Annotated in this window: 37 protein-coding genes and 3 pseudogenes (1 of these 40 running past the window's edge); 7 read left to right on the top strand and 33 right to left on the bottom strand. The window is 37.8% G+C overall.

The genetic code is table 11. The features are described from left to right. From G466_RS0113980 to G466_RS22095, 17 genes are all read right to left on the bottom strand, one after another. Nucleotides 1–290: the 5' end (the start) of a SusD/RagB family nutrient-binding outer membrane lipoprotein gene (locus G466_RS0113980; RefSeq protein WP_026814228.1), read on the bottom strand. 1,477 nt of this gene lie to the left of the window's left edge; the window shows 290 of its 1,767 coding nt (coding positions 1–290); its start codon is at nucleotides 288–290; its stop codon lies beyond the left edge, outside the window. A gap of 31 nt (nucleotides 291–321) precedes the next feature. Beyond that, nucleotides 322–3,693: a SusC/RagA family TonB-linked outer membrane protein gene (locus G466_RS0113975; RefSeq protein WP_084418851.1), complete on the bottom strand. Its 3,372-nt coding sequence runs from the start codon at nucleotides 3,691–3,693 to the stop codon at nucleotides 322–324. Between the two features lie 179 nt (nucleotides 3,694–3,872). Further along, nucleotides 3,873–5,084: a FecR family protein gene (locus G466_RS0113970; protein WP_026814226.1), complete on the bottom strand. Its 1,212-nt coding sequence runs from the start codon at nucleotides 5,082–5,084 to the stop codon at nucleotides 3,873–3,875. Between the two features lie 172 nt (nucleotides 5,085–5,256). Continuing rightward, nucleotides 5,257–5,850, bottom strand: a complete 594-nt coding sequence (locus tag G466_RS0113965) for an RNA polymerase sigma factor (protein ID WP_026814225.1) — start codon at nucleotides 5,848–5,850, stop codon at nucleotides 5,257–5,259. A gap of 254 nt (nucleotides 5,851–6,104) precedes the next feature. Further along, the gene (locus tag G466_RS23905) at nucleotides 6,105–6,281 is read right to left on the bottom strand and encodes a hypothetical protein (protein WP_157373898.1); all 177 of its coding nucleotides are present in this window, start codon (nucleotides 6,279–6,281) and stop codon (nucleotides 6,105–6,107) included. 12 nt (nucleotides 6,282–6,293) lie between these two features. Continuing rightward, nucleotides 6,294–6,995, bottom strand: coding sequence for an SGNH/GDSL hydrolase family protein (locus G466_RS0113955; RefSeq protein ID WP_026814224.1), 702 nt, complete (start codon nucleotides 6,993–6,995; stop codon nucleotides 6,294–6,296). A gap of 22 nt (nucleotides 6,996–7,017) precedes the next feature. Continuing rightward, entirely contained in the window at nucleotides 7,018–8,658 is a 1,641-nt protein-coding gene (locus G466_RS22110; protein ID WP_051315677.1) for a hypothetical protein, read from the bottom strand. Between the two features lie 61 nt (nucleotides 8,659–8,719). Next, a complete protein-coding gene (locus G466_RS0113945; protein WP_026814223.1) occupies nucleotides 8,720–9,082 on the bottom strand; it encodes a TonB-dependent receptor plug domain-containing protein in 363 nt (120 codons plus the stop codon). A 28-nt stretch (nucleotides 9,083–9,110) separates the two neighbouring features. Further along, nucleotides 9,111–10,643 carry an arylsulfatase gene (locus G466_RS0113940; protein ID WP_084418849.1) on the bottom strand — a complete coding sequence of 511 codons (1,533 nt, stop codon included), beginning with the start codon at nucleotides 10,641–10,643 and terminating at the stop codon, nucleotides 9,111–9,113. Between the two features lie 5 nt (nucleotides 10,644–10,648). Then, on the bottom strand, nucleotides 10,649–12,793 hold the full coding sequence (locus G466_RS0113935) for an alginate lyase family protein (RefSeq protein WP_026814221.1): 2,145 nt from the start codon (nucleotides 12,791–12,793) through the stop codon (nucleotides 10,649–10,651). Between the two features lie 193 nt (nucleotides 12,794–12,986). After that, nucleotides 12,987–14,111, bottom strand: coding sequence for a glycoside hydrolase family 88/105 protein (locus G466_RS0113925; protein ID WP_026814220.1), 1,125 nt, complete (start codon nucleotides 14,109–14,111; stop codon nucleotides 12,987–12,989). A gap of 41 nt (nucleotides 14,112–14,152) precedes the next feature. After that, on the bottom strand, nucleotides 14,153–16,981 hold the full coding sequence (locus tag G466_RS0113920; RefSeq protein WP_026814219.1) for a glycoside hydrolase family 2 protein: 2,829 nt from the start codon (nucleotides 16,979–16,981) through the stop codon (nucleotides 14,153–14,155). Nucleotides 16,982–17,050: 69 nt separating this feature from the next. After that, nucleotides 17,051–19,594, bottom strand: coding sequence for a GH116 family glycosyl-hydrolase (locus G466_RS22105; RefSeq protein WP_051315675.1), 2,544 nt, complete (start codon nucleotides 19,592–19,594; stop codon nucleotides 17,051–17,053). Between the two features lie 25 nt (nucleotides 19,595–19,619). Then, entirely contained in the window at nucleotides 19,620–22,043 is a 2,424-nt protein-coding gene (locus tag G466_RS22100; RefSeq protein ID WP_051315674.1) for a DUF5703 domain-containing protein, read from the bottom strand. A gap of 318 nt (nucleotides 22,044–22,361) precedes the next feature. Then, on the bottom strand, nucleotides 22,362–23,966 hold the full coding sequence (locus G466_RS0113900; protein WP_051315673.1) for a RagB/SusD family nutrient uptake outer membrane protein: 1,605 nt from the start codon (nucleotides 23,964–23,966) through the stop codon (nucleotides 22,362–22,364). A 30-nt stretch (nucleotides 23,967–23,996) separates the two neighbouring features. Next, complete coding sequence (locus tag G466_RS0113895) at nucleotides 23,997–27,248, bottom strand: SusC/RagA family TonB-linked outer membrane protein (protein ID WP_169720752.1); 3,252 nt, start codon at nucleotides 27,246–27,248, stop codon at nucleotides 23,997–23,999. A 96-nt stretch (nucleotides 27,249–27,344) separates the two neighbouring features. Beyond that, nucleotides 27,345–28,526: a FecR family protein gene (locus tag G466_RS22095; protein ID WP_084418847.1), complete on the bottom strand. Its 1,182-nt coding sequence runs from the start codon at nucleotides 28,524–28,526 to the stop codon at nucleotides 27,345–27,347. A 110-nt stretch (nucleotides 28,527–28,636) separates the two neighbouring features. Here G466_RS22095 and G466_RS0113885 point away from each other — a divergent pair, with 110 nt between their 5' ends. Further along, nucleotides 28,637–29,233 carry an RNA polymerase sigma factor gene (locus tag G466_RS0113885; RefSeq protein ID WP_026814216.1) on the top strand — a complete coding sequence of 199 codons (597 nt, stop codon included), beginning with the start codon at nucleotides 28,637–28,639 and terminating at the stop codon, nucleotides 29,231–29,233. A gap of 874 nt (nucleotides 29,234–30,107) precedes the next feature. Here G466_RS0113885 and G466_RS0113875 read toward each other — a convergent pair. The 10 genes from G466_RS0113875 to G466_RS0113830 are packed head-to-tail and all read right to left on the bottom strand — an operon-like array spanning nucleotide 30,108 to nucleotide 42,718. Continuing rightward, entirely contained in the window at nucleotides 30,108–32,516 is a 2,409-nt protein-coding gene (locus tag G466_RS0113875) for a glycoside hydrolase family 95 protein (protein ID WP_157373894.1), read from the bottom strand. A gap of 8 nt (nucleotides 32,517–32,524) precedes the next feature. Further along, nucleotides 32,525–32,983: a MaoC family dehydratase gene (locus tag G466_RS0113870; protein WP_026814213.1), complete on the bottom strand. Its 459-nt coding sequence runs from the start codon at nucleotides 32,981–32,983 to the stop codon at nucleotides 32,525–32,527. Between the two features lie 57 nt (nucleotides 32,984–33,040). Then, nucleotides 33,041–34,096: a Gfo/Idh/MocA family protein gene (locus tag G466_RS0113865; protein ID WP_026814212.1), complete on the bottom strand. Its 1,056-nt coding sequence runs from the start codon at nucleotides 34,094–34,096 to the stop codon at nucleotides 33,041–33,043. Continuing rightward, nucleotides 34,096–35,331, bottom strand: a complete 1,236-nt coding sequence (locus tag G466_RS0113860; protein WP_026814211.1) for an extracellular solute-binding protein — start codon at nucleotides 35,329–35,331, stop codon at nucleotides 34,096–34,098. Before G466_RS0113860 ends, G466_RS0113865 begins: the two co-directional genes overlap by 1 nt. Before the next feature lie 8 nt (nucleotides 35,332–35,339). Continuing rightward, nucleotides 35,340–36,482: a CaiB/BaiF CoA transferase family protein gene (locus tag G466_RS0113855; RefSeq protein ID WP_026814210.1), complete on the bottom strand. Its 1,143-nt coding sequence runs from the start codon at nucleotides 36,480–36,482 to the stop codon at nucleotides 35,340–35,342. Continuing rightward, complete coding sequence (locus G466_RS22090; protein ID WP_051315671.1) at nucleotides 36,451–36,993, bottom strand: MaoC family dehydratase; 543 nt, start codon at nucleotides 36,991–36,993, stop codon at nucleotides 36,451–36,453. The genes G466_RS0113855 and G466_RS22090 overlap by 32 nt, the downstream gene beginning before the upstream one ends. 11 nt (nucleotides 36,994–37,004) lie before the next feature. Continuing rightward, complete coding sequence (locus G466_RS0113845; protein WP_157373892.1) at nucleotides 37,005–39,305, bottom strand: DUF5703 domain-containing protein; 2,301 nt, start codon at nucleotides 39,303–39,305, stop codon at nucleotides 37,005–37,007. A gap of 52 nt (nucleotides 39,306–39,357) precedes the next feature. Then, a complete protein-coding gene (locus G466_RS0113840; RefSeq protein WP_026814208.1) occupies nucleotides 39,358–40,500 on the bottom strand; it encodes a CaiB/BaiF CoA transferase family protein in 1,143 nt (380 codons plus the stop codon). Nucleotides 40,501–40,503: 3 nt separating this feature from the next. Continuing rightward, complete coding sequence (locus G466_RS0113835; RefSeq protein WP_026814207.1) at nucleotides 40,504–41,652, bottom strand: ABC transporter substrate-binding protein; 1,149 nt, start codon at nucleotides 41,650–41,652, stop codon at nucleotides 40,504–40,506. A gap of 13 nt (nucleotides 41,653–41,665) precedes the next feature. Then, nucleotides 41,666–42,718, bottom strand: a complete 1,053-nt coding sequence (locus G466_RS0113830; protein ID WP_026814206.1) for an L-rhamnose/proton symporter RhaT — start codon at nucleotides 42,716–42,718, stop codon at nucleotides 41,666–41,668. A 155-nt stretch (nucleotides 42,719–42,873) separates the two neighbouring features. Here G466_RS0113830 and G466_RS23230 point away from each other — a divergent pair, with 155 nt between their 5' ends. The 3 genes from G466_RS23230 (at nucleotide 42,874) to G466_RS0113815 (ending at nucleotide 48,993) form a co-directional block, all read left to right on the top strand. Beyond that, on the top strand, nucleotides 42,874–43,632 hold the full coding sequence (locus G466_RS23230; protein WP_051315670.1) for an IclR family transcriptional regulator: 759 nt from the start codon (nucleotides 42,874–42,876) through the stop codon (nucleotides 43,630–43,632). A 705-nt stretch (nucleotides 43,633–44,337) separates the two neighbouring features. After that, nucleotides 44,338–47,505 carry a SusC/RagA family TonB-linked outer membrane protein gene (locus tag G466_RS22080; RefSeq protein ID WP_051315669.1) on the top strand — a complete coding sequence of 1,056 codons (3,168 nt, stop codon included), beginning with the start codon at nucleotides 44,338–44,340 and terminating at the stop codon, nucleotides 47,503–47,505. Between the two features lie 12 nt (nucleotides 47,506–47,517). Continuing rightward, a complete protein-coding gene (locus G466_RS0113815; protein WP_026814205.1) occupies nucleotides 47,518–48,993 on the top strand; it encodes a RagB/SusD family nutrient uptake outer membrane protein in 1,476 nt (491 codons plus the stop codon). A 121-nt stretch (nucleotides 48,994–49,114) separates the two neighbouring features. On the opposite strand, the pseudogene G466_RS22075 reads toward G466_RS0113815, so the two are convergent. Continuing rightward, nucleotides 49,115–49,462: pseudogene (locus G466_RS22075) on the bottom strand (IS66 family transposase); the annotation flags it as partial. 75 nt (nucleotides 49,463–49,537) lie between these two features. Between G466_RS22075 and G466_RS22070 the strand changes: the two are divergent. Beyond that, nucleotides 49,538–50,718 (top strand): annotated as a pseudogene (locus tag G466_RS22070) (IS3 family transposase). 404 nt (nucleotides 50,719–51,122) lie between these two features. Here the strand turns inward: G466_RS22070 and G466_RS0113795 are convergent. From G466_RS0113795 to G466_RS0113785, 4 genes are all read right to left on the bottom strand, one after another. After that, nucleotides 51,123–52,331, bottom strand: coding sequence for a site-specific integrase (locus tag G466_RS0113795; protein WP_026814203.1), 1,209 nt, complete (start codon nucleotides 52,329–52,331; stop codon nucleotides 51,123–51,125). A gap of 384 nt (nucleotides 52,332–52,715) precedes the next feature. Beyond that, nucleotides 52,716–53,348 (bottom strand): ISAon1 family transposase, encoded by a 633-nt coding sequence (locus G466_RS22065; RefSeq protein WP_449371706.1) that lies wholly within the window; start codon nucleotides 53,346–53,348, stop codon nucleotides 52,716–52,718. A 28-nt stretch (nucleotides 53,349–53,376) separates the two neighbouring features. Beyond that, the gene (locus tag G466_RS24820) at nucleotides 53,377–53,652 is read right to left on the bottom strand and encodes a hypothetical protein (RefSeq protein WP_444541755.1); all 276 of its coding nucleotides are present in this window, start codon (nucleotides 53,650–53,652) and stop codon (nucleotides 53,377–53,379) included. 40 nt (nucleotides 53,653–53,692) lie between these two features. Further along, nucleotides 53,693–54,079: an ISAon1 family transposase N-terminal region protein gene (locus G466_RS0113785; RefSeq protein WP_026814202.1), complete on the bottom strand. Its 387-nt coding sequence runs from the start codon at nucleotides 54,077–54,079 to the stop codon at nucleotides 53,693–53,695. Nucleotides 54,080–54,341: 262 nt separating this feature from the next. On the opposite strand from G466_RS0113785, the pseudogene G466_RS22055 reads away from it, so the two are divergent. Further along, nucleotides 54,342–55,504: pseudogene (locus tag G466_RS22055) on the top strand (IS3 family transposase). On the opposite strand, the gene G466_RS0113770 reads toward G466_RS22055, so the two are convergent. Next, nucleotides 55,457–56,344: a DUF1549 domain-containing protein gene (locus tag G466_RS0113770; RefSeq protein WP_026814201.1), complete on the bottom strand. Its 888-nt coding sequence runs from the start codon at nucleotides 56,342–56,344 to the stop codon at nucleotides 55,457–55,459. The pseudogene G466_RS22055 and the gene G466_RS0113770 sit on opposite strands and share 48 nt — an antisense overlap. Nucleotides 56,345–57,393: 1,049 nt before the next feature. Here G466_RS0113770 and G466_RS0113760 point away from each other — a divergent pair. Further along, nucleotides 57,394–57,671, top strand: a 278-nt coding sequence (locus G466_RS0113760) for a transposase (RefSeq protein WP_026814199.1), incomplete at its 3' end; no start/stop codon positions are given.

Here is a 57,671-nt window from a genome sequence, read left to right as displayed (position 1 = left end):
ACGTTATCATCCAGATCGTGCCATGATCTGTGCCGGTTAGGCTGGCTCAAACTGCGGGTCTTGCCATTATATTCGACCAAAGGCATCATAATATTCCACGACGTTTCGCTAAAACCGTCTTCAGAATGGCCCAATATCCCATCCATGGTAGGCAGCAGAAACAGCTCGGGAGCGATTTTCTCGTCAAATATGGGCCTGCTGCTATCTAAATTTATATCGTCTTCCCAGTTATCACATCCTAACAAAAGAAGTGTGCTTGAAACTAATATCAATACTATAATTTTTTTCATTTCTTTTCCTTTGATTTAAATTAGTGTAAGGTTAAAATCGGAGATTAACGTTGAATGACCACGTTCTAGCCATGGGAATGGTTCCGCTGCGCGAAATCCCTGGGGTGGTGCCCACTTGAGAATTGTTCACAAATATTTCAGGATCTACATACTTTACATCGGTGAGCGTGTACAAATTCCGCCCCAATACGGTAAATCTTACATCCTTGAAAAACATATTCTCAAGCAGCTTGGAGGGTATGGTATAAGATAAGGAGAGTTCCTTGAGTTTTGCAAAAGACCCATCCCTTACCCATATATCATTTATCTCACCATCCGTGAGGTAATCTCCGTATAGCAGACCAGCGGTAATTTCGTCGCCAGGCTCAAATGGACGAATTCCCGTAGGACTATCCCAAACCCCTTCCGGTAGTATCGCATCCCTATTTCCTCCTGTTATAGGGGCAAAACCATCGCCGACAAAATTTTTCTCGAAACCAGCATAAAAACTATTGCCATATACACCTGTGATCAAGGCCCCCAAAGACCAATTTTTAAAGGTGAATGTATTTTCCCAGCCAGCTATCCAGTCCGGATTTACATTGCCTATTACATCCATATCGGCCACACGGGGCAAATCTTTTGCCGCATCGTGGTAGCGTTGGCCGTCGTACTGTTTTAAGCTCGAGTTATGTAAGGTTGGATCATAGATAAATGTACGGGCCGTTTTACTGTAAATCTGCCCTCTTTGGTCACCGGCCCTATCAATAATAAAGGTATTGGACGCCACACTTTGAGTAAATGACAAATCTGGATTGTTTGGGTCCAACTCTTGAACGACCGACTTATCTGATGACCAATTAAGGCTGGTCTGCCAGCTAAAATTATTGTTTTTTATAAGAGTGCCTCCTACACTAACCTCATAACCTGTATTCTTTACCTTACCCACATTTTTGACAGCTCTTGTATATCCTGTAACATCGGATACCGGAACACTCCAAATTTGATTTTCGGTAACCGAATTGTAGTAGGTAAAATCAAGGTTGAACCTGTTGTTAAATAGTTTAAATTCGGTTCCAATCTCATAAGCCGAACTGATCTCGGGCTTTAAATTGAGTTCTGGAAATGTACTTTCTTCACCTATTCCAGCTACGCCATTGATACCTGGTGTAAATAAATAAAGATACTGCAATCTTCCGGCGCTGGTGTCGTTACCAACCTCTGCATAATTGTTCCTTATCTTCCAAAAATCAATAAAGCCAGGCAATTCAACTAAATTATGTATCAAAACGCTCAAACTGGCAGATGGATAGAAGAAACTATTGTTCGCTTCCGGCAATGCGGAAGACCAGTCGTTACGTGCAGTCAAATCTAAATACGCATAATCTTTAAAGCCGATATTGGCATATGCGTATAAACTATTAACTGTTTTTTCAGGTCCAACGGCACTGGTCGTTCTTGGAAACTGCCTGTAGTTGGCCGCAGTAAAAGTACCTTCTGTAAGTAATTGCGACACGCTTACCGCAATGTTTTCTCTATTATAATGGAGGTGGTTGCCACCCGCAGATGTTTTTAAGGTCCAATTACTGAAATCCGTAGCGTAGGTAAGCAAAAAATCTGTATTCGACTCGTTCGATGAGTACTTGTTGAAGTGATAGGATCCAAATTCCTTCCCGGCACCTGCGTGTCCAAATGCACCTTTATTTTCAGTCTTGCCATTAAAATCTCCCAATGAAGTGCGAACCAAAAGGCTCAGCTGTTCTGTAAATTTATAGTTTAGGCTTATATTGGCAGACAAACTTTTGGACTGGCTTAAATTTTGGTCTTCGTATAAATTGAAATAAGGGTTATCGGTCTGCGATTTATACATGATTTGATTACCATTCTCATCTACGCGCTTTTTTAAAACCTCGGGGTCTACATTTAAGGGAATGAACCTTGGGTCGAAACTTCCGTTATTGGGAATGTCGGTCAATCTGTATTTAACGCCCACTCTCACAGAAAATTTATCGGTAAAATTACGGTTGGTGTTCAAATCGATGGTATGCTCTTTAAACTCCGTATTCGGTACCATGCCATTTTGCCTTACATCGGTATAGCTTAAACGAATATCAGATTTCTCATCCCCGCCTGAAATAGCTACGTTATTATTAAGAGTATATCCGGTATCATAGGCTTCTTCAACAGCATTGGTGTATGGCCTCCATTCATTGCCCCCCCATAATTGCTGAATGGATGGCAATGTAAAGGCAGGCCCCCACGAAAGATCGACCCCGGGCTGATAGACGCCCCCCAAACCTTGACCGTAATCTGTTTGATAATCCGGCAATACCGCTGGGTTGGCCATGGTTACGCTCGATCCGATTGCCACAGAAAGGCCTTGCGATTTTTTCCCACTTTTAGTGGTGATTACAATAACACCCGCAGCTGCCCTGGAACCGTAAAGTGCCGTTGCGGCCGGCCCTTTAAGAACCGATAGCGACTCTACATCGTTGGGATTGATGAAACTTGCTGGAAAACCATCAACAATATACAGTGGTGTATTATTACCGCCAATAGACGATTCTCCACGAATCACGATCCTAGCATTGGAAGTTCCTAGGTTCGACCTACCTTGGCTAATAAACACACCGGAAACTCGACCGTTCAAACTATTGTTCAAGTCCAGTTCTTTGCTTTTTTCGAAAATTTCTCCTTGCACTTCTTGAACTGCATAACCCAAAGCTTTCTTCTCACGACTGATACCTAGGGCCGTAACCACTACTTCATCAAGGTTATCACTACTTTCCTCTAATCCTATTATTATATTGGACTTTCCGTCAGCAGGTATCTCTTTAGTAGAAAATCCGATATAGGATACCACTAAAACGGCATTGGCACTAGATACTGTAATATTAAAATTTCCATCAAAATCTGATTGGGTTCCATTGGTGGTTCCCTTTTCGATGATGCTGGCTCCTGGTAATGGTGCACCATCCTTATCAACAACAGAGCCTTTAATATCCGTCTGCTGTAAATCGTTAAATTGGGAATCGCTGTTTACTCCCCCTAACCCAGGAACTTCTTTTTTGACAAGAAAAATTTGAAGGTCAATTACACTGAAGGTAGTTTCAGAATTTATAAATACATCCTTTATTACCTGAGTTACCAGTTCATTTTGGACATTGACACTTACTTTTCTGCTTAAGTCGACATCCTTTAATTTATAGGCAAATCTAAAATCGGTACTACTTTCGATCTGATCAAGCACCGATTTAACCGTGACATTTGCTAAATGCAACGATATCTTTGTCCGCTGCGAATACGACGTATTCGCTTGTAGGGAAAATAAAGTAGCAAGAATAATCAGCGTACTAAGTTTCATCTTAAGTGACAGTTTACTAACTGAGCCAGACCTCCTTTTAAGAATAAGAAGTTTTTTCATACTTTTGTAATGTTTAAATGTGGTTTTTTCATTAAGATCATACCTTTATAATTCGGGGAATGCTCGAACATTTCCCGGATTTTTTATTACTGTTATTTTTTGCAAACGATATAATCTTCATATCTAATTTTGGTCTTAATTTTTATGTTTCATATCATACACATCTGTTTTTTTGAATATTAGTGAATTATAATTTCCTTCCCATGGATCGTAAAATTTAACTTATAGACCGATTGAAAGTACTCCAATACTTTTTCTATGGATGCATTTCTAAAACTGGCATTGAATTTTTCGTTGGCCATTTCCAAGTTTTCATTAGTAATGGAAACATTATAGTTACGCTCCAATTTTGTGAGGATATTTTCAAAGGTCATATTTCTAAAAACCAGCTCACCATTGATCCATGATGTATAAATACTGGTTAAAACTATTTCTGATGTAATAGTGCTTTCCAACCTATTAAAACTTCCTTTATTACCAGGTTTCAACAAGAAACTACCTTTATCAAATTTTTCGGATTCGGTGTACAACCCTACAGAACCCTCTACTAATACCACATCGGTTACGTCATCCTCAGCATAGGTCGAAACATTGAATTTTGTTCCCAAAACACGAATATTAAGTTCATCCGCATTTATCACAAAAGGATGATCTAAGTCATTCGCAACATCAAAAAAAGCTTCACCATTCAAGAAAACCTGCCTTTCTTTTCCTGGCAAAAACGTTACTGGATATTTCAGAGAAGTTCCCGCATTCAAATGGGCTATTGTTCCATCCGAGAGCAATAGCTCGAATTTTTTACCAAATGGCACAGTCAAGGTGTTATATGCTAATTCTTCAGGGGAAGATTTAACTTCATAAACCAATTGATTGCCCCTCTGTTTACCAACAACATTTCCATTCTTGTCCATCACTTCAGAGGTACCTTCTTCAGAAATAACCTTTATAATTCCATTCTCCAACAAAAGCGTAATTTCTTCCGAACGCATATTTAATGAATCAACAGAATGGTAGTTAAGGCCATTGCTAAGCCTTTGATTTCCGTTGTCGACCGTTTGCATTTGATATAAATAAATAATGGAAAACAGCCCTAGAACCAACGCAGCAGCAGACACATATTTTTTTCCAAAGCCCTTTTTACCCATTGTCGAAAAAGAACTACTCCTTTTGGACTTTCCACCAGAAATAATTTCATCGAAAATTTGGTCAGCGGACAATACGTCCATCTCGACAGTCCGATCCAATAGGGGCAATACTTCTTCAACAGTCGGTAGCAGGTTGGAAGATGTCTCTTTTTTAAAAAAGACTATTAGTTCTTCAATCTCATCTTGTGAGCATTGACGGGTTGCAAATTTTCGAAGTAATATTTTTATGTTATCAGAATCGCTCATTAATTTGTTTATATAAACATGCAACTATATATAATACAGTTGAGCACAAAAAAAGTACTATCATATCTACGCTTTTTTTTAAAAAATTTATGCTCGTTTGAAGAAATTTGCAAGAAAGAAGTGAATAGGACCAAAAAAAATAAGTAAACAACCTAGTAAAACCCAAGGTTTCTTATATAATTAAAAAAACATAAGCGATCAGAAGTGTGAGATCACCATTAGCTTGTAAAAATGTCCTAACTGTTCCTAGCGATTTACTCATCTGGTTTTTTACAGTACTAACGGAAATTTTCAATACTACACTTATTTCTTGGTAACTTTTGTCTTCTTCTCGAGACATTTTGAAAATTAACCTTCGTTTTGGTGGAAGAGTATCAATGGCTTTTAATCTCAATAATTCAAATTCTGCTTCTTGAAAACCTCTGTCGATATGGCTATATGCCTCTTGCCGTTGGTAAAATATCTCCTGTTTGAGTTTTTTATCATTGACAGATTTTTGTAAAACATTGAAGGAAAGGTTTCGCGCAATCGTAAACACCCAGGATTTAAATGACTGATCGGGATTAATAGTTTTCCGCTTCAACCAAACTTTCAAAAATACATCTTGAACTATTTCTTTGGCGCTGTCCGGGGATTTCAAAAGACTCAAACTATAGGTATAAATATCGTTGCCATAAGTATCGAAAAGTTTACGAAATGCCTGCTCATTGCCCTTGTTAAGGTCCAAGATCAAAATTCTTTCTGATTTAGCTTCATCTACATACATTCTTTTCGCTTTTAAAAACCCTATACTAGAGCTACTCTTTCTTATTTTCCATTACGGTTGAACTCAAAAATAAAATGAATTATATACAATAAGTTTCAAATTTAAAATGTAAAAGGTTATTTAAAAACTTAATACAAATTCGGCACATAGGATGCAGCGCTTTTACAATTTATTGTGGAAACATTATCGATTGGTCTACCTTACCCTAAATGAAAGTCAATATACAATTATTTTTAACATATAATTAAAATATTCTATTCAGATTCAAAATCTAACATTAGAAAACATATTGAATTATAAATATCCATTCTCCAATCGGTTTCTTTTGTTGTATTTTCGATATCCAACGCATTAATTAATGACATTTTCTCAGGCTTTGCACATCCCATTAACCCCAAGAAAAACCCAATAGCCAATAGTAAATACTTCATATTTATGTCTATTTATTTTGAAGATTTGTTATGCTCTTCAAATAATTTAACCATTTTATTACTGATATAATCTGACATTAGCTCTATGCCTTTTTGATTGTAATGAACATCCCCTTTTGATTTGCTATATTTATCAAGTTCAGGTTCTACAAGACCATATAGGTCAATTACCGGGATATCATACTCTTTCATAATTTTTCTTGCAATACCGTTTCGATTTAACACTTCCAGATTTCTTGGAGCCATTTTTTCGCCAGGTTTATTTGAAGGGTATGGAGTGGTTAATGCAAATACAAGAATGGCATTTTTTGCTTTTTGTGATTTTAAAAATTTCACATACTTTCTCAGCCCTTTTCCATACTGTTCTACATTAAGGTGCCAACCATGAAGACCATTGTTAAAATAGATAACGGTATGATCGTATTTTGCCATTGCTATTTTAGTTTCACGATACAAAGCAGGATCAACTATACTTCTGGAAGAAGAATACCGGTCGCAGTTAAAACCTTCTTTTTCCAAAATGGGACAAATATCATTGTAAAATTGTCTAACTATGGAATTACCAATAAATAATATCCGGGGTTTGGAAGCGTCCTCTTCATTCCTCCAAAAGAAATCACTCCATTCATACCCTTCCCTAATATTTTTTTGCGTTGTACATCCGGGAGAAAGAAAGGCCATCAGGATAATGATTATAATAATTCTATATTTCATAATAAAATCAATTAACCTTGAATTAATTCTCTGAATCCAATCTTATTTTGATAAACACGGGCCTGTCATCTTCCAAATTAATGGTGATTCCTTCGATTAACTCATCACCGGAGTATTGTCCATTTAAATTTTGATTAGAAGAAACCAACACATACTTTTTCTCCCGATCAGCTATAAACCATTCAGGGAATTGATTGATACGCGGGTAGTCTATGGGCAAATGCAGTATTTCCTTATGTCTTTGGCGGTCAAAAGTCAATTTGCCTTTCCATGGTCGATCTGCTTTTATGGCTATCATAAGATCTTCTCCATTTACTTCAGCACCAAACTTCAGGTCTTCTCTCCAAGGGCTACAATGTATACCTTTTGTTTTCCACAAGCTATACATGATACTGGTCCGGGTAAAATTCCCATCTGGGTAGACGCCACTAACTATACCGTTATTCTTTTGCATGTCCCACATTACCTTAATCTCGCTATCCATCCATTCTTTCAATGATGCATCAGGTTCCCTGTTGTATAGGTTAATGGCACTTTCTATTGCATCTGCATAACCATCAACACTTGTACCTTCCCATTTAAAATTTCGGTATTTGGAGTTTAGATGCTTAATAGCTTCGAAGTAGGCATTACGGTATTCTTCTTTCCCATCGATTAAATAAACAGAATAGTGGGCATTTAAAAGGTATCCCCAATTATCTACTATCATACTGTCTTTAACCACACCTGTTTTTGCATTGATGGCATTGAAAAACATACCATCTTCGTTCCGCCCCACTTCTAAGACCCTGTCCAAGAGTTTATGAAGATTATTCTGGTATTTTTTTTTGAGTTCTGGATTAACATAGTTAAGTGTTACGTATAGTTCGCTCAACCCACCAATTACTTCGCAACCATGGTCTCTCAGTCTTAAATACTCCGATTGAGTTAAATCATGTTCTCCTCCTAGGTAATAATCTGCTATTTTAACCGCCCAATCGAGATACTTCTTATCTCCTGTCATCCAATACACCCTAGAAAGAATTTGTAACATTTCGCCATTTACTTCCTCCGATGCTGCTAGGTAATGTCCTTGTCCACCTTGTTTATCGTCTAATTCTATTTCCTTTAAAACATTATAAACATATGGAAGATCATTCAACATCTCCATCATACGACTATTCCAGGGAGAATCTCCAATAAATTCCAACAAAGGCAACAATCCATCTTTAATATACTCGGCAGATCCAAAAAGAATCCAGTTCATATCAGGTTCTTCACGCTTAAACTTTTTGGTTGAAAATTGATAGGTATCGGGTAAAGTCCGAACTCTAGAAGTCAACTCCTTCTCTTTATGTAGAATATCTAGCATTTCACCTTGATATAAACTGTCATCCAGCAAATATGCAGCTAACACCATAAACGGGTAATTATCAGCTGCGGAATTCTCAACTTCCCAAAAATCTTTTCTTCCGTCCACTAAGGTGGTAGGTATTAAACCACTTTCCGGATCTACATGCTCTAACCAAGCTTTAGTTAGGTTTAAACTTCTTCGGTAACCTTCGTTGGCTTTTTCACCATTTTCAATGGCATGTGAAAAATCTTCCGGTTTGAATTGTTCTTGTTTACAACCCCATTGTAACCAAATCAATATCAATACTGTTAAATAGCAAAAATGTTTCATCTCAATTTTATAGTTTATGATTTTTGTAAATTTCTGTTTAGTAAATAATATTAATTACAAGTTATTTTTTAAGGGTGATAAGAATTACTACGTTCGCTCCTTTTATTCCATATTCTGTAGTGTCCGTTCCCCTTTTGATTGCAATTGAATTGACCTCCTGAGGTAAGATGTGAGCAATACTCTGCGTTTCGAATCCATCTACAATAAATAAAGGTTCTTCACTGGCGCTCATGGTTTGAGTTCCTCTGGTAATAATGATACTTTTCCCATTTCTTTTCGCCCCGTCAGTTACTGGAAGGCCTTTGGTATCAATGAGGTCTCCTTTATGTGTTTTTTCTTTCTGATTTGTTTGACTATACACCAAGTGTATGGGTATAGTGAACAAAAATGAAAGAAGTAAGATTTTTATATTTATTTTTTTCACAATCAATATTTTTTAATTTGTTTTTACTCTAATAATTTGCATTTGGCCATATTGATTCCTGCAACGTACCTTCCCGTTCGGCTTCTGCCCTTTTTACATGGATTTCTTTTTCACTCTCTCCTGGGTTTACATACCATTCACTATCCGTATGGGCTTCCTCCATATATTCTTTGGCTTGTTGAACCACATCGTCTACTTCACCGGCTAAATTATTCTCACATTGTAAATCCTTTGTCAAATCATAGACCTCTATGAGTGCTTCAGGGTGCTCCCTGAATATAAAATAGTCACCCACCCTTAAAGATTGCCTGTGGGAATTCCAATATATTTGTTCGCTTGTACCAAATGAACCGTTTTCCCAGTACAGGTAATCGTGCACTAATTGTTTTTCGGGATTGCCCATTAAGGTTGGAACTAGGCTTATGCCATCTGATTCATATTCCTCTATACCAGCTAATTGGCCAGCAGTAGCCAGAAAGTCATATAAAGCAGTAACGTGATTCGAAATTGCGGATTGGATTTTTCCTGGCCAATAAACAAAATAAGGGATTCTCATACCCCCATCCTTTATAATAAATTTCCCATTAGGCCAAGGTCCTTTATTTTTGAAAATTGGGTCGTCTTCCCAAGGGTTTCTATTAAAGTATCCCCACTGTGAATATCCATTATCACCTGCAAAGAAAATTATAGTATTTTCTGCTTCTCCCAAGTCTTCAAGGGTTTTGATAATTTCCCCCACATGCCTATCAAGATGATCTACCATACCGGCCCATTCCTTATGTTTCTGTTCCCAAGGTTTATCCTTAAATTTTCCAATATCAGGTGTTATAACCGGTCCATGAGGTAATTGTGTAGCGTAATAAAGAAAAAAAGGAGTTTTCTTATTGTTTTTAATGAATTGTATTGCCTTTTCATGGAGGTAATCTTGGGAATTAATGACTTTGTCAGGATTTTCAACTCCATCGAGTATCAACTTCCCATTCCCATCATAGGTATGCTTGCCTTTAAATCCAAAGTTCTCCGGAAAAACTACTTTTTTCTCATTTTCCATTAAAAAATTAGGATAAAATCCGGTAGCCCTTCTCTGGTCGTAAAAGCCATACGAATGGTCAAAACCTTGTAGGTATGGAACCCCTTCTGTTCCTGGAAGCCCAACGCCCCATTTCCCTGTAAAACAAGTTGTATATCCTGCCTTTTTCAATAATTCTGCAACGGTAAAATCTTCGTCTTTCAAATAATCTTGCCCTCTAATAGACCTGTTACTTCTAATTCTACTATGCCCCATATGACTTCCTGTCAACAAAGACGCCCTAGAGGGAGCACATTCGCTTGCTCCTGCATAAGCGTTAGTGAACTGAATGCCTCCTGACGCCAATTTGTCTATATTAGGAGTAGTAAATTCCTTTTGCCCATTTATGCTCAAGTCGCCATATGATAAATCGTCGGAAAGAATAAATATAATATTCGGCTTTTGCACTATATCTGTTGTTGTTTCACATGAATTAGATAAAGTCGCCATACTAATCAATAAAGTCATAGTTTTGTAGTTTATACGTTTCATAGATTTTATTTAATGATAATTATGTTGCTATCTCCTCGACTTTTATCTATTAAAACCACCTCATCCGACACAACCAGGCCATCTACTACCAATTGAGTATTGACATTCTTTTGATAATCGTGCTTTATTATTAATATGTATTCTTTTTCTGAAATCGTGAGTTTAACGGCTTCGGCCAAATTATTAGGAACAGGTCTATCTTTTAGATTATAAATTGGTAGTTTCTCATATGACACATTTTGATTTTCCGGAAAATACAACAAGGTTAAAAAGGAATTGAACCCTTTTGTTTGTCTCGAAAGTATTGCTCTAGTTGTTTCCTCTTTAAAATTGTAATGTGGTGACCACCAGGCGTCTTCCAATTTAATTGTTACCTCATTTATAGGCTGAATACGCAAATTATCTTTATTGTAGGTCGTTATTAAACCCCCATTTTCAATTTCAACCTTTTGATTCGAAAAATTAAAATACTGTGTGTAATTGTGTTCATCATCGGCATCATAGCTATCAACTAGCAACCAAACATCCGGTTTTAAGTAAAGCATTCTTCGTTTTAAAAGTACCGGATCATTAAGGCGCATGTATGCTTTGTTAGTAGCTTCTGCATAATCAAAATCATCTTCAATTAAGGCTAAAACTCCTTCGGATGTAGCTTCAAAAGTGTTATTCCAAGAATGATTATAAATACTATTGGTCAGGTTATCAACTCCCAAAGTGTTGTGAGCCATATTACTTTTAAAATACTCTCTCCATTCATTATCAACATAGGTATAGCGTCCGGTATCCACTAAATAATCCCTACCATGAGCAAACAATGAAAAATGCAATAAATTATCGTGCGAGTGATTGGTCCCAAGCCTTCGTAAGTGCAGTGCACTATAAAAGGCATCTTCATCCCAGGATGTTCTAGAATACAGGTCGCCGGCACTTTTTTGAAATGCGGATAAAAAACTTGGTATTTCCACTTTTAGGGATTGGTAAAGACTATCCTGCTGCCTGCCAAATAAAAAATAGTTTTCAAAATCGAGACTATTAAATGCCCTAGACTTCAATAGTGGGTTTTTGTATAATAAACTAGCCATAGTAAGTAATCCCCTAATATCGTTATCATCACTATCCCCCAATAGCGGTTGGTTGTAATTTGGTTTCTGCCATTCAATATTGGCAAATGCCATATCGTATATTTTATTAGTTATAGTTTCCGGAAGTTCAACCCCTAATCGATCGGACAGCATAATTACATTCAAATAAATGCGCATAACTTCATTGTGGTACATAGTAGATTGTTCTATTTGTGTACCATCTTCAAGAATTTGATCTTGACTACATATACTTAGCGCATTCACCGCATTATTTATCCATATTTCCCTAGATTTAAATTCGGATAAAAAAGAAGCTGCATTAAATAATCCAGCATTTATAATAACACCCCAGTTACTTTTACAACTATCGTAAGTAAAAGAGTTTAAATATTCTGCCTGTTCTACCAAACTATTTAAAAATTTAACTAAGAATTTGGGTGTAATATGCTTAGAGTACTTCATTGACTCAAAGGTCTTGATCCAATTTTCCATACGAAATCCAACCTCCAAGCTTCTCCATGAGGTTAACTTCGTTTCATCATTTAAGGGATTATTATCAATCCAATGTACCGCTTGGTTCACAAAAGCCTTAACATATTTTTCATTGTCCGTTAATAAATAGGCTTTACCAAGATCTGTCCAATAACGATGACGGTTTAGCATCCACGTCCATTCTTTGTCTCCAAAAGGATTCAACTGCCAATTTATTTCATTTGTAAACTGATACGGAACTATTGTTTTCTCCATATCCCATTCATATTGAAAAAGAAAATTCTTATTGCAGACCCGATCAGCTGCCTCTATTGTTGATTGGCTATCTCCCGGAAAAGATTTTTTGATATATGCAATGCCTCCCTTTTTGGAACGTATATAGGTATTCTCCTTGACCCTATATGCTTTAAGAAGCGCTTTCTCCGCCAACGCGAGTTCATTTTCTATCAGTAAAAATTTAACATCGTGTAATTCCGGTTTGTCCAAATCGAGTTTTTCAAAGATGGTTCTCACCTGTGCAAAACCATTAGGCGCATAACACAGCGCTGCTAAGAAAATAATTACTAATATTCTCATTTGTCTTTAAGCTTTTTAAATTCACTATTGAAGAACATGTCATTTGTATTTAGAAATATCTCATTAGTCATTTGCTCTTGTATCAAAAATCTTTTCATAATTATGGTTTACATAAAATTTTTGTGATTTTTTATTTATATAACATGATTGGTTGTCACATAAAATGATACATAACATAAATCTAAATCACCAATCACAATTTTATCACTTCACTGCCCGCCAATAAAAAAGCACCAGTACCATAGTTTCTAAAACTGTCGGCTGAAAAGTTTTTTTTAGGGTCTTGTCCAATGGGTTGCACCCAACCCACCATTCCATTTTTGTGCTGTAATTCACATAAACCTACCCAAGCCTTTTGTACAGTTGACAAGTATTCAGTTCTATCTAAAATACCATTATTAATACCCCAAGCTAGAGCATAACAGTAGAAACCAGACCCGCTTGCCTCCCCGCCAGGATACGAATCGGGATCGAGTAAACTAGCACGCCATAGGCCATCAGGTTGTTGTAATTCTTTTACCTTTTTAGCCATTTCCTTGAAATTTTGAACATAAAAATCCCGGTTATTATAGTCCTTGGGAAGTTCAGTTAAAATTTTAGCAAGCCCTCCTATTACCCAACCATTTCCTCGACCCCAGAAAATCTTTTTCCCGTTGACCTCTTTTTTAGGGTTAACTCCAGGATAGTCCCATAAATAACCAATATCACGGGCATAAAGATGTTCCTCTTTGTTATACAATAGGTCATAAGTCTGTTTAAAGAGGTGATCATTTAGGGCTAAATATTTATCATCCTTGAGTGTTACTCCTAACTTTACCAAAGCTGGAGGCAGCATAAATAAAGCATCGCACCAAAACATGATTGCGCCATTGGATCTATCGATTATTTTCCCTAGGCCCTCTGTTTCTGAATAATGAGTAGACATGAATTTCTCTACGGATTTAGTATAGGGCTGAATCATTTTTTCTTCACCCGTTAAACGATACATATCGATATAGGTCTGAGGAACGGCATGATCATCCGCGTGATGTAACGAAGGTCCCATTTGCCAATCATTGGTCTCGCCCATTTTGTATAGTGCTTTGTATATCCTTGTGGACTTGGTTGTTTGGTAGGCAGCAAACAATCCAGAATAGAAGGCCCCATTGGTCCAATCTGTAGCTCTGGTCTCAAATTGCGGATGATCTAACTGCCAATAGGCAGCTTTTTTCATACGTTTTTTAATTTGCCCTTCATTAAATAAATTAGAAGTCATCTTTTGTGAATAAACCGAACCAGCTAAAATGATCATACACAGACCTGTTATTATTTTTTTCATTGTCATAGATCTTTAATATTTATAATGCATCTTCCTACTATTTAATTAGTAATATTTCCAAAATCAAACCAAAGTTTAATGGGTTCACTATGCTCTTCTTCGAAAGAACGTTGAAAAAAGGTCCTTTTCTTGCTTTTTGGACCTAGTAAGGATGCTTCTTTGAATTTGGTTCCAATGGCCGGAATATCATACAGAAAGGAAATATCCCCTTCCGGAAAGGGCGGTTGTATCCCTCCTGTATTAAATTGATTTTTTTCGGGTTTAAATAATTGAAAAAATAGGTTTGGAGTTTCTGAAATAATGGTAAATGGCACCTCAGTTGTTTCTAGGGTCATCCAATACAAATTTGCATGATACCCTTTAAATTCAGGATATATCAGCTTTTCAAAACTCTCCCCGGTAATGGTGTTGTTATACTTTTTTTCCCAAACCCCGAAGCTACTGACATCCGTACGGTTTTTCCATACCCTATACGGGCCTTGACCCATCCATTTCACGGACAGACATTTACTTTCAGGATATTTAAAAGAAATCCCCACGAAATCAGTATTTCTTAATTCTTGGGTTATTGGTCCAACTTCTAAAGCCAGAAGGCCATTCCTATATAACTTCCAGATTATATAGCCAGGATAGGCCGAATAGGAAACATGAAACAAAAAGTTGCCTTGCGCATCTAAATGCCATTTACTGGATTTTACATCTGAATTCACCCCCACTGGAACAGGTCCACCTGAAAGTGAAATTTCCCCCTTTCCGGTGTCTACTTTTTGAATAGTACCATCTATTCTATTAAATGAAATTTTTATATCCTTTACCGAAGCTATTATCAGATTCTCCCCCTCAATTACACCGATATTATTTGTTTCCCATGTTTTTTTAAATTTTTCCTTCGCTACTTGTTGAGGCTGTTTTACTGGCCAGCTCCAGTTACAAATTGTGTTCCCCGACCTATCAATCGCCTCAAATACAAGGAAATCGGCCTTTTGAAGTGCTGTCTTATCCGGTATCTCAATTTCAGCACTTGTTCCTGGACTGGCATCGGGGCCAATTAAAGAGCCAGATGCCACAATTTCCTCATGAACAGTATTCATTTTATTCTTTACCGCTTTCCAATTAAAAGAACATGTATTGAGGTTGGTAAATAGGTACTTATTTTCCAAAATGAGCTTTCTATCCCAGTTATCATTAATGGTTATTGGTTTAACCTGTACCGGTGACCATATTTTTTTGATGGTATAGAAACTCCCTTCTCTTTCCCTATGCGGTCCCAAAATACCATCGGCACCATGGTTGCCATCGGTATCAAATACGGTTTCTCTTTTGTCCGAGCGCAAAACGGCTTCATCTACCAATGTCCATAAGAAGCCACCAGCGTTTAAAGGAGAAGACTCGAAAGCATTCCAATAATCTTCCAGCCCGGCTCCAAGACCCCCATCATAAAGACCATGTAACAATTCAGTAGGCATAAAAACGTCATTACCTGAAATAAATTGATTGGTCACATAATCATAACTAGGGTAGTGCCTTGCATTTATTCCATTTTTTGATATCCCGGGATAAACTATGGGACGTTTTTGGATATCATAAAAATGGAACCATTTTTCATTCGCCAAATTCCAACCTCCCTCATTGCCATGTCCCCACATAATAACCGAGGGATGGTTCTCATCTTTAAGTACAGCTTCCTTAATCAGTTTAGGACCTATTATACTGTCGTAGCTAGCTTGCCACCCAGTAAGTTCATCAAGCACAAAAAGACCTAGTGAGTCGCACAGCTCCAGAAAACGTTCATCAGGAATATAATGCGACATACGCACCGCATTCATGTTCATCTCTTTTATAAGGCGTATGTCTGTTAAATGATTTTCTTCACTGAGACTTCTTCCTGTTTCTGGCCAAAATGAATGCCTGTTCACCCCTTTTAACACAACTTTTTTATCGTTTACGTACAACCCGTCGTGTTTGCGCAATTCTACCGTTCTAAATCCTATTCTCCGAGTTACCGCATGGAATATTTTATCATCTTTTTTCAAGGAAATACGCATGTCGTAAAGCGTGGGGTACTCCGGATTCCATGCCTGTATGTTTTCAAACTTTCCAGAAATGGATGTTTCCACATCTTTTTTCAAGCTTGCCGTTATTGTTTTACCAACCTTTTTATTCCCTAAATCAAACAATTCCACCTCAACAACATAGCCCTGCTTTCGACTGTTCACTTCAACTAACGCACTAAAGGAGCCATCGGCCTTTGCATTGATCGCAGTACGAACGAAGTGGGTCTTGGGCAATATTTCAAGAAATACAGGACGAAAAATGCCTCCAAAGATCCAGTAATCTGCTTGCCGTTCAGCTTGGTTGACCGATTCATTGGAAGAATGTTTGGCAACATCAACCTCCATGATATTTTCTTTTCCGTAATTTAGATATTCCGAAATATCATATTTAAACCGATAAAATCCTCCCTGGTGCATTTGCCCCACTTGTTTTCCATTGATTTTTAACTTGGTATCTGTCATGGAACCATCAAAGACAATGTTCACTACTTTTCCTTTCCAAGAATCCGATACCTCAAATGTATGTTTGTACAGGCCATGTTCCTTCCCCAGCTTTCGGTTTTTATCTTTCCAATCATGCCCGTAATTATAATTTCCAAAACCTTGCATTTCCCAATTAGACGGAACATCTATTTTTGTCCACCTACCGCTGTTCCTACCTTCAGTACAATAAAAATCCCAAGAAACTGTATTCGATGCATCTGTACCGGACAAATAAACTCTTTCTGTATTTTGCGAAAATAAATTCGGAAATGCCCCAACTAGTACAAGTACCATTAGTACACCCCAACATTTTATATCTTGTCTTGTATTCATAAATAAAAGCTTCATTTTGGAAAATGATTATCAAAAAAGTCGTCTTTTTGCTCTTAACTATCTGTTGTCCTAATTTTTTGCTATAGTAAATTCTAGTTTATCAGAGATCTGTTTTGCTTTTCTAATTGAATATTTTCCAAATTCATCCAATTCAAATGTTTTTAACTCCAAAGGATTTTCACCTACTACTCTGATGGTTACCATAATATCGTTACCACTCCGTTTTTGTTCTACAGTTCCATAAGTGGTACCATTGGCCCAAAAATAGGTACCATCCAATGCCTTAAATTTCATAGCTTTTTCTATACCTGAATAGTGGAATCCAGTCATTGCCAATACGGCACCATATGCCGTCATTGCTCTAGCATAGTGTCTGCCAAATTCTATTTCTCCAAAAGGATTTCGTTTTAACCCATCATATCGGTTCCTAATATCCTGAATGACCTTAAGCCCTTCTTTTTCCATACCCTCAAACAACATTCCATTCGCAGCCGTATATTCAAAACCTGTCATAAGCTCCCCAACAGGAAGGCCTAAGGAGGATTCAGACCTTCCATTGGGAAAGCTTGCCATAATCAGTCCTGCCTCACTCCCTAAAGCGTAGGTGCGGTTGTTGTTGAAATGAGCCTCCAAAGATCCCTTATAGTTGTATTTCATGATACTTTGCAACGTTGTTTTTATATTTTCCTCTTTTACCAAATAGCCCAAATCACAAATGCTAGCCATATACTGACCGACTAATTGGTCTACCAGACAGCCGTTGCCAATCTGATAATCTGGATTCTTGGGATCCTTCGCTCCGGCACCTACTAAATATACAGGGGAAATAGGTGCCTTACTCTCCCATGGGCGAATTTTATGCACATAATATTCGCCATTAAATAGATTTTCATCGGTCCATTTGCTTCCTGTTCCATAGAGCTTTTCGCAAGTTTTTGCAAAGTCTTTTTCTCCAAGGTGACGGGCCATTTTCGCTGTTGCTTTTAGGGCACCAAGGTACCACAGCTGCACCTGTGGATTAGGACCATAATTTTCTACATCCAAGGTATAATGTAGCACCCCTTCCATGACACCATCCTTATCGGCATCCCAGCCTCCTTCTACCCAACTAAACTCCAACGCTTTTTTCACTTTTGGCCAAAGTTCCTTTAATAATTCTTCGTCGCCAGAAAGCTGCCATTCACGGTACATTTTCATAATAGCGCCCATCTGCCCATCCGCAGCAGCCTTTTTATAACTATCTGCTTTTTCTATTGGTAGTTCAATCCTAAAACTCATAATTCCGTCATCGTCCGTGGCATGATCTAACTCCAGCCTACGCTGTAACTTTGCCAATTCCCCAAAAATAAAAGGTGTGGTTTGTTCATAGTTCCAAACGTGATTACAAGATCCCCAACCACTACCACTATCATCATTAATTCCTTCCCATCCATAGAACATCCCATCTGCCGTTCTAAAACAAGTTTCTGTTCGAAGTGTGCTCATATTAAAAAGTGCAGCTTCTTTTATAGCTTCGGGACCATCGGTATCTAAAAATGTACTTACAAAATCAACTGTTTTCTTTTCCAGTTCTGGAACATTAGGGTGTGTTTGTGTTAATACGTCCCAAGCATCTTGGTATTGAGTGGTATAATAATTTCCTACCGTTTCATCGGAATCCCATGCTTTACGGTTAGGGAAATGCCAAGTAATATAGAATTGAAACTCTTTGGTCTCTCCCGGCGCAATTACTTTTTTAACGGCCAATGAGCCTCTTCGAACATCTCCCATTTCAAATTCTTTTTCGCTTAAAATACCGTCTTTGCTAAAATCTTCCCAAAAATGATGCATATCTCTCGGCGCTTTCGGTACGCTTAGCGATGTTTGGTAGGAAATATTTTCATTCTCTAGTGTTGCGAGTGCCATGGTGCCCCAAGTTCGCTTTTCCGAATTTTTTTTGGTGTTGTACATAAAAATCCCTTTTAATCCATTTTGATCTTTATATTGGTTGCGATTTTCGGCCGCACCGTCGTGATCGATTACATTGAGAATAGAACCCGCTACCGACACCTCTATATTTTTATCTGACTTGTTTTTCACTTCGTATCTAAGAATAAATACGGGAATTCCACTATCATCCAAATTCGCTGGTATAAAGGGATTGAACGCCTTTATCCTAACATCTACCGGCATATTGGAGTCCGAAAGATTTACTTGACCAAAAGGATAAGCCGCATCAAATGTTGCTTCCGTAAAACGTGGAAGTCCATGATTGTTTTCTACCCGGCCATCAGCATGATTCCCGTATTTGTATAAAGCTACTGGTCCCATCAACGCCTTGGTCATTGCCTCACCGCCTTCAGGTTTGGTATATATGGCAAAAAACGGCGATGTATTTGTTGAAGATGTAACGGCACTACCGTTCGAGGGTTTGTTCATGATGTTCCAATCCCTTAAATCCCCAATACCGCCAAGAGAAATTGTCCCTGTTCCTATACCTCCAATCGGCAGCGAAATATTATCTACATGGTCTTTATCATAATGTTTTAAAATGGGCCACTCAACATTTTGGGCCCATACTTGACAAGACACCGCTAGAAAAGCCATTCCCAATACTATTTTCATGTTTTTCATTATAGGTTTGTTTTTTATGTTTTGCTTATTTGTTTAGTTGTTCGTTCCAAAAAATCACATCCTTCCTTCTCGATTCGGGAGTGACTTTCAAATCAGTTAATTTTCCATTTTCAACTTTACCCTCAACTACAGTATTCATTGGGGCTTGTAGTTTAAAATTTGCATTCCAATTTTTAGGCCATGTAGGTAATAGGACAATTTTATCGTCTGTAGTTTGCATCAACATTTCCTGTAATCCCACAACACCTGTACCGCCCCAATTATGGTCTGGCGCCCAGTCGTATCCGGGTCCCCAAAATGCCGGGAAACGGTAATCTCCATTTCCCAATTTTTTATATGCAAATTCTTCCGCTTTTTCGACCATCCCCATACGGGCAAACGCTACATTGGCATTAGTCCAGCTCACATGAGCCTCCCAAGATTCAACGGGTTGCCAAACAGCGGAGTGTTTGTAGGTATTGTGGACGTAGTCCATTTCCTTGTCACCTAACTTGATCTGATTGAATGGAAACATGGGGTAATTAAGGTAAATTTCGTTGTTCAGATGAATATCTGCATAAGCCACACTTTTAGCCGGGGGAATCACTATATCTCCATTTATTTCATCTAAATGAATATCAGGAATGGTCTTGCTAAGTCTTATCAATTCCTCCTTACCTTCAAAATAGGTATTCAACCATTCTTCCGGAAGATTCAAAGCGCTATTCACTATAGCTTGCAAACCTGAAACATCTGGGACACCGTTGGTAGCATAAAAATGTTGTTCACAAACACTGGTCGGGAATAAAATGAGTTTTCCATTTATGTCGTACGGTTGATCAATATTGACCCGCGCATGCATTTGGTAATGTTGGTCATAAAAATCAAGAGCTGCTTTTACAATGGGCAACCATTCTGTAATATTCTCACCAGTGTACCTATGATATTCCAAAACCATATACGAAAGTTCGAGAATACCGGTATGGTGGTTCTTTATGGATGCACTTCTTGAAGCTCCCGGATCCATCCATTTTTCACGTTGTCTCTTTGGAATATAACTGGAATCGAACCCGTACGCCAGTGGAAAAGGTAAGCCATAAATCGTAGAAGATTCTGGGTAGAGAGCTCCTTCATGTCCGTAAAAATGACGAACACGCAATTTTGCTACATCAAGAACACGTTTGAAATGGTTGAACTGATTTTTCATATGTTCAGTATCCCCCCATTTCAGCATAGGCCAATAAATCCATCGCTGATTCTGCAGTGTATAGTTTCCTCCACCCCAGCGTCTCCAATCAGGGTGATACGCATAATATTGACCCTTAACTAGTTCCGGGTCAAAAGTAAACAACCCTCCATTAAACATCGTCGGATTTTCACCATAGGCATTGCAAGCCGTCATAAACCGGAAAAGGTTATAGTTTCTTCCAACCTCCCAAGCTGCATCTTTCTTATTTTCATCGTCTGATTTGATCACCAAATGAGATCTACCCCAAAATTCTGCCCACCATTTCTGATTTTTCTTCCAGGCCTGTTTTATTCCTGTTTTAGCTAACTCGCGTTTCTCATCTAATTCCTTCAACCAATTGTCAGCAGTATCAGAATAGCTTGTATGCAATACTATTGCTACTTCATTGGTTTTGGCGGCATTTTTTGTTTTATAACGCCATCCACTATATTTGGTTGATCTGTATTTCCCCTCATGTAGTCCATTAAAAACCCAATCTTTACCGCTAATCCATCCGCCCCAGACTAAGTCTTTAATTGGATCTAGGTATTGCCCGTAATAATCCCCAAGTCCCATATTTTCATAGGCCATCTTACTTGTCAACTTTTCATCTGGATTAATATGGTAAAAAGCCATTCCGTTATCTTCCTGTTTAAATTGGTCTGGTTCAAGTATGGCCTCGTGACGCCAACCTTCAACATCCCACCAACCCCAACGTTCACCCAATACACTTTTAGGATCTAAGGCACGAGGCTCAGTACGCCAAGATTCATACTGTGTATAATAAGTTAGTTCCTTACCCGAGATTGTTTCAACATGCACCACAGGACGATGTACTTCTACCCATACTTTGATTTTAATATCCCCGTGCACGGCATGTTCAGCAGTAATTTCTATGCTACCATCTTGCAACCTTAGCTCTTGCTTAAAGGAAGTTGACCCATCAAATATATTTGGTGAAGTCCAAAAACGTACCCGACCTAATTTTGGAAAACCGTTGAATTCGTCGTGGATTCCACTTCGCTGTAAGTATATCAACAACTCATTGTCCTCTACCCAAACGTTACAACCGGTATCACCACCTCCAATAGGCATAGATCCTGAGGCATCTTTACTTTGCGAGTCCCAAGCTACATTGTACATTTCGGGAAAGGAATCAACTAATGATTGTGATTGTATATTAAAAATAGCCCCGTACAAGCTAATTATAAAGCCAATTAACAGGCTTTTGTTTTTTTTCATACTATAAATATTTATGTTAAATGCCCATTGGCATTACAAATATGATGTGTCTACAAAAACTATTTTTTTAAAATATTTTTATGCGCGATAAATCAAAATAATGGGTTTTGGTTATTCTATATAACCTACTTGGCTGGTCTACCTGCTAGGTACTATGCAAGGGCATCCAATTGTGACTATGATTCTTAACCTGATCTGGAATATTTTCGAATATGCTAAGGCATATGTAATTAAAACACACCCTGCAAAACTACAGGGTATGTTTTTCAACCAACTAACTTACTCACCTAACAATTTTTGGCTTGAAAAATAGTATTATCAGTATCCAGGATTTTGTGCAATTTCAGCATCCACATTCGTATCGATTACAATTTGTGGAATTGGAAATAATGCATGTTTTTCCGAAACACCAGGTGCTGCCTGAGGGTTCATGGCTTTTACCCTGTCAACAAACATTCCTGTTCTATATAAAGTCAATCTTCGATCTTCTTCAGCATAAAGTTCCCTAGCCCGCTCATCCAAAATAAAGTCCATATCCACATCTCCAGCGGTAATAGCGGAGGCACCAGCTCTTAATCGAACTTCATTTAATGCATTTTTCGCCTCTTCATTATTACCCGCTAGATGTTGAGCTTCAGCCAACAAAAGATAGGTTTCTGACAACCTGTATTTGGGAAAATCCTTATCCGCATCTATATGAGTCCAAGATCCACCTCTACCAATTACACCAAAATCCCATTTAGTGCACGAAGGATAAAAAACGGTATTTTTTAACCAAGGATCAGTTTCGTCATAAACTACTTTATCCCCATAATTAACCCCCGGAGGCAGATTATCAATATCGTTATAATACCACGTTCTTTTAAAATTACTCTCCTGACCTCTTATATCGTTGGGTTCATACAAATCAAGAAAAGCCTGAGTGGGCGTTATACGACCTACACCACGACCACCAGTTGAATCCGCTACGGTAATACCAAGAAAATTAGATGAAAAAGCTTGTATCTGTCTTCTAGCCCACATACCCCCAGTCCCACCAGGTTCTTGATATTGTTGCTCCATAACCCAAATCGTTTCTAGGTTTCCATCATTATAATCAATGTTACCTTCTCTGAAAAGATCGCGAAAAACATCCCCTTTCGGGTTATCGACCTCTGGGCCGAAACGTGTTTTCATTAATTTGTGCGGACTATTGTTAATAATATCATTAGCAGTGGTCGCAGCCAAGTCATACTCTCCAAGACCTATATACACTTCTGAAAGTAAATGTTTAGCAGCCCAACAACTTAATCTCCCAGAGGGCAATGAGGCCACATCACATGGTAAATTGGCAGATGCGAAAATTAAATCTTCTTTAACACTTTGTAACACTTGTTTCTTTGGTGATCTAACAAAATCAAATTTAGGAACCGTATAATACTCCTCTACAATAATTGCATCCCCATATAAGCTTGACATCTTATTATGATGATATGCTCTAAAAAAACGTGCTTCTGCTATAACTTTTACTTTATCTTCTGGAGAATCCCATTCTATATCTTCTTTCTCTGCTTCTTGAATTATTAGATTAAGTTGTGCAATTGCGCCATAAGATCTACGATAATATTCTAGTGAGAATTCGTCTTCTGCATTTAAATTATCTCCATAATCTAAAAATTTCTGTGACCTTGGTTCTGGGAAGTTTGACCATCCTAAATCAGTTCCCTGTAGTTGAGCAGAATAATAAAAATTATATTCCCTCCTAATAACATGGTACATGTCATTAAGTGCCGCCAAAAAACCATCAGTACTTACATATAGATTTTCAACCGCGAGAGAATCCTTTGGAAGTTCATTTAATTCATCTTCACTACATGACGAAAAAGCGCCAATTAGCATCACCGTAAAAATCACTCTAAGTGAAATGTTTTGTAATATTTTCATGTTTTAAAATTTTTAATGTTTTATAGTAGATTACAAGCCAATACTAGCTCCTAAAACAAAGGATTTGGCTGATGGGTATTCCCCAAGATTACCTCCGTCAACTAACGTTTCAGGATCCTTCCCGGACCAATCTGTAATCGTAATTAAATTGTTCCCAGCAATATAGAGTCTAAAATTACTTAGGCCAATTCTATCTAAAACAGGCTTACTAAAGGTATAACCCAAAGTAATATTCTTCAAGCGCACATAATCCCTATCCTCCAATATCCTTGTTCTATCATCAACAAAAACAGGTCTTGGGTATTTAGCATCCGTATTATTTGGTGTCCAAAAATCAATGTCAGGGTAATTAAATCTACCTTCGCCCCAAAAACGTGAATTAACAAAATTGTTTACTTCTCTTTGTCCTTCCAGAACATATATATGTGCAGAAAGTTGAAAGTTCTTATAAGTAAGTGAATTTGTTATTCCCATTGTCCAATCAGGCGAACTTCTACCTACTATTTTTCTGTCGTTTGGAGTAATAGCCCCATCGCCATCTACATCTACAATAATAGCATCACCCGGCTTTGCATTAGGTTGGTGAGAAGAATCAATTTTTTCTTGATCGGCATAAACCCCACCATATTCGTAACCAAAAATCACACTTATATCTTCTCCAATAAATAAGTTGTCGCTTAGTAAGTCTTGTTCTTTTCCATCAAGAACTAAAATTCGGTTTTTATTCTTAAAAAAACCAATTGTTGCATCCCAACTAAAATCGGTTTTATCAATTAAAACCCCATTAAGAGAAACTTCTATCCCTTTGTTTTCCAGTGAACCAATGTTTGATATAACAGAGGAATATCCTTGTGTTATATTTAAAGATTTGTTGCGCAAAAGGTCATTCGATGTTGTTTTATATAGGTCAATACTACCTATAATCCTGTTTTTAAGTAAATTAAATTCCAGGCCGAAGTTCCAGGATTCTGTGGATTCCCATCTCAAATTGGGGTTTGCCAAATTTGAAGCAGTAAATGAGGTTACCGAGTTATCAAAATAATATCCACTTCCACGGCGTACTCTTGTACCAGTTTGGTATGGTGATATCGCTTGATTTCCACTCATTCCAAAAGACATTTTTAACTTCAAGTAATCCAACCAATCTGCATGCTGAAGGAAGTTTTCCTCTGATACGGTCCAAGTTAAGGCTCCAGAATGAAATGTGGCCCATTTGTTATTTGCCCCAAAAACAGAACTACCATCTCGTCTAACTGTATAAGTAGCATTGTACTTGCCTTGATATCCGTAATTTAGACGTCCCATTTGAGATACTAAATTCCTTTTAGAAAAACTAGCACTAACGTTAGTGGTATTTTCCCCGGATCCCACACCATAAAATGTTAGAGCATCTGTAACAAATCCACTATCCGAAAGCGAGCTATTGTCATTAGTAGCTTCTTGGAAACTATAAAGTGCTGTAGCATCTATAACGTGATCGCCAAAGGTTCGATTATATAACAATAAATTTTCAACTGTATAATCTATAGATGTAGAATACGCTCTACTTGCACTTCCGCCACCAACCCCTGCCAACGTGGTAGAAGGGTTAAAAGCATCTGTATCGGTACGTTGCTCCAACCGTCCATAGTTTAACCTGTAAGACAAGCCATCTACGTAAGGTAAATCAATTAGTGCATAGAAATTGCTTTGCAATCTTCTTCTCACCTGTTTTCTGTAGTTATTTAAAATATCGAGCGGATTTTCAAAAAATTGATCCTCAGGCACTGGGTAAAGCGTGTTTGTTCCATCATCGTTATAAGGTTTTCCTAGTGGACTTAGTAGCGTTGCTAGATTTTGACTTAGATCTGGTGTATCCCCCCAATCTTCTTCTGAAAACATTACTTGTGTACCAATGTCCATCCAATCGTTTATTTTGTAATCACCATTCAGTCTAATAGAAGTTCGGTTATATTCGCTTCCTTTAACTATTCCCTCTTGATCTAGTTTTGACGCTGAAGCAAAATAACTCATCGCTTCGCCGCCCCCTCTAATACTCAAAGTGTTGTCCCTCTGAATCGCGGTACGTGTGGTTATATCTTGCCAATCAGATACACTACCTGCTTCAAGATTCGCAATTTCAGATGGTTGTAATGGAAATCCCGTTACTTCACCAAAAAATCCTTTGTACTCAACATACTGTTCAGCATCTAAAACATCCAATTTATTAAGCGTCGAATTAAAGGACACTCTTGAATCAAGTGTTATGGATGGTTTTAACCCTTTCCTTCCTTTTTTTGTAGTCACAAGAATAACACCGTTAGATCCTCTGGATCCGTAAATAGCGGTCGCCGAAGCATCTTTTAAAACACTCATAGATTCTACATCACTTGGTGTAATACTACTTAGACTCCCGGCATAAGGGATACCATCCAAAACTATTAAAGGAAAATTACTGGCTTGAAGTGAGTTTGTTCCTCTTATAAGAATTTGCGGATCTGATCCTGGTGCCGCATTGGAATTAACTATCGTTAAACCAGGTAGTCTCCCCTGGACCTTATCCATTATATTAGGATTGGGCAAATCTTTAAGTTCTTTCTCCGAGATACTAACTACAGAACCTGTAAGATCCTTCTGTTTCATGGAGCCGTACCCCACAACGATTACTTCTTCTAACCCAGCCGCATCTTCTGCCAAACTCACTGCAATAACAGTCTGTCCATCTACGGGAACTTCTTTTGAGGCAAATCCTAAATAAGAAACAACTAATGTTGCATTTTCACTTGCTACTTCTATTGAAAACTTACCATCAAAGTCGGATTGTGTGCCATGACTTGTCCCCTTTTCAACTATACTGGCACCAGGTAATGGTTGACCGTCTGTATCCGAAACCGTTCCTGAAATAATTAAGGTTTGCTGTTCCGTGCTTGACGGACCTCCGGTTGCAATAATCACTATTTTATTACTCTTAAGATCTAACTTAAAGTCCTTTCCAGCAAAACAAGTTTCCAATAATCTATTAGCTCGAATAAAACCCTTTTTTAGTTGAACTTTAGGCACGTCTTTAAATAAATCTTCTTGATATATAAAAGTGTATTCGGTCTGCTCCCTTAACATGTCAAAGACATCATCAATAGATACGACTTGATCCTTATCAATATGGATTTTAGTGTTCTGCGAGAAAATTTCACCCGTAGTGAATCCAAAGGTTGTGGTGCAAAGTAAGAATATAAATACTCTCATGGCGAACAGTAGTAACCCTTTCCGCTGGCGGAAAAGAATGTTAATAAATTTAATTTTCATAAATTTGAATTTTGGTTGGTTAAACATTATTAATCAATTGATTCAAAAAGGGGATTAAAGCACAGTACTGTCCAGGTATAACTTTATTCCCTTTCTTTATTTAAGCATAATTCTTTTGTCTTTTATCTCAAAGGCTTTAATATAATTAGTGGTTAAAATATTGTTTAATATTTCCTCAATACTTTCGTCCTTCCTTAATACACCATTAAATTTCACAGTTTTAAGTTCAGGACTTGAAAATAATATGTCAACATCATACCATCGCGAAAGCACCTTAGCTATCTCCTCTAGGGACTTACTCTTAAAACTAAAGAGACCCTTTTTCCAAGAAATTTCATCATTGACATTTGCAGGTTTAACGATAATACTATTATCGTTTATGTCCAAAGTAGACTGTTGGTTTGGCGCAAGTACTTTCTTTGTGGTAGGGGTATTTATTACAACTTTACCTTTGACCAATGTAGTATAAACATTGGTTTCGTCTCTATATGCTTTTAGATTAAACTCTGTTCCCAGCACTTCTATAACTTGGGATGTGTTCAAAACCTTAAAAGTTGCCCCATCATGTAATGTACTTGGGGATACCTCAAAATATGCTTCACCATAGACCAGCTCTACTTCTCTTGTTTCCCCTTCTTTGAAGGCCACGGGATACTTCAAACGACTTTCCGAATTAAGCCACACCAAAGTTCCATCTGACAGTTTTATATGAAATTGACCTCCTCTAGGAATTGTCAAAAAATTATAGGCTATTTCGGCATTTTCTGAATGGGAAGAATCGTATATCAATTCTTCACCATTGCTTTGTACGCTTTTTGTGCGTATTGTTTTTCCTTTTTCCAAATCTATATTTGATCCGTCTTCTAAAGTTAGAATAGCCTTGTCCGTTCCAACTTCAATTATATTGTTAATTGTTACTGGTGTCTCTGTTTTCTCATTTATTACACCAGATGGATTATCCAGGATTCGATTTTTTAGAATATATCCAGTACCTAAAAACACTAAGACTACTGCAGCATATTTAACGTAGTTAAGGGTTATTCGCTTGATACGGCCCTTCTTTTCCAGTTCAATGAATTTTAATAGCTGTTTTTTGGAATCCTCCGTACCAAACTTTTTCATGTTAACATTGATTGCAAAATTGATTTTAACATATTTAATAAACTCCTCCTTATTAGAAGGATTCTCAATCCACTGTGAAAGCAAGTCCAGCTCAGAAAGGGACGCTTGTTTGGTGAAGTATTTCGTGATTATATTTTGAATTTTTTTAGACATCATACATTCAATTCCATATTTAAAACGCAATAATTTCACACAACCCTTGCTTTTGTGTTAATTATTTTTATTATTTGTCAAATATTCGTCACAATTACTGTAAATTTCTCATTATGAAAATTGATTATATTAACGAGATTACCTTTATTACAGGGTTGAAAAATGGGGACTCACAAGCGTATACCCATTTGGTAGAGACCTACCACCAAAGGCTATGTACTTATGCTTTCGGACTTATAGGCGATAGTGATTTATCTGAGGATATCGTTCAAAACGTTTTTATTAAAATTTGGAAAAAGCGCAAAAAGTTAAAGGAGGATGTTGACCTCAAGAATTATTTGTACAAATCGGTGTACAACGGGTTTATTGATTATTACAGAAGGAATAGGCCTGTTTTTTCCTTGGAAAAACTACATATTGACACCTTGGTCGTATTTGTACAGGAAGATTCGGGAAATTCCATGGAAAGATTAATTTCTCAGGTGAAAATTGAAATTGAGAATCTTCCACCTAAATGCAAACAGTCGTTTATATTAAGCAAGCAGGAAGGTCTTACGAATATTGAAATTGCGGAGCATTTAAATATTTCCACAAAAACTGTTGAAGGTCATATTACAAAAGCATTTTCCATTTTACGCAAGACCCTGGACCCTAAAATCAATGGGGTCTTCCTATTACTTTTTGGAATAGACTTGAAGCAAAAGATTTAGCCACTGCTAATAAAGTATTTATAGCTTGAAATTGAATATTTATACTAGCAATATTTACCACTGAATCTATTTGGGTATTGGATACAGTATGAACGCTCCCCGTTTAGTTCGACCTAAATTAGTAAGAAATCTAAATCATGCATAATTAAAGTGAGTCATATTTTTGATAGCCTTCGAATAATATAATTTGGTATATGCCTAAGTTAATAGTGATTGGACATAAGAAAATTTGCGAAAAGTTCAACTAATAGATTGTATCCCGTCGCATTAAGATTATTTCATTCCCAAACAAGAATGACGCGCCTACTCTATCATAGCTCTCCATCGGGACGGAATAATAGATCTGTGCAAATGAAGAAATCAACCTTCAAAAATAATTATATTGATTGTGTCAAGGTCAATGAAAAAAATCATTATACACCAATAGCTACGGAACTATCTTTTAATACAGAGCAGGTGAAAATGAACAAGGCCTAGGCTTACTAAAATAGGGTTGACCGGATACTAGTATAATTTGGCCAAGATATTTTAGATTAAATTGAAATTCTATAGGATTGAAGTTGGTCAGAATGTAGTAAATAAATTATTCCCTTTAGGGAGACAAAAGACCGAAAATCATCCAATATTTTTCTCCATACCTATTCTCGATAAGAGCCCTTAAAGACTGCTATGAAGTATGTCAATTTTTAAATGGCCAAGGGTTTGAATATCTTTTATGTTCCTTCGTGACAGGTATATGATCCATCCAGTCAGAATAATCACTATCAATCCCCATAATGAACAATACGGTAGAGACTACGAGAAATTGAAATCTCTCTTTTACTTGCTTTTTAAAAAAAATAATTACACCCCCTATTCCGGTAAAGTAATCCACTTAAAAATAAAAATTGACATCCCTATCCTTATCAATATTAATTTCACGTAGTTGTTCTCCATATCTTAAAACTGCCTTTTCCCCTGACTGAGAGTGAACGCGGACCTGTTTTAAAATACCTCCGCTCCATTCCATATCCACCGTAAACCCACCCCTGGCCTTAAGCCCTTCTACTTTACCGTTGGGATAAAAAGAAGGTAGTGCCGGCAAAACCTCTATTTCTCCATCATGGCTTTGCAACAGCATTTCACCAATGGAAGCGGTAATACCTAAATTTCCGTCGATTTCCCAAAACCCTCCAAAATTGGAAGTAAGGTTAGGAAACAGCGCTTTTTCAAAATGTTCGTCAAGTACCTTTTGCAGCATTTCCTCATTACCCAACCTGGCCCAGAACTTTGCCGAGAAGCTTCCTGTCCAACTTCCGCTATTATTGGCTTCCCAAGGCTTTCGGTATTCAAGGGTTTTGGTAAAGGCTTCAGCCAATTCAGGAGTTGTACGAGGGGAGATTTGATTGCCGACCGCCAAGCCCCAGCCATGTGCTACCTGCCCGGCAAATGGCGTTGCGGCCTTCCAGTCGTCTTTCCATTCCTGGAGTCTTCCTGTGCTAGGGCTAATACGCATGGGCAATAACTGGCTTAGATACGCGTCCAATTTCACACCAAATTCCTTATCTGTATCTAATTCAGAAATTGCTAGTTTGCAATTCTGAAATAGATCCCTAATAATCTGCATATCTTGTGTTGCACCTACGCATGCCCATCCTTTTTCACCATCTGGTTTTACAAAATAATTTTCAAAAGATTCCGAAGGGTTTGTTACCAAAAAACCATCTTCATCCCTTTGTAAATTATCCAAATAAAATTGTGCTGCGCCTTTCATAATAGGATACACTTCTTTCAAGTATTCCTTATCTTGAGTAAATTCATAATGTTCCCAAAGATGATGGCATAACCAAGCACTCCCCACTTGATAAATGGCCCACAATCCCGATCCTCCAACGGGAGAGGTTGTTCTCCAAATATCAGCATTATGATGCGCAATCCATCCATTTGCTTCGTACATATTTCTGGCAGTTTTTGCTCCATCTACCGAAAGTTCTTTTGTGAGTTCCACAAGCGGTAAATGTAACTCAGACAGGTTGGCGGTTTCTACTGGCCAATAATTAATTTGGGCATTACAATTCAATGTCCAGTTAGCACTCCATGCAGGTTGTAATAATCGACTCCAAATCCCCTGTAAATTTGCGGGTTGGGCAAATTCTCCTGGGCGTGAACTAGAAATTAGTAGATAGCGACCAAACTGATAATATAAAGCGGTTAGACTAGGGTCGGTTCCTGGACTGAACGACTTTATTCTTTCATCCGTAGGAATCGAATCTTTGGAAGACTTTCCTAAATCTATACTCACTCTGTCATACAACCCTTTGTAATCTTTAAGGTGGCGGCTTTTTAATTTAGAATAGTCTGTTTTCGATAGCGATTCAACAGTGTTTTTAGCAATTTGTTCATAGTCTTTTCCATCTTTTACAGGATCTTTATCGTAACCATTAAAGCTGGTTGTAGCAGTAAATAAAAGTTCTACTTCATCTGCATTTTGGACAATTAACTTATCTTTTTCAGTTGTCACGTTTCCTCCTTTATTTCTTATATGAAGAACCATATTAAAACGCATTCCGTATCCTTCCTCATATAATGCATCCTTTTTACCAAGGTAGTGTGGATAAGCGTGCTTTGGAGCGTTACCACTTAAAATAATTCTATTATCCTTAATTTCAACCGAGTGTTTTAATAAACTTGTTAATGATGTTGAGAAATTAAGTTGTCCAGATTTATCAGCACTCATTTTTACAATAATCGCTTTGTCTGGGAATGATGCAAATACTTCCTTTTTATAGATTACATTATCCAGATTATAGGTAACATCAACAATTCCTTTGTTAAGATCAAGTTGGCGTTTATAATTCGTTGCTTTACCTTCGCTAATTTGACTTATTATAAGGTCGCCCATAGGCAGGTAACATTCATTATATTCACCCAGCATGGTGGAGTCAATCAATGCTTCTGCTTCTTTTGTCTTGTGTTCAAGTAACAATTTCCTAATACGAGGAAGATAATTTATCGCTGTAAGATTTTGAAGATCTCGTGGACCACCAGACCAAAGGGTTTCTTCATTAATTTTGATGGTATCTGATTCAATACCTCCATAGACCATTCCTCCTAAAGTACCATTACCAATAGGAATAGCTTCATTCCAATTATTTGCAGGATTCTCAAACCAAATGGATTGGTTATTCTTAGGTTCGTTTATAGTGGTATTAGAGCATGAATAAATAAGCCAAAAAAATAAAATAAGAAATCCTACTGCTAAATTCTTAAAAAAAGAAGTATACTTTTTAAAAATAAAATCCATCTGTATAACTATTTGTTTGTCTTGATTTCTTTTTTCTTTGCTAATAAAATATGGTCGCAAACCAATACAACTTCATCACGTTGATTGAGTACTTCTACATGCTCAGTGACCTGACCATAATGCGGTTTTTTAGTATCTTCTTTATGTGATATCGCCACTTTTACATAAATAGTATCACCTATATAAACTGGTTTTATAAACCGAAGACGATCATATCCTTTTGAAAATGCTTCTGGATTAATTTGGGTAGCTGTCATTCCGATGGCAACACTAAATGTCAAGGTTCCGTGTGCAATGCGTTGTTTAAAAGGTTGGGTCTTGCACCACTCGGCGTCCATATGGTGTGGAAAAAAATCTCCAGTCTGACCTGCATGAATTATAAAATCTGTTTCAGTAATTGTTCTTCCAAGAGTTTCCCTTGAATCACCTAAGACGTATTCCTCAAAGAATTCGGATTTAATCTGCATAGTTCATTATTGTTTAATTGTTTATGGTAAATTTAAATCTCAATGCAATTTTTATATTCATCTTAAATTGCCATTACTAGACATGTATGCGTTTTCAACCGCTTCCATGGTCTTAATAGCATCTTCCACGGATGTAGGTAATTCCATTTCGGAACCTTCCATAAACCGCATTAAAGATCCCATTGTTCCTATAAAGGCATCCGGAAACCAAGAACCTTTCAAATCCACCGTTTTCCATTCGGTATTTCCATTGACATCTTTTATCCCATATTCAAATTCATCAGAAACCCCGTTAGGATAGTCCAAGAGCAAACCCATTCTCGCATATATAACTCCCTTTGTTCCTTCCCATTTGATGTAACTTTGTTGGTGTCTTGGACCAAAATCATGATCATGGTTCGTTATGATTGTTGCGCTAATTGTATCACCATAGTCCATAATAACTGTACTCTTTGTTTGGGCCACTGTAGTTGTTGGATGCCTTACCGTTTTTGCCATAACTCGGTCAGGGTCTCCCAAAATTGAACGGACTAAATCGATATAATGGATGCTGTGATATAATATTTCAACTCTGGGTGTCTTAGTTAAGAAATCCCAAAGGTGCCATGGCGTAAACGCGCAAAGTTTTACTTCCATATCATAAACATCGCCAATGGCACCTGAATCAATTATAGTTCGTGCCGCATTTACGAAGGGTGCATATCGCAATTGAAAGTTAATGGCTGCCACCAACTCCTTTTGCCTACAAAGGGATAAGATTTTTTCTGCCTCCATTAAATTTTCCCCCATGGGCTTCTGAATGAGTACCGCTGCATTATCGGGAAGTACCGAAAGAATAGGTATTATCTCTGCAGCGGGTACGGCTACATCAAAAACGGCTTTGTTCTTGATGCCTAATTCGATAAGCTCCTCAATGGTATCACATATTTGTGGCACTTCAAACTTTCGGGCAAGGAGCTCCGCATTTTTTTTCTCAATGTCATATATACCTAGAACCTTAAAGCCTGCCTTGGCATAAGCTGGCAAATGGGCATCTTTTACAATGCCACCAGCGCCTATTATGACTATGGGAATTTCCGTTTCGGGCAATATTGATCTTGATGAGATATTCATTATTTTCTCTTTAATTGGTCAATTTCCTTTTGTGCTTCCTTCAATAACTCTTTTTCGGTTCTATCAGTTGAAAGCAGGCTTATCACCATTTGGTCCAAAACCTCTGAAATTTCATTCCAGTTGGATTTTTGGGGCAAGGTCCGTGCATTTTCATGGAGCAATCCGAGTTTATGGTAATAGGATATTTTCTCATTTATTTCCCGATCAACCCATGTAGATTTTCTACAACCGATTCCTCCTTCCAAGGTTAGAAGTTTATCATTATTTGCGTTGACCGCATAGCGGATAAAATCATAAGCTATTTTTTTATATTTGCTTCCTTTTCCTATAGCATACAACCAATAGACATTTAGAGAAAACCCCTTTCCTGAACGACCTGCCGGAATATTTGTAATATCGACACATCCCTTTACCTTGGATTCATGATGCACCTCGCATATCGAGGCAAATCCGAACCAATTGACCATCATTGAAATCTCACCATTGGCAAAGGCACTACCCAATTGCACGGAATCAAAATTGACAGAACCAGGATGCATTGCCAACTCATCTCGAACAATTTCTCGATAAAATTTAAGCCCATCTTCGGCTTCGGGAGTATTTATATTTATTTGCTCATCCCCGTTAACCAATTCACCTCCTCTTGTCCACAATTGAAGACTAAAATCAAAAACCGTGTTGTGTCCATCAGGATACAGGGCGAAGGCGGTACCGTATAGGTTTTGTGTGGGCCTGTTGAAGAAACGCGCCACTTCGTGAAATTCCTTCCATGTTGCAGGTGGAAGTAGCTCTCGTTTATACTTCATGTTAAACGCCTCCTTCTCCTTTGGGTCATTAAATAAATCCCTTCTATAAATGAGACATTCAGGCCCATCATGAAAGGGCAAACCTAATATTCGCTGATTAAATCTTTGCATAGACAGCAAAGAATCGGACCAGCCTTCAGGATAATCATCGGGCGGATTGGAGCTTATCCATGGAGTTAAATCTTCGAGGCAATTCTTCTGATCGGCTTCCATAATCCAATCTGTATTAATATTGGTAACGTCCCAATCTCCTTTATTCAATCCGTCTCCTTTACCCAAAGTAGCTTCATACAAGTCACTTAGATCCATTGGAAGAGCCTCAAGTTTCATAGAACACCCTGATTCCTTACAGAAACCTTTCCATATTTTCTCTATTGTGCTTTCAAAAGGACCAAATTTTCTAACAGCAACTCTAAATGTATTTGACATATTAATAATTATAACATAAATTCTTTTGCAATCTTTTCTGTGTGCTCTCCTAAAATTGGAGTACCTTTATCAGACACCAATAGTTGTCCATCAATACGGATGGGACAGCGCGTAGTTTTAAAACGAAACCCATCGGTCATCTGAACTTCCTGTTCCATATTCAATATTTTATAACCTTCGCTTTGAAACAATGTCTCCCAATCCATTACATCGGCACACCAAATATCTGCCGGTTCCAGCACCGACATCCATTTTTGCGTAGTTTCTTGGATCAAATGTTTTGATAAGACATCTTTTATTTCATCTCTTTGATCAAACCAAGAAGCTGTTTTCTTGTATTTCAATAATTTTTTACAGCCCAGCAGCTCGCCCAAAACAGGTATCTGTCCCATGGCCAATGCCAAATGACCGTTTCCCGTTTTGTATATTCCGTAAGGTGCTCCGAGATAGGCATGCGCATTATTACTTTCCGTGCGTTCGGTTGGCTGTCCTCCATCCATAAAATAAGTGGTTATGGTTTCAAATTGAAGGTCAACAACAGATTCCATCATGCTAACCTCAATTTTCGCCCCTTTCCCGTCAACACCTTTTCGTATTAAAGCAGCTAGGAGTCCCTGTACCAAATGTGCACCGGTCAAAATATCTACAATAGCCAATCCCATTGGGACTGGCCCGTCGTTTTTGTTACCGCTCAACCATGTAACCCCAGATAAAGATTGTACCAACAAATCCTGCCCAGGCTTATCCTTCCAAGGCCCCTCTTTTCCATAACCAGATATTTCCCCATAAAGAATGGTCGAATTCACCTTTTTAACCCTTTCATAATCTAGCCCTAAACGATTAATAACACCTGGTCTAAAATTATGAATTACTATATCAGCTTTTTCTATTAACCGTAGTACACGAGTTTTATCTATTTCATTTTTCAGATCGGCAGCAAAACTTTCCTTATTTCGGTTTATTGCATGAAAAACAGTGGATTCACCGTTTATACTCACATTGGAAACGTATAAAGAACGGCAAATATCCCCTATTACCGGCCTTTCTATCTTAATGACCCGTGCTCCCAAATCGGCCAGCTTTAAGCTTGCCGAGGGACCGGACAAGAACTGACTCAAATCAACGACCAAAATGCCATCCAGTGGTTTCATAAACTATTTTTTTTATAATTTTTTTTTGGCTCCTATACTTTACCGTCTGCAAATGTTCGCAATATAACACCAATTCCCCGGGATGTTTATACACTTCATAGCTTACCGTAACGAGCCCCATCTTTTGAAATTTTGGGAACTTGGTCAAATGTGTACGGACCGTATAAATCGTGTCGCCGATAAATACGGGCTTTATAAACCTTAGTTTATCGTATCCATAGCTAAAGGTATGTATGTTGTTATGGGCCATTAATCCCAGTCCAAGGCTAAAGACCATAGCCCCTGCGACCAATCTTTTTCCGAACATCCCTTCTTCCCTGGCAAAGGTTTCATCGGCAACATAAGGGTGCATATCCATCACCAGACCATTGAACATCATGGCTTCTCCCTCAGAAATGGTTCTGCTTATAGATCTAGCTTTAAGTCCTATTTCAAAATCTTCGTACAACCAATCCTCTGTATTGAAAAGCTTGATGTTTTTGTGTTCCTCTAAAGGTGTATTTTCTGGCATAGTTTTGATTTTTAGTCATTAGGTATTAAAACAATATCGTCTTTTCGAGAGGCGGGGGTTACCTTTAACCCTTTTATTTCCCCGTTTACAACGCGACCTTCAATGACTGTATTCTGTGGAGCGTGCAACTTAAATTCGGCATTCCAATCTATTGGCCATGCTGGTAGTAGGTATATTTTTGAAGAGTATGGATCAACCTGCATTAACATCGACTGAAAAGTTTTCATCAATACGCCGCCGTGGTCCTGATCAGGAGTCCAATCGTAATTAGGTCCCCAAAATGCAGGGAAACGAGAATTTTTGTCGTAATTTTTGGTTCTTTCAACTATATTTTCTTTAGCCTGTTCTGATAAACCTAGGTACGCCATAAATATATCATCTTGTCTCCAGCCAAAGGCCCCCTTATCCCACCTGTGCTTCAATGCATTTAATCCATAATCTAAATTGGGATTCCCAATACCATATAATCTAAAGGGAAATACGGCATATAATTCTGGGTTTTCTACGTTACGTTTATCTTCAAAACGTTCAGCTGGCGCTAATGCTTTACCCGATGGAGTGTTCCTAAGTGGAATATCTGCCAGTTTCCCATTAATTTCTTTCCAAAATTTTCTGTCTACCTCGAGGGCCGCACCCTCTGGCAAAGCCATTAATCTTTTAGTAATACCATGTAGACCAGATAGTTCAGGCATAGGATTGGTGCAATCCCACCAGGTTTCTGCTGCCATTGAGGGATACATAACCAATTTCCCATTATCATTTGTTTCATAGTAATTATTAAAAAATTTTATTATTTCATTAGCTGTTGGAATAATTTTATTCTGAAGAAACTCTTTATCTTCAGTATAATCATAGTAATCTAACATCATGAAAACGAGCTCAGGTCCTGAAACCCATTCCCATTTGTGCCAACCACTCTCCTGTAGTGGATCTATTCGCTCTTCATAAGGTGTCCAGCCATAGTCCGCGGTAAAAACCGAACCCCAGAAATACATACATTCCGGCATGTAAGCTCCTTCAAATCCAAAGTATTTCTCAGTTCTATACTTAGAGAGTTCCAGTAGCTCATCGACATACATTTTAAAAAGAGGTTTCATCAAATCAAAATCACCAGAAGCTGTCATACTTAGATAGGGCAAACGAGTGTTTTGCCACCAGTACCCTGGACCCCACCTCCGGTAGTCTGGTCCGCCAGGCATACCCTCAGAGGGAACTGTAAATAGGGAGCCATTGAATTTTATAGGAAAGTTCCCCCTACCTGCAGAAGCATCTATAAATCGCTGTAAGTTATATGCTCTAGAAACCAGGAAAGCATCATTATCTGATTTTAACAATTCTGTGCTATCCGAAGGTGAAGCCTTTATCCAACTTCTATCCCAAAAGGAATTCCACCATTTCTTATGATTTTCATAATGCTTTTCAAGCGAAATGCTCTCTGTGTTGGCCATTAACTTCTCCATAGCAATCGTCCACTTTTCAGGAGTAGAGGGATGCGAGGTTAGAACGTGCACGCTTAAACTGCCCTCCTTCAATGCTGGAGTAACAAGAGTAGAGTCATTAATTTTAGTAGCATTAACACTCTTAATTGTTCCTCCAAAAGTCCGATGCAGAATAGGATCTTCTTCAAAATATTCAGATAGACCTTGAAGTTTATTTGTTAAATCGAAACCTTCAGACTTTTGGTTATGATGATACCAGCCAATATAATCCTTTGTTCCTTGAATTAAATTATCTGGCTCAACAATCACAGGTTTAGCCAGATTTCCAGGCATATCTCGATTTTCCATGAGGTCGCTCACACCTATTTCGGGAAGAGTATCTTTTTTGGTGCGCCATCTTTCAATAGTTGCTTTCATAGCAAGAGGAATAGTGCTTTTTTGATCTATATGGATAACTGGATTATTAGCGTCAACCCAGACATTAAGATTAATATCTACAGGCTTATTATCCATATCCCCCTTGACGTTTATTCTAATTGTTCCATCATTAAGATCTAGTTCCTGCTTGAATTCAATATCAGAAAACACAAGGGCTGGTTCAGTTTGTACCCTTACCTTTCCAACTTTTAGCAAACGACCATTATCTCCCCAAGAATCAGTCTTACCGATGTAAAAACATAGATCGCCACTCTGTTCAACCCAGACGTTTAATCCAATGTCACCATTTCCTATGGGCATGGATCCGTTATGGTCGTTGCTGGGTGATTCCCATACCACATTATACTCTCCAACCGGATTAGTATTATTAGATAAATGGTTCTGAATACACGCATTAAACAATACTAACAGAACTAGACTATACAAATAATGCATAAAATTCCTTATTTTTTTTCTGTTTTTACAATTACTCATATCCTAATTCAATTTATAAATTAAACTCTTTAATAATTTTATTAGTATCCTCTCCTACTAAAGGAGCTGATTTATAACTATAATAGCGCTTATTGTCCACGCGGATAGGGCAACAAGTTGTTCGTATTTTTTCACCTTTTGAGGTGATTATTTCCTGATCCATTTTCAATATCTTATAACCGTCATGCTCCAAAAATTCCTTGTAGTCAAATACCGCTGAACACCACACATCCCCAGCCTCCAAGATCTCCAACCATTCCGCTGTGGACTTGGTGAGCAGAACTTTTTGCAATATTGCCTTAATCTCGTCACGATACTCGAACCAATTTTCCTCAGATTGATATTTGTCGGGCAGCTCAACATTCAAAAAGGAAGCCAGAATTGGCAAAGGCACCATAGCTATAGAAATATAATTGTCTTTTGTGGTGTACACACCATAAGGAGCCCCCAAATAGGCATGAGCACTACCTTCTTTAGCCCTACATGGTAGCTTCCCTCCATCATTGAAATGGGTCGTAAGAACCTCGAACTGAAAATCGAGGGTCGATTCCAAAAGACTAACTTCTACCAACCCCCCTTTTTGTGTATTTCCCCTGCGCACTAAAGCTGCCAAAATACCTTGGCAAAAGTGAGCCCCAGTCAAAATATCTGTTGCAGCCAGACCCATTGGTACCGGTCCATCGTTATCATTTCCAGACAAATAGGTGAGGCCTGAAAGGGCCTGAACCAATAAATCTTGACCAGCCTTGGCAGCCCAAGGACCTTCATTCCCATAACCAGTAACTACCCCGTATACCAATTTAGGATTAATAGTGCTAACGGATTTATAATCCAAGCCAATCCTCTCCATGACCCCAGGCCTGAAATTATGTGTCATAACATCTGTTATCGCCAATAGCTTTTTAATTTTGCTTAAATCTTCTGGATCCTTAAGGTCTGCTGCAAAGGATTCCTTATTTCTATTTATCGTGTGAAAGACTAAGCTATCCTTTTCGATGAACAAGTTTTTGATAGCAATCTGTCTTCCTCCTTCTCCAGTTAAAGGTCGCTCTATTTTAATGACCCGAGCCCCTAAATCTGCCAATCGCAATCCAGCAGAAGGACCTGCTAAATATTGAGAGAATTCCAAAACCAATATACCTTTTAATGGCTTCATTTTTTATTTTTTTGAGTCTAAATAAATCTTATTAAGACTGTAAATTAAATCTTCCGTTGATCCTCCATTCATTAAATAATCACGAATTAAACTACCCGCATTATCTTGAAAATACATATAACCATTATATCTTGGTCTTAGAAATGCACAGTCCAAAGTTTTAAGAGTAGATTTAAAGAAATCTCCACTTCGAATATTTACAAAATCGTCCTGCCAGGCTTTTCTATGTCCAGGTTGACCACCGTTATCAAAAAACAGTGAACTTTGAATGATTGGGTTTGCCACAAACATTGCGTATTCTACAGCTAAATCTTTATTTTTACTATTTGCAGAAATAGCCAAGCCAGTCCCTCCCAGAGTACTGCGATATACAGCACCCCTATCGTCCTTTATCAAATCATGGTAATGCAAAACTTTTGATGCATACCCTCTTCTGGAATAATTAGAATATCCATAGGCCCATGGGCAGTATGCCAAATCGTTCCTAACGGTCATTGCTTCGTACACTCGAATCGGATTCCAGTCAAAGAATTCAGGATTAAGACGATCTGCCAGTTCTTTCAACATTTCCAATGCCTTTTTACCAATAGCCTCACTCACTACATAGTCTGAAGACAAAAAGGGTTCCTCGCCCATTACGCAACAAAACATATAGAAATTCATCAGGGTATCTATGGGAATACCTGGCATTGTTACAAGACCTTTCGAAGCTAGTTGTAGAAGATCATTGAAGGATTTAGGAAGGTCCAGACCCATTTGCTCCAATATATCGGGCCTGCTTGAAGCGACCGGGGCTGCTGCATCAATAGGTAAGGCAAACTGATGCCCCCCAAAATGATAGCTTTCATAGGATTTGCCCACCGAATGGGCCGCTTGATCTTTAAGATAATGAGTCGGCATATATTGATCCAAGTTTAATAAGATGCCGGTATCGGCCGCATAACCACCCCATGGATGGTCTATGACAATTAAATCATAGTTCATGGCCAGGGTATCGATATGTTCATTGGCAAATCCTTGAAGTGAGCGTTTTGACCATTCTATCTTGACATGGGGACGGGTTTCCGAAAAACGTTGCGCCGTTGCCACCATAGGGCAATACCCCCTGCTGTGGTCCCATGTTATTCCTTTTAAAGTAATAATATTCTGCATATATCTCCACATTTTAAACTTCACTTCCTATAACCCCTCCGTATGAAATCACAACAAAGGAGATTACCAATATCAATAAGCCCACAATTAGAGTGGAATACGTATTCTTGTTTACTTCCTTCCATTCTTTCATAATTATTCCTACCATGTAGCTAAAAAAGATAAGCATAGACATATGAATAGCCCAACTTGCAAATTTGAAATTCCCCATACCAACATGTCCCATCCCATAAAAGAAGAATTGAAAGTACCACAGGCCTCCAGTGAGGATTGACAGAAATAGGTTCTGTAGCCAAACACGTTTGCCTAACATCTTCACCGTTATTAATTCTTTAATAGTTTTTTGACGAAAACCAACTATTATAAACCAAATAAAATTTGTAACAAAAGCACCTGATGTTGAGAGCAATAAATTGGCATTGCCCTCAAATTGTCCCGCCCCGTGTTGCCTGGCAACTTCTGTCACGGGAGCACCTATTTCCAACGAAATCCCAAAAATTGCCGATAGCACTCCGGCAAATATAGCCAGCATCAGTCCCGATTTTAAATTGAAAGCGCTGGCATCATAATTCATTCTTTCTTTTAGGTCCCGTTCCTTTTTACGTCCGGCCCATCCACAAAAAAAACACCCCACCATGGATAAGATCATTCCGAACAGCACAATACCGCCTCCCGATCTTGAAAAATGTTCCTCCAAGGTACCGTGGATTAACAATGGAACAATGGTACCCAATACGGCAGACAGGCCAATGGAAATGGTATAAGCCAATGAAAAACCAATGTAACCTATAGCATATCCGAACGCCATTCCCCCAAAACCATAGACACCGCCGAGCAATACAGCATTGAGTAAAACGAGAGTGGGCGATTCGGCAAAAACCTGCCATAGATCCGGTATTGTTAAGTAACCAATTAGCAAAGGAAAAACCAACCACGCGAATGTTGCTTGTATTAACCAGTAGCTATTCCACGACCATTTTTTTACTTTCTGAAAGGGTAGATAGCAAGTAGAGGCAGACACACCACCTACTGCATGTAGCACAACTCCAAATAACGGGTTTGACATAGCTTAAAATTAAAAAATGATTTTCAAATATAAATATTTTATTTATATGTAAATAATTTAAGATATAAATTTTACGATTTATATTTATTGTGGTAATTTTGAACTATATTATTTACCAATAATATTTTAACTACTCGAAAACATTTTTAACAATTATGGCGAAATACCAATCACCGGCTCTAGATAAAGGTTTGGACATTATTGAATACCTTTCGAACATTACAACTCCCCAATCACAAACTGAGATAGCTTTAGGAATTAACAAAAAGCCCAACGAAATCTATAGAATGCTGGTTTGCCTAGAAGAAAGAGGGTACATAGTTAAAAATCCAGTATCTGCCAAATTCAAATTATCCTTGAAGCTATTACATTTAGCACGCCGTCTTCAACCAACTGAAACACTCAGGTTAGCGGCAATATATCCAATGCAAGAGCTATCTGCGCTTTCGAGACACTCATGCCACCTTTCAATTTTAGACAATCAAAACATGCTTGTTCTCGCTCAAAACCCTAGTCCCGAGCCAATAGCGCTTTGCATTCAAGTAGGAAGCAAATTCCCTATAATACACTCATTTTCTGGAAGTATATCACTTTCACAGCTTTCACCGGAGGAAAGACAAAGAATATTCGACAAGACTGCAGACTTCCACAATTTAACAGATAAGAAAAAACAAGAATACAATACCCTGCTTGAGAGTATTTCAAAAAAGGGTTATGATATCAGAGAAAGTAGATCGACCAAAGGAGTAGTGGATATTGGGGTTCCCCTTTACATTCCGGAGCTTGACATTAACGCAACACTTTGTGCCACTATCTTATCTGGACAAGTGCAGGAACTTATAGACTCCAACTATATATTGGACAGATTGAAATCAACCATTAAAGACATACGCTTTAATTTAGGCCTTCAATAATTTCAACTTTTAAAGATATACATCAACCTAGGTAAACAGAACACTTATATCAAAATTAAACAAGCAATTATAATTTACTCCCCCTATTTACACTATAGGCAATTGAAATTCAACCACTTCTAGGTTTTCACAATCAGACTCACCTTAAGTAGAATAAAATTAATTGTATTTATTGGTTTTTACAGAATAATATCACATTTAACGTTTCAAAAATTTACCCCCCCCCCAACATAGGACTAGAAAGGTTAAATAACAAATGATGTTCGCAAAAGAGTGAAATCATTAAATAACTTCAATAATCAATTTATTTTTAAATTACGAATACCTTATTTATATATAAATATTTATTATATTGCAGACTTTGACAGAGTATTATCCATATCAGTTTAGCTCTATTAGACAAAAAACTATAGAAGACACTATAACTGTAAACCAAAGTAAATATCAACCTAGATTTAAATAATAGAAGTGAAATAACAAATATTAAAAGACGAGTTAACAGAAGAATGGAATTGTTAGGGTAAATGCTCTAATCTCCCTATCCAACATTTTTCATCGATCATTAATTTCAAATCTAAAATTAAGCCAATGAAGTGAAACGTAGAAAACACTCAATTAAGAATACGACTTGGGATGAAGTAATTTCAACCACATATACCACATAGTGATATAAACATTTTAATAACCATTTAAACCAATTTAAACATGAAAAAACCTTATAACATTTTGAGGGGATTATGGCACCTAATCATAATCGATATACAAAAAGGCCTCCCTCTTCTACTTTCCTGCTCCATTTTATTAACAACGAGTGGTAAACTCTACTCTAGGAGTATAGAAAACGCACTTAACACTATTAAGGTAGAAAAAGAAAATAAAACCAAATTTAGCCTACAAAAGAACAATCAGGACATTATTGTTAAAGGGAAGGTTACAGATATTAATGGAAGTCCATTGCCTGGAGCAAGTATCGTAGAGAAAGGCACTTCCAATGGCACACAGACGGATTTTGAAGGTGATTTTTCCATACAAGTGAAGAACGTCAATGCATCATTGATCGTTTCATATATAGGCTTTGAGACTCAAGAGGTGCCTGTTGATGGAGGTGCTACTATTTCAATAAAGCTTGAAGAAAATGCGGAAGGGTTGGAAGAAGTTGTTGTCGTTGGTTATGGAACCCAGAAAAAAATAAATTTGACAGGCGCTATATCTATAATTGACGATGAGGAACTGACCAAACGTCCTGTAAACAATGTTGCCAGTATGCTACAGGGTAAACTGAGCGGGGTAATGATTAACCAAGGTTCTGGACAACCAGGAAAAGAAATGACATCTATCAGGATAAGAGGGACAGGTACTTTTAGCGGAGCAGGAAGCAACCCCTTAGTTATCATCGATGGAATAGCAGGGTCGCTAGACAATATAGACCCAGAAAACGTTGAGTCCATATCCGTACTGAAAGATGCCGCATCTGCCGCAATTTATGGAGCACGGGCGGCCAACGGGGTGATAGTGGTTACAACAAAATCTGGAATAAAAGGGGACGTTATCGTCAATTATCATGGTAACATAGCCTCTCATTCAGCTACAATTCTTCCCGATTTAATCAATAATTCTGTAGAATATATGGAGATGTGGAACTCAGCACATACCAGACAAGGAATCCCCAACCTCTTTACCTCAGAACAAATCAACGCCTACAAAAATGCATCTCCAGGTGATTCAAAATTCCCTAATTTTAATTGGTTAGACCATTCCATAAGGTCAACACCAGTTCAAAAGCACAATCTAAGTGTTTCCGGAGGTACTGAAAAGACTAATTTTTACGCAAATATTGGGTATTACGATCAAGAAGGTATTGTAATTGGACATGACTTTAAAAAATATTCAGGTCAAATTAAAATTGATACCAAAATATCTGACAATTTAAGCTTTGGTGCCAATGCAAGTATGGCGATTGGTGACAGAAAACAACCTTGGCTTGCAGATTCTGACTTTATTTTACTCATTTATGGTTCTCAGCCTATGTATAGTCCATATTTAGCCGATGGAAGTGGACGTTACAGCCATGGCGGATGGCCAGATAAATGGGTAAATAGAAATCCAGAATTCGTAGCTAATGAAGGTGGAGATTTTTATGACTCAAAAAATATTAGAGCCAGCGCTTTTTTAAGGTTAAATATTTTACCTGAATTGCAGTGGGAAGTAAAAGGGGCAATTGATTATTCAGATTCCTTCAATAAATTTGTGAACTATCCCATTGACTCATATGCATTTTCGAGTAATGAATGGTATTCAGATGGTTGGCCAGTATTTAATGGAGTGCGGGATCAATTTGAACGAAGTAACCAACCAACGCTATTGTCTACCTTAAACTATAACAAGGAGTTTAAGAATGGACATAACTTATCTATATTGGCAGGTTATAATCAGGAATCCTTTAAATGGCGTTTTTTACAGGGGGCACGAAGAGATTTTAATTTTCCACAACTTAGAGAGTTGAACGCAGGAAATTCTGAAGGGCAAAACACGACTGGCTCTGCCAGCGAGTGGGCTATCCAATCGTATTTTGGTCGAATAACCTACAATTTCAAAGAAAAATACCTTTTTGAAGCAAACGCTCGATATGACGGCACCTCTAGAATTTTTAAAGAAAATAGATGGGGATTATTTCCATCATTATCAGCAGCTTGGAGGGTGTCACAAGAAAACTTCATGAGGGAGTATGATTGGGTGGATAACTTGAAGCTAAGAGCTTCTTGGGGACAATTAGGTAATCAGAATATCGGTAATTACCCATATCAAGATGTTTTATCAAGTGCGAATTATCCTCTCGGTGCAAGCCTTGAACAGGGATTAAGACAAACTAGACTTACCGATAAAACATTGGAATGGGAAACTACTACAAGTACTGATATAGGAATAGACCTCTCTTTGGGTAATGGATTATTATCGATGGTATTTGACTGGTATAAAAAGGATACAGAAGGAATCTTGTCAACAGCTGAAATCCCTGCAAGCGTCGGATTGTCCGCCCCCACGGTCAATTTTGCCTCAATGCAAAACAGTGGTATTGAACTATTATTAGGTCATAGAAATAAAGTTGGGGAGTTATCGTATTCAGTAGATATTAATTATTCGAAAAACAAAAACGAGGTAACTAAGGTAAAAGCTCCAAGTCTTGGAAGACAATCAACTGTCGAAGGGAAGCCTATCAATTCCTATTATATGGTAGAATGGGATGGTATTTTTCAATCACAAGCCGAGATAGATGCGGCTCCAGTACACCCTGGCAATCCACAGCCTGGTGATCTTAGGTTTAAAGACACCAATCTAGATGGAGTCATAAATGCGGATGATAGAACATTTGTTGATGGTGCACATCCAGATTTCACCTATGGAGGAAGTATTTCACTTCAATGGAAGAACTGGGATTTATCGGTGTTCTTTCAGGGCGTAGAAGGACAGAAATACTATTTGACTTGGTGGGGTTTCTGGCCCTTCACACAAGGAACGGCACCTACTACTGATTGGCGAAATGCATGGACACCTGAGAACCAAAGTCAAACAATGCCAGCATTATGGAGTTTCTCAACCTATGGTAATGCCGCGATGTCCGGTACTGAAAATACCTTCGATTTACATGATGCATCATATATGCGCATAAAAAATTTACAAATCGGTTACAATTTACCTCAAAACATCTGTGAGAAAATCAATATGAAAGACATCCGAGTATATTTTTCTGGAGATAATTTGATTACTTTTTCTAATTTGAAAAATGTTGATCCAGAGAGATCAGGAGGGAACACTAGAGGGAGTGTCTATCCACAAACCAAAATTTTGTCATTGGGTGTAAAAGTTAAATTATAAATAGAAAATATTATGAGAAATTATAAGTTAATAGGCTTGGTCTTACTTACATTGTTCTTATCGTGTAGCGATGATTTTTTAGAAAAGAACCCATTAGATCAAGTATCAAGTGAAACATTTTGGAAAAGCGAAGCTGATGCACACACGGCATTAGTTGGGGTTTATAACAGTATGCAGGCAAGTATTTTTAGTGTAACTCGATATAATTTAGATTGTCTAACGGATAACGGACATAATCGTACGAATGCTAATCAAGTGATGTCCATATCTCGTGGAGATTTATTACCTGCAACTGGAGGTATTGTCAATTCTATATATAATGATGCGTATAAGGGAATATCCGCTTGTAACATTTTCTTAAAAAATATCACGGATATCGAAATGAATGCTTCCGTTAGAGAGCAGTATATTGCTGAGGTTAAATTTATACGTGCTTGGTACTACTTCAACTTGCAACAATTTTTTGGGGATGTTGTTATCTATGACACACCACCTACTGTTGAAGAATCTAAAATCAAACAAAGTTCAAGTCAAAATGTTTTGGAATTTATACATAGTGATTTGGATGATGCTATTGCTAGTCTCCCGAACACTCCATATACTGGTAATATTGTGAAAAATACAGCATTAGCGTTAAAGGCCAAAGTACACTTACACAATAAAGAATGGTCTCAAGCCGCTGATTTGACAAGTCAAATAATGATTTCGGGAACTACAAGCTTGAGTGATGATTTTACCGGGCTTTTTATAACCAGCGGCCAAGAAGCTAATCCTGATGAGATTTTATTTTCTGTTAAATTTTTAGCGCCAGACAACTATCACAGCTATCAAATATATGTGGGTTGGTGGAGTGAGCCCAATCCAAGACAAGAATTAGTTGATATATATGAATCTGTTGATGGAATATCAATTTCTCAATCTCCATTATACAATCCTCTCAGCCCCTTTGAAAATAGGGATCCAAGACTGCTTCAAACAATTCAAGTTGAACCTTGGTTTATTGATGGCAATGAAATACAACAGGAAACTACAAATACTGGATATCGAATTCAAAAAGGAATTGATAAGAACATAGGCCCTTTAGGGTATGATACTCTAAGTGATATGGATATTATTCACCTAAGGTTCGCTGATGTTTTATTAATGTATGCTGAGGCCCAAAATGAGGCTGTAGGTCCTGATCAATCAGTATATAATGCAATCAATGCCGTACGTTCCCGTTCCAATATGCCGGATCTTCCTGTCCAATTATCCAAGGATGAGATGAGAGAAAGAATTCGTTTAGAACGGAGAGTTGAATTGGCGTTCGAAGGACATCATTATTTAGATCTGAAAAGATGGGGAGTAATAGAAGATGCCCTTAGCAAAGTAGACGAACCTGGCTTGGGAATTGGTGGTCTTAAATTTAAGTCTCACCATTATAATTGGCCATTTCCACAGTCAGAAATCGACAGAAATCCAGAATTAGATCAAAAAGACGGGTATTAATTGGTTACCTAATCAAAATAATAGTTGATTAATTTTAGTTGGTTATGGTATTGCCCTTGAGAAAGGGCAATACCATTTTTTAACAACCACATAATTGGGGAATAATTAAAGAAAATGGCAACTAATCAGTTTGTAATCGAGGTTGTAATTTAGCTATAAGTGTCAAGGCCTCCAGTACGTTCATGTCGTTTTTGATCGTTGTGTCGATGACCGATCTGATCTTGGCAAAATTCTGTGCCGTCCTTTGGTTTTTGAACTGTCCCGATATTTTCTGTTTCACTTTTACGTTGCGGATGGCCCGCTCCGATGCATTGTTGTCCGGAGGGACACCCTCGATAAAAAGAAATGTGAACAGGTGCTGTCTTTCCTTGCACATACGTTTGTAAAATTTATAAAGTTCCTTGTACTCTTTGTCGGGAGGTTTTTCCAAGAGATCTTTCAGTCGTTGTACGATCCTTGTTCTTTCCACTCCGCCCTGGACTTACCGTATTTGACTGGACACAAGAGTAAGAGCGTATTTTGCCATTTAAATTAACTTTGTAAAATGTCAAGAGTAAAAAGGAATTACACCGTAGAGTTTAAGCAAAAAGCAGTGGAACTAAGCTATGTCAGAGGAAGCGTGGTTGAAATATGCCGGGAACTGGACATACCTTCATCGGTATTGAGGCGCTGGCGTAGGGAGTCTAAGGATTTTGGGGACAATAGTTTACCGGGAAAAGGGAACCCCAAATTAACGGACGAGCAACGGGAAATCGCAGAACTGAAGAAGAAGTTAAGGAATGCCGAACTAGAAAGGGATATCTTAAAAAAGGCGATAGCCATCTTCTCCTAGAGCGACAGGAAAAATATAGATTTATAAAACACCATAAATTTAAATTCCCGTTCGGGAAGATGTGCAAAATGTTCAAGGTAAGCAAAAGCGCGTATTATGATTGGTTGGGCAGGGCTCCTTCCAAAAGAATGATGGAAACCGAGGCCATATCATCTGTGATCCGAGATGTTTATGAGGATAGCTTTGGGTGTTACGGGGCACCGAGGATCAAGGTGGAGCTCGGTAAAAGGGGATATCGCATCTCAAGACCTAGGGTAGCTAGGATAATGAGGGCAAATAACCTGTTTGCCAAAAGAAAGCGTAAATTTCAAACTACGACCCACAACAAACACAACTATCCAATTGCACCCTATATATAAGATCAGGACTTTACCGTCTCTAGACCGAACCAAGTTTGGGTGTCGGATATAACCTATTTAAAAACCAAACAAGGCTGGATGTATTTAACGGTAATTATAGATCTGTTCCACCGGAAGGTCGTTGGATGGTCGATGGGCCAAACCTTAAGTACCGGCGACACTATAGTCCCTGCATGGAATATGGCCATTAAATCGAACAACATCACGGAAGGACTTATATTCCATTCGGATAGGGGGTCTCAATACGCCAGTTCCACTTTTACCGATATCCTGAAAAAACATAATGGATCGATAAGACAAAGTATGAGTAGAAAAGGTAATTGTTGGGACAACGCAGTGGCTGAATCATTCTTTAAGAGCCTAAAGGTAGAATGGGTCTATGCGCATAGCTATAACCTCAGATCCGAAGCCGAGCTATCTGTCTTCCAATTGATAGAAACCTGGTATAACAGAAGAAGAATACACTCATCTTTAGGGTATAAAACTATAGAGGAAATTGAAATAGAATTGTATAATCAAAAAATAGCAGCATGACTCTTATCTAATTGCCCACTTATTTGTTGTAAGTCCAGTTTAATCCGATACCAATTACATGGTCACTCCGAAATAGCCAAATGGCAGTTGCTCCCACATGTTAGTGGAAAGGGAGGCCCAGAAAACCATTGCCCGAACACTCACACTGCTGTATATACCATGTTTTCCAAACGCAATTTCAGTTTCAGTCCAGAGCGTAATCCTAACGCAAAACTTCAATAGTAATCGGTTAGGTAGGAATAGGAAATGTATCAGGATATTACTGAACAATATTCTATTTTGAGCATGGCCTTTACTATCTATTCCGTTTTGTTTATCATTTTGAGATCCATACAAATGAATCCTATTTATATCTCATTCTGAATATTTGGATTGGAAGCCATTATTGAGTCTTAAAGCATTACTCAAAAGTTAATAACCTTCTCCAATGCATCATCCGTTTCTTTGTGCATAAAATTCGATTGATAGTTGACCGTGGTGGTAATAGAAGAATGACGATATAATTTCTGAAGCATTTGAATAGGAATTCTATCCCCTGAAATATTGCCAAAACTATGGCGAGCAATGTGCATACTGAGTTTCTTTTTAATACCCAATTTTTCGGCAACCATTTCCAATCGTCTATTTAAGTTTCTTGTTATTGTCTTTACCCGGATTGTCACTTGCTTATCGTCATTTAGATTAGACCCTTTTAAATAAGGAAAAACCAAGTCATTATTATGCTGTTGCATCGATGTATACTGGTATAATAATTTCTTTGCCTTCTCAGGTACCGCCAGGGAAACAATTTTTTTGTTTTTTCCCATCCGATAATAAAGTCTGTCATCTTTAAAGTCTGAGCATTTCAGTTTCAAAATATCACCGACCCTAATACCCGCAAAATAAAAACTTATAAGCCATGTATTAACCGCATTATTTTGAGCCACTGTCAGATCGCTTTCTGTTTCAAGCAATTTGATCTCATCCGTATTCAATCCGATTTTTTCACTTTCAGGAAATTTTATCTGAATTTTTCCTTTACCAAACGGATAGTTCCTATCATCCACATGATACTCTTTTCGTGCTAAATTATAAACTGTTCTAATTAGCATAAGGTAATTAATAGCTGTTCTGGGAGCTACCTTACGCTCATAAAGTAGATATGCTTCAAACCTCTTTAACAATTTGACATCCAAATCAACAAAAGACAATTGCTTGCGCCCTAAAAAAGCTTCGAATATATTCAATCTCTTTTCTTGATTGTAATGTTGATCGAATTTTTTACGTCTTAATATGTTCTCAAGAAATATTCCGCTTACTTGAAAAAAATCCAACTTGGTTTTACCAATTATTTTATTTTTGATTTTCTTAGCAGATTGGCCTGTACCTTCCGTATCACTATCAATAAGTCTGTCATTTGCTTCTGATAGCTTTTTTGCTACCAGCTTATTTAATCGACTTGAATTGCGATGTGATTTTCTTACCCTGTCGAATTTACTATCCCAAAATTTCTCTTCAATATATTGACCGGTAAACAGAAAAGATGATTTCCTATCTTTGGTCACACGAATCGCGATAGGGAATAATCCTGCTTTGTTTGGTTTCCTCCTTAAAACTGCCTGTATGGTTGCCATAATTCCTACGTTCGATTCTTCAATATACAAAATCTAGGTACAACATAGGTACAACATATGATGTTTTTTCTTGGTTTCATAACATTTTATAAATTCACAACACATTAATAAACAACTGATTACAAGCCATATAAGACCATGTTAATACATGTCTTTCAAAGTTCATAACCCGGAGGTCTCGGGTTCAATTCCCGATCTCGCTACCAGTAAACAAAGGGACCCAGGAGATTCATCTTCTGGGTTTTTTTCTTCTGTACAACATTTTTAGGCGTTTATCTTATCTAACCTCTGTCCAATCACTTTCACTTTACAGGGCATAGCGCCAATTGCTTGGTTTCTAAGTATAGTGACAATGGAATTTAGGATCATGACTAATTGTTGTGTTTATGCAAAAATTGTAGTTAATCTGTAAAGGAAGAATTCTACATTTTTCACCCCTCTGAATTGTGCCCTGAACGCTTTAATTTTTGCATTGAATGATTCTGCCGAGGCATTCGTACTTTTATTTATAAAATAGTTCAGTATAGATCTGTAATTAACGCTGATACTGTTAGCCACTGTTTGGAAGCTTTTAAAGCCCGAAGCCTCTACGTCCTTGTGCCAGTGTGCCAGTTTCGTATATGCCGTTTGTATAGTAGTGGCTGTATTGAATATGTTCCTGAGCCCCTGTACCAGGTCGAAGGCTACCTTTATGTCGGGATATTCGGCAAACAATATTTTACTTCTTTTGGATTGGTTTTGGGTCCAGTTGGAAGGAGCTTTATACAATAGGTACCTGCTTCTGGCCAAGAGTTGTTTTCTTGTATCGCCATTGCTGAATTCTTTTGGAACGAATTGCTCTCCCTGTGTCTTTGCCTGCTTTATCTGTTGGTTCTCCTGATCTATGGCGTCCCACCTGTGTTTGATCCGGATATTCTGAAGGGCCTCCAGTGCCAGTTTTTGCACATGGAACCTGTCCGTTACCTGTATCGCCTTTGGGAAGCATTTGCTAGCGATGGTCTTCATGGAGTTTGCCATGTCCAAGGTGATTTCTTGGACCTTGTTCCTAATAGAAAACAGGAAGTCTGAGCAATCGATCAATAATAGGTTCAACCTTGGTGCCTTTAAATATTCCCATTAAAGCCCCATTTTTGCCCTTTGCCTGTTTATTGGTGATTATTGTGTAAAGTTCACCACGGGACAAGGCTGTTTCGTCTATTGAAAGATAAGGACCAATATTCTGAGGGTACACTAGCCAATCATTGGCGTGGTCCTTATGTTTCCATTGATTGAACTGGCTAAGGCAATCCTTATACTGGCGCTGAAGTCTCTTCCCAGGCACTCCAAAAAGAGAACCGAGTTGTTGACTACTCAGAGCTGTTCTATCCGTTGATCTCTTTTAAAAAAGCAGCGAACTCTTTTGACATGCGGGTTCCCTGTGCGATAAAATCATTCCAATCTCGACTTTTTTTGATCCATTTTCCATCTATTAGAACATCCCAGCGCCTACGTTTGAGGCTCAAGCTGACCAAGCTATCACGGATTGGATAATCATCAATCACCCTAGGTTCCATAAAGCCACTGGCCTTGTAGGTATGATCTTTATAAAGTGCTGGTATCTGCTTTTTTTCCTCTAAAAACACAGTCAACCGATTGAAGTACAAAGGGTTCTTTATAGGCTTTTGTTCAAAGCCAACAATATCAAAAAAGTCAAGTATTCCCTCAGGTAAAAATAAGCTCAATAGTGTTAAATCGATTCCTTTGTCCATCCCGTAAATTTAGGGTGCAAAGAAATAAATTATTCACTTTAGACCCAACTTTTGAGCTTGATCCAATATCAGCCAAGCAAACAACAGTAGAAAATTTGATGCTACTGCCTGCACTGAATTATGGCTCTAGTGGGTAGCTGTATAGCAGCCCATGTCTATAGAACTACGCTTCTCATAGTACAAGAACACTGACTTTTCAAAAGTGGAGTGTCTACCTTTGATGGTACTAATTTATTAAGTCCGTAATAAGTATATTTGAGTTATGGCAAAACAGTATGATAATGAATTCAAGATTATGATAGTTGATCTATTAAAATCTGGATTAAAGGCAAAACAGATTAGTGAGGACTATGGTCTGAACGATGGTATGATACGTCGATGGAAAAGGGAATATGAAGCTAAATCGGGGGATTTTGACAAGAAAAGATAGGTTTTCCCGCAGGAGAAGGAACTCAAGGCCTTGCAGAAAGAGCTGAGAGAGGTCAAAATGGAGCGTGATATATTAAAAAAGGCGGTGAGCATCTTCTCCAAGAGCGACACGTAATATATCATTTTATTCTAAGGAATAAAGATTGCTACCCTGTCGGGAAGATGTGTAAATGCATGAGAGTCAGCAAGAATTCTTATTATCATTGGTTTAGAAACAAAGATGTGGAAAGGGTGGAAACAGCAACCATGACACTGAAAAAAAGGATTCGATTCCATTTTGGACAGAGCATGGAAATCTATGGTAGCTATCGTATCCAGCAAAAATTGGAACGTGAAGGCCTAATTTATTCCCGTTCTTATATAGCATTAGTGATGAGGGAAATGGGGCTGAGATCGGTGCTAAGAAGAAAATTCGTGGTGACAACGGACTCCAGGCATACCTTCCCTGTCGCTGACAATAACCTTGACAGAAACTTTGCCACTATGGAACTGGGGAAGAAATGGGTCTCGGATATTACATATATTCGTGTTGATGATCAATTGAACTACTTAACCACGATCATGGACCTTGCCGACAGAAAAATAGTGGGCTGGGCCTTGAGTGAGGATATGACCGTTCGAAACACCGTAATGAAAGCCTGATTGGATGCATGTCGGACAAGGGTTATCAGCAATGACTTCATCTTTCATTCAGACAGAGGGGTGCAGTATGCCTCGAATAAAATGACCGATCTATTCACTTATAATAAAAAAATAACACGGTCAATGAGCAGAAAGGGAAATTGTTGGGATAACGCTGTTGCGGAGAGCTTTTTCAAAACAATTAAACATGAATGGCTGTATAGGTTTAAATATACCTCCCATGATCAATTGTTCGAATCAATAAAGCAATATATAACATGGTATAATAACGAAAGGCTACATTCTAGTTTAGGGTATCTCTCCCCTTTAGAAATGGAAATCAAAATAAGAGGGTTTTCTAAAAAAGTGGCTTGAAAAAATTAGTCCCAAATTTAGTAGGTAATCCACCCAGTCGCGCCAAGGCCACATGGTACGGTAACTATCGTCCTGATAGCCGTGGGAATCGGCATACCGCGCAACATCCAACCAAGATTGGGCCATGCGCTCTCCGTAGGCCGGGGAAGCCAGGAATTCATCTATGATCTTGGAGATGTTCTCTTCTGAACTATCCTTAAGAAGCATTTCTACTTGTTCGGTAGTTGGGGGAAGTCCTGTCAGGTCCAAACTGATCCTGCGGATAAGCGTTTCTACCGGGGCTTTTTCAGAAGGCTGTAGGTTGTTCTCCTCTAGCTTTTTCAATACAAAACCATCTATTTCATTTTGTGCCCAATCCGTCCTTTCCGTCTTCGGGGCCGCGTCTTTCTCCGGAGGTAGGTACGCCCAGTGCTTCTCAAATTTGGCACCCTGCTCTATCCATTTCTTGATCAGCTTCTTTTCGTAGGAGTTGAGCGATAGATTGGAGTTAGGAGGTGGCATTTGCATATCCGGATCGTCTGAAACGATGGCTTGGTATACCTTGCTCCTCTTGGGATCTTTGGATACGATGGGGAATTCGCCAGGGCTCTCAGAAAGCTCGGAGAATGCGGTCTCTTCCAGGTCTAGGCGAAAACCTTGGCGCTTGTTCGCGTCTGGGCCATGGCAAGTATAGCAGTTATCGGAGAGGATAGGTTTAATATGGAAGTTGTAATCTACAACCTCAGGGAGCTTCAGGGATGAATAATCATCTTTGGAAACATGGAAGGCGCCACTGGTGAAGGCGTACAACACCCCTAAAAGTACCACAAGGATCGATATGATCAATATTTTCTGTTTCATTTTATAATTGTTTAATACAACTTCAAATCAAGGGATTACAAACTTAAAGATGATAGAAAGAATAACGTAACATTAGAATCTCATTTCATATAACAATATTAGCTTAGATTGAACTTTAATAGTGTTTTCAAACATGATACAACGTATTATTTTAGAATATTTAAAGGAAAAGACACTCATTGTAATTAATGAAGTTTGGATGTTAAATTTAATAGAAGTCATTTCCATAATCCTAATCATTTTGACTCTTATGATTAATTTAATAAAGTAACAAAGGCAGAATCTATCTCAAAATATCGCTATTTCTATTGTGAAAACCTTACTTTATAACGTTAAACTGATGTTTATAGAATGTAGTTAATTATTTTAAGTGTCCTGCCAAGAAATGGACTAAGGAAGTTATAAACTGTACTGACAACTTAAGCAAAAATATATAATGGGATCACACTTGGCGATACTTATTTTCAACCAAAATGTTGTAGACCAGCTCAATCTGCATCATTTTACACAATTGGCTTATAATTTACTGATAAAAACTAAAAAAAATAATTGATAGTAGGTAGTTATAAAAATGATGTGAGGAAATTTGCTGATCCGTACAAAAAATGGTTTGTATTAAAAGGAGAAAATGAAGTGATTATAAATTTGAAATACCAAAAGAAAGTATTCTTACAATTCAAAAAGGATATAAGCCAATTGCCAATAAACTTAAATCAAAATATTTTCAGCGAAAATTCAGAGTCCTAATCACCTGTTTATTATATAAGTGATCAATAGTTGATAGACGTGAAAATGCATTGGGTTATGAAAGTAATATTTTAATAACCTATCACTTTATAAGGAATTAACTGTTCCGTTGGAAATTTCAAATAGTTAACGATCCATATGCCTAAAAAAAACAAAACCTAAAAGAAAATTAAGCTAAATCAATCCATCATCTCGAATTTTCAATAGAACTGTGGGACTATCTCATAAAGTGTGTAAATAGAAAATTAACGGGGATCATGACCCCCGTTAATTTTTTTGTTTAATTTTAATTTTTGCGCTTTATGAAAAAAGAAGATTTATTTGATGATGATTTCCTTAAGCAGTTCAAGACCGGTGATGAGCTTACCAGTTTTCTTAAGGATATCCAAAAGCGGGGCATTGAGAAAATGCTTGAAGGTGAGCTGGACGGCCACCTTGATTACGAAAAACACCAGAAGTCCAATGGCGGCAATTTTCGCAACGGACATTCCAAGAAGAAGATAAGGACCTCTTTTGGGGAATCCGAGATCTCGGTTCCTAGGGACAGGGAGGCTTCCTTTAATCCGATGATAGTTCCCAA

The organism is Arenibacter certesii DSM 19833 (assembly GCF_000429545.1).
In the GTDB taxonomy this organism is placed as follows: domain Bacteria; phylum Bacteroidota; class Bacteroidia; order Flavobacteriales; family Flavobacteriaceae; genus Arenibacter; species Arenibacter certesii.
This window is presented reverse-complemented; position numbering and strand designations above follow the sequence as displayed.

Coding starts and splice junctions, on each gene's coding strand:
- G466_RS0113975 (WP_084418851.1), bottom strand. CDS start 3,693: ATGAAAAAACTTCTTATTCTTAAAAGGAGGTCTGGCTCAGTTAGTAAA.
- G466_RS0113970 (WP_026814226.1), bottom strand. CDS start 5,084: ATGAGCGATTCTGATAACATAAAAATATTACTTCGAAAATTTGCAACC.
- G466_RS0113965 (WP_026814225.1), bottom strand. CDS start 5,850: ATGTATGTAGATGAAGCTAAATCAGAAAGAATTTTGATCTTGGACCTT.
- G466_RS23905 (WP_157373898.1), bottom strand. CDS start 6,281: ATGAAGTATTTACTATTGGCTATTGGGTTTTTCTTGGGGTTAATGGGA.
- G466_RS0113955 (WP_026814224.1), bottom strand. CDS start 6,995: ATGAAATATAGAATTATTATAATCATTATCCTGATGGCCTTTCTTTCT.
- G466_RS22110 (WP_051315677.1), bottom strand. CDS start 8,658: ATGAAACATTTTTGCTATTTAACAGTATTGATATTGATTTGGTTACAA.
- G466_RS0113940 (WP_084418849.1), bottom strand. CDS start 10,643: ATGAAACGTATAAACTACAAAACTATGACTTTATTGATTAGTATGGCG.
- G466_RS0113935 (WP_026814221.1), bottom strand. CDS start 12,793: ATGAGAATATTAGTAATTATTTTCTTAGCAGCGCTGTGTTATGCGCCT.
- G466_RS0113925 (WP_026814220.1), bottom strand. CDS start 14,111: ATGAAAAAAATAATAACAGGTCTGTGTATGATCATTTTAGCTGGTTCG.
- G466_RS0113920 (WP_026814219.1), bottom strand. CDS start 16,981: ATGAATACAAGACAAGATATAAAATGTTGGGGTGTACTAATGGTACTT.
- G466_RS22105 (WP_051315675.1), bottom strand. CDS start 19,594: ATGAAAAACATGAAAATAGTATTGGGAATGGCTTTTCTAGCGGTGTCT.
- G466_RS22100 (WP_051315674.1), bottom strand. CDS start 22,043: ATGAAAAAAAACAAAAGCCTGTTAATTGGCTTTATAATTAGCTTGTAC.
- G466_RS0113900 (WP_051315673.1), bottom strand. CDS start 23,966: ATGAAAATATTACAAAACATTTCACTTAGAGTGATTTTTACGGTGATG.
- G466_RS0113895 (WP_169720752.1), bottom strand. CDS start 27,248: ATGAAAATTAAATTTATTAACATTCTTTTCCGCCAGCGGAAAGGGTTA.
- G466_RS22095 (WP_084418847.1), bottom strand. CDS start 28,526: ATGATGTCTAAAAAAATTCAAAATATAATCACGAAATACTTCACCAAA.
- G466_RS0113885 (WP_026814216.1), top strand. CDS start 28,637: ATGAAAATTGATTATATTAACGAGATTACCTTTATTACAGGGTTGAAA.
- G466_RS0113875 (WP_157373894.1), bottom strand. CDS start 32,516: ATGGATTTTATTTTTAAAAAGTATACTTCTTTTTTTAAGAATTTAGCA.
- G466_RS0113870 (WP_026814213.1), bottom strand. CDS start 32,983: ATGCAGATTAAATCCGAATTCTTTGAGGAATACGTCTTAGGTGATTCA.
- G466_RS0113865 (WP_026814212.1), bottom strand. CDS start 34,096: ATGAATATCTCATCAAGATCAATATTGCCCGAAACGGAAATTCCCATA.
- G466_RS0113860 (WP_026814211.1), bottom strand. CDS start 35,331: ATGTCAAATACATTTAGAGTTGCTGTTAGAAAATTTGGTCCTTTTGAA.
- G466_RS0113855 (WP_026814210.1), bottom strand. CDS start 36,482: ATGAAACCACTGGATGGCATTTTGGTCGTTGATTTGAGTCAGTTCTTG.
- G466_RS22090 (WP_051315671.1), bottom strand. CDS start 36,993: ATGCCAGAAAATACACCTTTAGAGGAACACAAAAACATCAAGCTTTTC.
- G466_RS0113845 (WP_157373892.1), bottom strand. CDS start 39,305: ATGCATTATTTGTATAGTCTAGTTCTGTTAGTATTGTTTAATGCGTGT.
- G466_RS0113840 (WP_026814208.1), bottom strand. CDS start 40,500: ATGAAGCCATTAAAAGGTATATTGGTTTTGGAATTCTCTCAATATTTA.
- G466_RS0113835 (WP_026814207.1), bottom strand. CDS start 41,652: ATGCAGAATATTATTACTTTAAAAGGAATAACATGGGACCACAGCAGG.
- G466_RS0113830 (WP_026814206.1), bottom strand. CDS start 42,718: ATGTCAAACCCGTTATTTGGAGTTGTGCTACATGCAGTAGGTGGTGTG.
- G466_RS23230 (WP_051315670.1), top strand. CDS start 42,874: ATGGCGAAATACCAATCACCGGCTCTAGATAAAGGTTTGGACATTATT.
- G466_RS22080 (WP_051315669.1), top strand. CDS start 44,338: ATGAAAAAACCTTATAACATTTTGAGGGGATTATGGCACCTAATCATA.
- G466_RS0113815 (WP_026814205.1), top strand. CDS start 47,518: ATGAGAAATTATAAGTTAATAGGCTTGGTCTTACTTACATTGTTCTTA.
- G466_RS0113795 (WP_026814203.1), bottom strand. CDS start 52,331: ATGGCAACCATACAGGCAGTTTTAAGGAGGAAACCAAACAAAGCAGGA.
- G466_RS22065 (WP_449371706.1), bottom strand. CDS start 53,348: ATGGCAAACTCCATGAAGACCATCGCTAGCAAATGCTTCCCAAAGGCG.
- G466_RS0113785 (WP_026814202.1), bottom strand. CDS start 54,079: ATGGACAAAGGAATCGATTTAACACTATTGAGCTTATTTTTACCTGAG.
- G466_RS0113770 (WP_026814201.1), bottom strand. CDS start 56,344: ATGAAACAGAAAATATTGATCATATCGATCCTTGTGGTACTTTTAGGG.